This is a genomic window from Methylobacterium sp. Leaf93 (genome assembly GCF_001422345.1).
Classification (GTDB): domain Bacteria; phylum Pseudomonadota; class Alphaproteobacteria; order Rhizobiales; family Beijerinckiaceae; genus Methylobacterium; species Methylobacterium bullatum.
Genome location: NZ_LMMS01000031.1, coordinates 57968 through 115638, shown reverse-complemented (window position 1 = coordinate 115638; position 57671 = coordinate 57968). Strand labels below are relative to the sequence as shown.

The window sequence follows — 57671 nt, the reverse complement described above, 5'->3', positions numbered from 1 at the left end:
TCGAATCCGACCGGGTGAACACGCGCCTGCGCGCAGCGCTCCTCGCTCGGGCCGAACCCGACGGCTCGGCCGACCGGCCCGTGTACCTCGACCCGGTCGAACTCGCGCAGCTTCGTGCCGTCGTGGACAGGGTTTTGCCGCAGGACGGCACGGGCCGGATCGACATCGCAGCGCAGATCGAGGCTCGACTTGCTGCCGGAACCGGAGATGGATGGCGTTTTGCCAAGATGCCGGCGGACGGAGCGGCCTACCGCGCCGCCCTGCGAACCCTGGATGCCGCCGCCCGGGCCGTCCACGCGACGGGCTTCCTGTGCCTCGACGGCGGTGAGCAGGACGCCTTCCTGCAGGCCGCCGCCGGCGGCGAGCCGCTGTCGGATGTGGTGCCGGAGGATGGGCTCGATGCCGAAGAGATGACCTTGTGGTTCGAGGATCTGCGCAGCGACGCAGTGCGGATCTATCTCGCCCACCCCGCCAGCCTCGCCCGGATCGGCTTTTCCGGGATTGGCGCGGGCGGCGACGATGCGGAAACCCTGCCGGGCTTCGTGCGCATCGGCATCGGTGACCCTGAACCCTGGGAGTCCTCCGCTCTGCAAAAGTCCTCTACCCTCGGGGAGACCGGACGATGAAGCTCGAGGCGATGCGTCGCTACGCAACCACCGACATCGTCGATGTCGTCGTCATCGGTACGGGCGCGGGTGGCGCGCCGGTGCTCGCCCGCCTCGCGGCGGCCGGGCTCAAGGTCGTCGCCCTGGAGGCGGGGCCGAACTTCGACCCCGCGCGCTTTGCCTTCGACGAGACGCTCGCCGACGAGATCTACTGGACCGAGGAGCGCCTCAGCGGCGGTTCGACGCCGGAGGCCTTCGGCGCCAACAACAGCGGCACCGGGGTCGGCGGCTCCACCCTGCATTGGGGCGCCTTCACGCCTCGCGCCGACGAGCGCGACCTGCGTCTTCATTCAGAGACCGGGATGGGGGTGGATTGGCCCCTCGGTTACGAGGACCTGCGGCCGTTCTACGAGCGTGTCGAGGCGTTTATTGGCGTGTCCGGCCCCGCCGAGTATCCCTGGGATCCGGGCCGGAGCTATCCTCTCTCCCCGGTCCAGCGCAACGCGCCGGCGCAGGTGATGGCGACGGCCTGCGACCGGCTCGGCATCCGGACAGCCGATTCACCGGCGGCCGTTGTCTCGGGTGACTTTCCCCAGGAGGGCGGTGCCCTGCGTCGGGGCTGCATCAATTGCGGATATTGCCACCAGGGTTGCCGCAATGGCGCCAAGACCAGCATGGACGTCACCTACCTGCCCCATGCCGTCTCCAACGGCGCGGAAATCCGTCCCGATTGTCGGGTGCACGGGCTCGAGCGCGACAGAGAGGGCCGGATCACGTCCGTGATCTACCGGCACGACGGCGTCGATCATCGGCAGCGTTGCGCGGCGGTCTATCTGTGCGCCGGCGCCGTGGAGACGCCCAGGCTCCTCCTGCATCTCGGGCTCGCCAATGGTAGCGGCCAGGTCGGCCGCAACTACATGGGCCATGTGGCGACACAGGTCTGGGGGACGTTCGAGGCCGAGATGCGGATGAACCGGGGCTATCCCTCCTCGCTCATCAGCGAGGACATGGTCCGGCCCAATGATGCGGATTTCGCCGGCGGCTACCTGATGCAGAGTCTCGGCGTCCTGCCCGTCACCTGGGGCAATTCGGTGGCGCGGGGACGCGGCCTGTGGGGGCGGGCGCTGACCGAACATCTCAATCGTTACAACCACATGGCTGGGATCGGGATCAACGGCGAGACCCTGCCCTGCGACGCCAACGTGCTGGTCCTCGCCGACGAGGTGGACGCGTTCGGGATGCGCAAAGCGCAGATCGATTTCGGCTATTCCTCTAACGAGGACCGGCTGAACGCCCATGCGACTCGGACCATGAAGGCGATCTGGGAAGCCGCCGGAGCGACCGACATCTGGGTACTGGAGCGCGTCGCGCACACGATCGGGACGTGCCGGATGGGCCGGAGCGGCGACAGCGCCGTGGTCGATCTCCACGGCCGAAGCTTCGAGATTCCGAATCTCTGGATCAGCGACGGATCGACCTTCCCGAGCTCATTGGCCGCCAACCCGGCCCTGACCATCATGGCGCTGGCCCTGCGCTCGGCCGAGGCGTTCCTCGGCCATCCCTCCTGACGATTCCTGAGGAACGCCACCGCCATTCCCCGGTTGGATTCACCGCAACGCGACGAGGTTTCAAGCGCCATGACCACGAAGATTTCCACGAAGAATGCCCGCGCGGGTGCGCATGGCGAAATCGGCCTCGCCAAGGGTGAGCGGGTCGCCATGCGGATGTGGCGCCACGAGCCGCCGACGGACGACAAGCGGAGCGCCAGCCGGCCCTACGAGACGGTGGGCTACGTCATTTCCGGCCGGGCCGAACTCACGGTCGGCGGCGAGATGGTGACCCTGGAGCCCGGCGATTCCTGGCTCGTCCCGGCCGGGGCCGAGCACACCTACACGATCCTCGAAGAGTTCACGGCCGTCGAGGCCACCGCTCCGCCGGCCGCGTAGCCTTTCATATCCGCCGCACTCAAGGCGGCGGCGTGAGACCAGACATGAGAAGGGCCGGATCGATCACGATCCGGCCCTTCTCGCTAACCCGTTCCCGAAGAGAGACCCGTCCTACGCGCCCCCCCACTGCATGGTCAGGCCACCATCCACCACGAGGGTATGGCCGGTGACGTAATCGGCATCGTCCGAGGCGAGGTAGAGGATCGCCTTGGCGATCTCGTCGGGCTGGCCGGCGCGGTGCCACGGGATGCGTTCAAGGGAGGCTTCGAGCTTCTCGGGGTTCTCGAACCGGTCGCTGGTCATCGGCGTCTCGATCAGTCCGGGGGCGACGTTGTTGACGTTGATCTTGTCCTCGGCGAGTTCGCGCGACAGGCTGCGGCAGAGCGAGCCGACCCCGGCCTTCGACATGCCGTAAGGCGCGCTCTCGGGCGTCGGCAAATGCTGGGCCACCGACGAGACGATGACGATCTTGCCCCGCCCGCCATGGGCCCGCCGGACCTTGATGAAGGCGCGGGCGCAGAAGACCGGCCCCATCAGGTTGACCCGCAGGATCTGTTCGAGCTTGCCGTCGTCCATCTCGGCCACCGGCATGCCGCTCATGGCCTGCCCGGCATTGTTGACGAGGATGTCGAGGACGCCGAACTCGGCCGCCACCTTGGCGAAGGTCGCCTCGACGGAGGCTGGGTCGCCGACATCGTCCTGGATCACCAGGCATCTGCGCCCCGCCGCCTCGACCCGGCGCGCGGTTTCCCGCGCGCCGTCGGCGTCGGTGTTGTAGGTGATCGCCACGTCCGCGCCTTCGCGCGCGAACAGCTCGGCCGCAGCCTGTCCGATACCGGAATCCGCCCCGGTGATGAGCGCGCGTTTGCCCTGCAGCTTCATGTCCGTTCCATCTGTGCGAGAAGGGGTGCGCGGCCATCACATGGCCGGCGATCACCCGTGATCTTCAGGACAATGGGCACGGTAAAACGCGGTTCCCGGGGTGCGGCATCGGCGGGGAGGTGCCTCCCTCCCCGGGCTCAGGTGATGACGCTTGGCTCGCTGCGCCCGGTGATGCCGGCGATGTCGGCGATGTCGCGCGCCGCCTGGACGACAGGGGCGAGGACGATATCCGGCGTCAGGTCGAGCCGGTCCGGGTCGCTCTCGTAGCGCTCGATATAGACCCTCAGCGTCGCCCCCGCGGTGCCTGTGCCGGAGAGGCGGTAGACCACACGCGCATCCTCGGCGAAGCTGATGCGGATGCCCTGCTGCGCGGTCACGGAGCCGTCGACCGGGTCGACATAGCGGAAATCGTCCGCCGCGGAGACGGTGAGATCGCCGATCCGGCGGCCGGGCAGGCTCGCGACCTGCGCGCGCAACCCCTCCATGAGGCGGTTGGCGCTCTCGGACTCGATCTCCTCGTAATCGTGGCGGGTGTAGTAATCGCGGCCGAACGCGGTCCAGTGCTCGCGCACGATGGCGTCGGCGCGCTTGCCCGTCGCCGCCAGGATGTTCAGCCACAGCAGCACGGCCCAGAGCCCGTCCTTCTCGCGGACGTGGTTCGAGCCGGTGCCGGCGCTCTCCTCGCCGCAAAGGGTGATGAGTCCGGCATCGAGCAGCGTGCCGAAGAACTTCCAGCCCGTCGGAGTCTCGTAGGCGGGAACGCCGAGCGAGGCGGCGACCCGGTCGGCGGCGCGGCTCGTGGGCATCGAACGAGCGATGCCCGCCAGGCCGGAGGCGTAGCCCGGCGCGCGATGGGCATGGGCAGCGAGGATTGCCAGGCTGTCGCTCGGCGTCACGAACAGGCCGGGCGCGACGATCATGTTGCGGTCGCCGTCCCCGTCCGAGGCCGCGCCGAAATCAGGAGCGTCCGCGCTCAGCATCAGCTCGTAGAGCTCGTGGGCGTGGACCGGGTTGGGGTCAGGGTGGTGGCCGCCGAAGTCCTCCTCCGGCGTGCCGTTCACCACCGTGCCGGCGGGGGCGCCCAGCGCCCCTTCCAGGATGGCGGTGGCGTAGGGGCCGGTCACCGCGCTCATGGCGTCGAACCGCATCCGGAAGCCGGAGGCGAACAGGCGGCGGATCGCATCGAAATCGACGAGTTCCTGCATCAGGGCCGCGTAATCGGCGACCGGGTCGATGACGGACACGACCATGCCGTCGATCCGAGCCTCGCCCACGGTGTCGAGGTCGAGATCCGGCACCTCGGCGATGCGATACTCGGTGATCGCCTTCGTGCGCTCGTAGATCGCGGCGGTGACGGATTCCGGCGCCGGTCCACCATTGGCGGCGTTGAACTTGATCCCGAAATCCCCGTCCGGTCCGCCGGGATTGTGGCTCGCCGACAGGACGATGCCGCCGATCGCCCCATGCTTGCGGATGACGCAGGAGGCCGCCGGGGTGGAGAGGAGACCCGCCTTGCCGACGAGAACCCGGGCGAAGCCGTTGGCGGCGGCGAGCTTCAGCGTCGTCTGTACCACCTCACGGTTGAAGTAGCGGCCATCGCCGCCCACCACCAGGGTCGCGCCCTCGCGGTCGGGGATGGTGTCGAAGATGGATTGGACGAAATTCTCGACGTAGCGGGGCTGCTGGAAGACGGGGACCTTCTTGCGGAGGCCCGACGTCCCGGGCTTCTGGTCGGAGAATGGCGAAGTCGGCACGTGCCTCGAAGTCATCCGCGAAAGCCCCTCGTTGTCGGCCTACGGTGTTCACACCTCTCGCGGGTACGACGGGGTCCCTCTCCTTGAAGGAAGGGGCCTGCCGCGCCTCATATCGATGTCGTCGGCTCGAGAAAGCAGCCGTCGAGGAGATGTGTGAACCCAGTTGCGTTGTCGGCGGGGACAACACAACGGCTGGTGTCCATCGGTCAACCACCCGAAGCACGGTGGCGGGGAAAGATTCTCAGGCGCCGTTCCACCGCGACCCGGCCACGAGTGACCTGTCCCTCCTTCATGGCAGGGCTATCGCATATGTCGATTCGCTTGCCAGAAACCCGCTGGCACCACCCCGTCATCCCGGGTCCGCGCCGCGGAGCCGGGATCCAGAAGCACAAGTGGTGCGAGACTTTACACCGTCGGCGGCTCTGGATTGCAAGCCTCTGGCGCGGCCCTCCGGGTCCGGGCTCGCCTGTGGCGACCCGGAATGATGGCCTGGTGTCATATGCGATCGCCCTGCCTTCAGGGTGTGGAGCGGGATGCGACGCCTTCGGCGAAAGAGATCGTCAGGACGGTCATGCCCGCCTCGTCGACCACCTCGAACGAGCGGTCCAGGGCTTCGCTCAACGTCGCGCCGCTGCCGAGTGCGTCGGCGACGATCTGCTTGATGCCGATCACGGCGTCGTTGCGCACCTCGTCCATGGAGCCGAACACGTCTCCGTCCAAGTCGCGATGAAGCCCGTTGCGATCGCGCAGGTTTAGAAAGTAACGCGGCATGCCGACCTCCTTGCCGTGACGACCCGACGGGCGCTCAGCTCGCGGCTTGCCCTTCTACGCGAAGATAGCCGGCCTTGAACTCGGCGAGGGATTTCAGCCTGGACCAGTCCAGGATCTTGAGATTCTTGCCTTTGAGTTCGATCAATCCCCGGCGCCGCAGCTCCTGTAGCGACCGGTTCACGTGCACGGTCGTCATCCCGGTCGTATCGGCGAGCTCGTGCTGGGTCATGGGGAGATCGCAGCTGTCTTCCGTGGCGAGGCCCACGGCTCGCAGCCTCACGAGGAGTTCGCAGAAGAGATGCGCGATCCGTTCGAGGGCCGAACGGCAGCCGATGTTCACCAGCCATTCGCGCAGCGTCGCCTCGTCGATCAGGGCGGAGATGCGCAGCCCCCGGGCGATCGCCGGATGGTTCTCCATGATCTCCCGGAGGGCCGGGGCGGGAATGCGCGCGACCTTGCAGGCGGAGAGAGTCGCGATCGTATGATCGAGGCGGTTCAACAGGGTGATGTCGAGATCGCAGGTGTCCCCCGGCACGAGGTAGGCCGTGATCTGGCGGGCGCCGTTGGCCCGCTGCTTGAACCGGCACCCGATCCCCTCGGTGACGAGGACGATGTCGTGGTGCGGCTCGCCTTCACGGGCGAGGTTGGTACGGGCGGGGACGTCGCGGGCGAAGGCTGTGATCCGATGAAGCACGTCCCTGTCGGCTTCGTCGAGCGTAACGAAGCCTTCGAGCTTCTGGACAAGCGGATTGAACACGCCCTCCACCGTATTCGAGATTCTATTCCTCGACAATGTTCAAGATCTCTATCGATAAGCATCGAAATCTGCTCAGAAGTAACATCTTTCTTGATGCGACTTCAACGAGACATGATGGCAGAAACGTGCAAAAGATCATTATCTTAAAGCAATCGACCTTGTACCAAAGTCGTAGTCCAGCCTCGGATTCCGTCTTCCGGCTGGGTCGTAATGGTCTGCGGATTTTTAGTGGTATGTATGGACCTGTTCGCGCATATGCTCGATCCGAACACATAAATTCGTGTCGACATTTCGCCGCACCTTCGACCTTGACAGACAACATGACGATTTTAAGCGTGACCTTGTCGAATGAATGCGGCCCCGCGCACATGAATTCAGTATTTATCCGATTGTGTAATCAATATGGAGGTTGATGGATTGGGTGGACTTTCTGGTCGAAGGCAATTTTCCGTCTGTACTGCGCCATGACAAATAAATAACGGGGCGGTGAGGGCTGTTTTATCGGATCGACGCGGAACATCGCCTTCGCTGCGGACGAGCGCGACGCTCGCCGGCGTCTCGCCCTGCCTGGATGAAGGGTCTTGTAGGATGGGGATCCGCGGCCCGCCATCGGTCGGCCCTCGAGGCGCCGACTACTCATTGCCCTCGTGCGACGTCATCCATGATGAGGCGACGATACTCGGCCTCCGGTATGCCGTAGCTGTCGCCCGCGATGAGTTCGAGTTTCGGCCGATCGACAATCTCGATGTGGGACCTGCGCGCCCGAATGGTGCCAGCCCCCTCGAGGATATGGATCGTCGTCGTCACGCCCGGGCGATGGACACCGAGCATGACCGACAGGAATTCGTGGGTGATGGGAAATTCATCCTTCTCGACCCGGTCGTGACACATCAGCAACCAGCGGGCCAGCCGCTCTTCCAAAGTATAGCTGCCGTGCGACAGGGCCGTCTGCGCCGTGAAAAGCTGAAAGACGTGGGCGTAGCGCATCATCAGTCTGCGGAACGTGGGTCTTTGTTCGATCAGGCCGATGAATGCGTCCTTGCTCATCCGCAAGGCTTCGCCTTCGATCTGGATGAAGGTTTCGTGGGGCGTGGAATCCACATCGAATAGCAGCGGCAGGCCGGTCGCCCCTTCGGAGCCGATGATGCCCACCTCGATCCGCCTGCGGTCCCGCGTGCCGACGACGACCGAGGCGACCCCGCTTTCCAGGAAATGGACATGGGTCAACGGCTCATTCGGCTGGGCAAGGACGTCCTTCCGCCTGAGCTCGACCCGCTCGATGACGGCCAGGATGGCCTCATGATCGTCCGCCCGCATCCGGGAGAGGAGGCTGTTGCGGATCGTGTGTTGGGAGGAAATGACCATGCCTGCGCCCTGAGGAGACGACGTCGCAGTTATGTGCCGCTCATCAACGCCGAAAGTTGATCATGGCATAGCAACGCAGCTGCAAATTCAACAAATGGAGCATATTCATTTGTTGAAATTCGTCGTCACTGAAATCTTGTGTGCGTAATCGTACATCTGACTTGTATGCAGCGCTCCGTCAAGTCCTCCATATCGGACCGTGCGAGGTGGTTCATATTCTTGCCGGTCCGCTTCCATTTTTGGGTTCAACCGGCTCAGCCTGCTTTTTCCGAGGCTCGAATCCATCCCGCGACAAGGATGCACGGCCGCTCTGCGCGCGGTCGCGCGCCGGCGCGTCGATGACCGTCGCATCGGCGCGGGAATTGCTTGTTCCCGCCGGTGCGGATGGCGGGTGGGCGAATGCCGTCCATCGGGCCCTCCGCAGCGCATGGGCGGTCTGTTCGGCGAGGGGTGGTTCCGGCCCTCCTTTCCCTGCAGGACGCGAGGCACCGGTGTTTCGTCGGGCGGGAATGTCGTCGCGTCCTGGCCTCCTGGGGGAGGGATGCGTCGACTGTCACCGTTCCGGCATCAGTCCCTCGGAGGGGAACCTCCAGGGTCGGATCGTCCGGGGACACTTCGAGCGCTCGGACCGTCGCGGTACTGGCTTTACGGAACGGAGAGATGCGTGCCCAATTTCCTCAAAGCAATCATCATGTCGGCCATCGCATTCGCTTCGGTCTATTACCTGACGGGTAATCCGACGATGGCGGTGGCGCTGTCGCTCATTCCGCTCCTCCTCGGCCTGGTGAGGGTGATGCACGGGTTCGCCTACAGCCTCGCCGCCCTGTGCCTGATCGGTGCGGTGGCCTGGTCGGTGGCTCCCGTCGAGACGAAGACGATGGTCCGGGCCGAAGTCGAGAAGACCGGCGTCAAGATCACGGCGCCGTAACGCTGCCGGGGCCATCCGGGTTCGGCCGTCCCACCGCTTTGGCGTGCCCGCCGGGGATCTGATAGAGTCGCCGAGGGTGTGCGAGGATTGTGCGATGGAAGAGGGCAGCGGCGGAGCGGCCATGCATCTTTTGATCGTCGACGACCACCCACTCTTTCGCGATGCGCTGGCAAGCGCGGTCAAGCTCGCCTTTCCCGAAGCGGTCATCGACGAGGCCGAGGGGATCGCCGCCGCGATGGCGGTCCTGGCGGCAGCCGGCACCGTCGATCTCGTCCTGCTCGATCTCTCGATGCAGGGCGTCCTGGGTTTCGAGGGGCTCGTCTCCATCCGCTCCCGCTTCCCGCGTGTTCCGATCCTCGTCGTGTCCGGCCTCGACGACCCGCGCATTATGCGCGAGGCGCTGCAGCACGGCGCGGCCGGGTTCGTACCGAAGGCGGTCGACAAGGCGACGCTGACACGCGCCATCGCCGACGTGCTCGGCGGAGGTCTGTCGATCCCCGCCGCCCTGTCGGATGAAGCGGCCGGCTCGGCCCCTCCGACCCAGCTCGCGGAGCGGATCGCCCGCCTGACGCCGCAGCAGCTGCGCGTCCTCCTGATGATCCGGCAGGGGAAGCTCAACAAGCAGATCGCGCACGAGCTCCAGGTCGGCGATTCCACCGTCAAGGCCCATGTCTCCGAGATCCTGCGCAAGCTCGACGTCATCAGCCGGACGCAGATCGTGATCGAGACGGCCCTGCTCGATTTCGACCAGATCCGGATGCCTCAGGCCGGGTGAGCCGAAGGCGCCGTCTCGTCGCGGATCTCCCTCACGGGCGAGGATCTCCCTCACGGGCAAAGATTTCCCTCACGGGAATGTGCCCGTGCGGAGGGCGGACCGAAGGAGGCTTGGGCGTTGCATCCATGGCGGGCATGGCCGAAGACGGAGCCGCGCCGAGGCGCTTTGAGCGATGACACGAGGCGGGTCGGCCCATCGATCACGGCCCGCCGCCGCCTGGACCCACCCTTCCATCCGATGAAGCGAGTGCGATCATGATGAGTTCGACGTTGAAGTCCGTCCTGGTTGTCGGGATGCTTGCCGGATTGCCGGTGACGGAAGCCTCCGCCGCCGTCGGCGGCCGCATCGGGGCCTGCAAGCAGGAGATGAAGGCCAAGGGCCTGAAGGGCGACGAGGCCAAGACGTTCATGAAGTCCTGCAAGATCGACGCGCGCAAGGCGTGCAAGGAAGAGGCGAAATCCGCCGGTTCCGACAAGGCCGACCGGCATGCCTTCATCAAATCCTGCCTGAAGGGCGGCGCCGCGCCCGGAGCGACCAGCGCCCCGGCCGCGCCGATGGCACCCGGCTCCACCGTACCCCCCGGCACCGGCATGACACCGGAGGCGACGCCTCCGGCTCCTAAGCCCTGAAGCGCCAGACGCTGCTGCGCTTGATCTCGGCATCCTCCAGGGAGCGGCTCACCGGCACCTCGTAGGTCGCGAGGATGTCGAGCCGGTCCCTCGGCAGGTAGGAACGGCCGGGATCGCCGATGAGGATGGTGGCGCCCTGCTCATGCAGGGCCGCCAGCCAGTCGGTGACCCGGCCGGCGATGTCCCGCTCGTAGAAGATGTCCGCCACCAGGATCGTCGTGACGCCGAGATCGGCGGGCCGCGAACCGATGAGGTCGTCGAGGACGGGCGTGATCCTGTCGCCGACGCCGTTGGCCCCGGCATTGAGGCCGATGGCCGCGATGGCGAAGGCGTCGAGGTCGCTCGCCGTGGCATGGGTGGCACCGGAGAGCGCCGCCGCGATCGCCACCAACCCCGAGCCGGAGGCGAAATCGAGGACGCGCTGCCTGGCGACGAGCTCCGGGCGGTCGAGGACATGCCGGGCCAGGGCTTGGCCCCCCGCCCAGGCGAAGGCCCAGAACGGCGGCGGCAGGCCGATGGAATCGAGCTCGTCCTCGGTCTTCTGCCACAGCTCCGTGGCTTCGTCGGCCACATGCAGCACGATCTCCGGCGCGTGGGGCACGGGCAGGAGCCGCGTATTGGCGCGGATGAAGCGAATAGGATCGACCGAGGGCGTCATGGGCGCAGCAGATCCGCGTAGAGTCCGGACACCGCCCGCATCACCGCATCCTCGGTAAAGCCCCCTTCCACCACGCGTCGCCGCGCGGCCTCGCCCATCCGTGCCACGAGGAGCGGATCGGCGGCGAGCCGGACCAGCGCGGCGGCGAGGCTCCGCGCGTCGTCGGGCGGGACCAGCATACCCTCGATCCCGTCGCGGACCAGCGTGCGGCAGCCGGGCACATCGGTGGTGAGGAGGGCACGCCCGCAGGACGCCGCCTCCAGCAGCGTGCGCGGCAGGCCCTCGCCGCCCCGGGAGGGCAGGCACCCGACATGGTGCTCCGCCCAGACGCTGCTCACATCGCGGGTCGGGCCATGCCAGGTGATGCCGTCCCGGCTCCAGGAACGCAGGGTCTCTGCGGGGATCGCCCTCCGGTTCGAGGCATCCGGCGCCCCATAGAGGGAGAGCTCCACAGCGGCGCCCTCCGCACGGGCGAGTCGTATCGCCTCCACGGCCGTGTCGATGCCCTTCGACCACAGCATCCGCGCTACGATGGCGACGCGCAGGGGCGGGGAGGGCGGTTGCGGCGTCTGCGCGAGCAAAGCGGGGTCGATGCCGGCCCCGCCGACGATGGTGACCGCCGTGTCGGCGGGATCGAGGCCGAGGGCCTGCGCATCGTCCGGGTTCTCGAACAGGAACCGGGTCTGTTTCGAGGCGAGGGGGCCGCGAATGAGCTGGCGCAGGGCGAGGCGGCCCAGGCGGCCGGCGACGTCGGCGCGCGCGCCCATCAGGCCGAGCCCGGTCAGGGCGTAGACCCGGCTTGAGATGCCCGCCATCGCCGCCGCCGTCCCGCCGACCAGGATCGAGCGCAGTGCGATGCAATGGACGATGTCGGCCTTCAGCCCCTTCAGGATCGCCGCGAGCTGGCCGGCCGCATAACCCGCCGCCATGGGGTTGAGGCTCGACCGCTCGGCCTCCAGGGCGACCACGCGCGCGCCCGTCGCCTCGATCACGGCCCGGTGCTCGCGCACGCGAGTCACCACCGCCACGGACAGGCCCATCGCCACGGCGGCCCGCGCCATGGGCAGGAAGTGCGAGGCGAAGAACCAATCCTCGGTGACGACGAAGACGAGCCGCTTCATCGGCGCGGAGGAGGGCGAAGGGGACGGCGGAGGGGACGTGGCCATGACAGGCGCTGTAGCACGCCGCCGCCTCGTGCGAAGCCGGACGGGAGGCCGGGGGGCGATGAAGCGGCCGGGCGAGACATCGCGCCGCCGGCCCGGCTCGGAACGCGGCCCGTGCCCCGCCGGTTGATTGTTCCTGACAACCGACGGGAGGCGGAGGATGGCGGCGGATCGCGAAGAGAACGGTGTCGTCGCCGATCCGCGGGATGCGGCCATCGAGGCAGGCCTGACCTATGTGGACGCCGACCGGCCGGGGCTCACGCGGCGGAAGAGCGGAACGGGGTTCTCCTATCGCGATGCCAAGGGGAAGGCTGTCCGCGACCCAAAAATCCTGAAGCGGATCCGGTCCCTGGCGATCCCGCCGGCCTATACCGACGTCTGGATTTGCGCCCGCGCCAACGGCCACATCCAGGCCACGGGCCGGGACGCCAAGGGGCGCAAGCAGTACCGCTACCACCCCGATTTCCGGCAGGCACGCGACTCGACGAAGTTCGAGCACATCATGGCCTTCGCCGACGCCCTGCCCGCCATCCGCGCGCGGGTGGACGAGGATATGGGCCGTCGCGGCCTCTCCCGTGAGAAGGTGCTGGCCACGATCGTCCACCTGCTCGAAGCGACCCTCATCCGTGTGGGCAACGACGATTACGCCCGCACCAACAAGAGCTACGGGCTCACCACCCTGCGCGATCCCCATGTGACCGTCGCGGGGGCGGAGCTGACGTTCCGCTTCAAGGGCAAGAGCGGCAAGATGTGGAACCTGTCGGTGAAGGACGGGCGCGTGGCCCGCATCGTGAAATCCTGCCAGGACCTGCCGGGCCAGGAGCTGTTCCAGTATATCGACGACGCCGGCGAGACGCGGGACGTCACCTCGGCCGACGTGAACGCTTATCTGCGCGAGATCACCGGGCAGGAGATCACCGCCAAGGATTTCCGGACCTGGGCCGGGACCGTGCTCGCCGCCCTCGCCCTGCAGGAATTCGAGGCGTTCGACAGCGAGGCCAAGGCCAAGAAGAACCTGCGCGCGGCCATCGAGAGCGTGTCGGCGCGGCTCGGCAACACGCCGACCATCTGCCGCAAATGCTACATCCACCCCGAAATCCTCGACGGCTACCTGGAGGGCGCGCTGCTGCTCCAGGTGGCGGATGCGGTGGAGGACGAGTTGCGGACGGACCTCACCCGGCTGAAGCCGGAGGAAGCGGCGGTCCTCGGATTGCTGCGGGCGCGTCTCGACGCGGCGAAGGGCATGGTGTCGGTGAAGGCCAAGGTCTCGCCCAAGAAGGGGAAGGCGGCGCCGCGAAAGGCGAGGTCCGGTCCGGCGGAGTCCGGGGCTCGGGCCGCGGCATAGGTTGGGCTTCTCAGCGCCGCGCCGGCGGAAAGGGCGAAGACCTTGCCCTCAGCTCGCCTACTCGGTTCACGCATCTCGCGGGCCGCTCGGGTCCCCTCTCTTGGAAGGCAGGGCTCTCGCATATGCCGATTTGCCTGTCAGGAACCCGCTGGCACCACCCCGTCATCCCGGGTCCGCGTAGCGGAGCCCGGGATCCAGAAACACAAGTAGTGCAGGACTTTACGCCGTCGGCGGCTCGGGATTCCGGGCTCGCCTGTGGCGACCCGGAATGACGGTGTGGTGTCATATGCGATCGCCCTGCCTGGAAGGAGAGGGACAGGTGAGGTGTGTGACCTCTTCGGAGATGGACTACACCTCACCTCAACCCTCTCCTCCCAGAAGAGGGCGCCTATCGCGCCTCATATCGATGCCTGCGGCTGGAGAGAACGGCCGTCGAGCCAACACGTGAAACAGCCACCCCATCTCGGAGGGCGGCCGGCCCGTCGCTTCGCGCTGCCTCAGTGGCGCGCCATCGTCTCGATGATGGCCTTGTGGCCATGGTGGCTGGATTCGCTCTTGCCCTGGCGTGGCGTCTCGCTCTCCACCACGGGGGCCAGACCCAATTGCCGGGCGAGGCAGACGAGATCCTTCAGCCGGCCCGTCTGGGTCTTGCGGCGCAGGTTCAGCCGATGCGTCTCCACGGTGCGGACGCTGAGGCTGAGGCGGCGCGCCACCTCCTTGTTGCTGAAGCCCGCGCTGAGGAACCGCAGAATCTCCGCTTCGCGCGGGGTCAGCCCATCGCCGGCTTCCGACGGGCCGGCGGCCTGCGCGTCCGCGTCGCCCGCATGGGCCAGGCGCACGATCGTCGCGCTGATCTCCCGTGGGGTCGCCGATTGCGCCACCACAGCATCGGCCCCCGCCTCGAGCAGGCTCCGCAGGGTCTCGGCGGGGAGGCTCTGGAAGGCGACCAGCACGCGCAAGGTCGGATGACGTTTGAGCACCGCGATCCGGGCGAGGGCGCTCTTCGACGCGGTCTCGGACAGGAACACCAGGGCGACGACGCTCTTGGTGCCCGGACCGCCCAGAGGCAGATCGGCCTCGCCCACCGTATGCAGGCTGGGCTCATGCTCCAGGAAGGCCCGCAGGACAGGCCCGAGCCCCGCTGGTTCGTCGACGATCAAAACCCCCACGGCCTGGTTCATGCCGCTCCCCCCTCTGTCCCATCGCGACACATCGCGATCGGGCTGGGCAAAAGCAGTTCAAATCCCGTTCCATCGGATGCTTCATCGAATCCGGGCTATGCCCCGTGAATACAGGGGCGTATTTTAGGAAAACAGGTCCGAAAATCGCGTCATCTTGGCTAACGCGGACGGATGCGCGGCCATGGCGCGAGGGCGCCTGTCCCTATCAGGAACAGCCCGGTTCGAAATGGGATTGGCTCATCCCGCCCGGGCGAGGACGAGGTCAGCGGCGGCCGAGATCACCCGGTTTCGCCCCGTGGTCTTGGCCTCGTAGAGGGCGATGTCGGCCCGTTTGATCATGGCCTCGATCGTATCGCCCTCGCACCACTGACTCACGCCGAAGCTGCAGGTGAGGCGGATCGGGGTGCGGGCGCCGCGGATGCGCAGGGCCTCCACGAGGCGGCGCAGCCGTGACGCGAGCGCCTCCGCATCGGTCACCGGCCGGTGCGGAAGTACGATGCCGAACTCCTCGCCTCCGAGCCGCCCGACGATGCCCTCCTCCGCGATGGTCTTGCAGACGCTCTGGATCGCCGCATCTCCGACATCGTGGCCGTATTCGTCGTTGATGCGCTTGAAATGGTCGATATCCACCAGGATCGCCGACATGTCGCCGTGGTTTCCCACACGATCGGCGGCGTCCCGCACCCGCTGCAGGAAGGCGCGCCGGTTGAGGAGGCCGGTGAGCGGGTCGGTCTCGGCGAGGCGAATCAGCTCGCTCTGCATGGTCGTCAGGCGGTCCGCCGCCCGCATGCGGGCATGCAACTCCTCGGCGCCGGGGGGCTTCTCGATGAAATCGTCGGCGCCGCTGTCGAGCGCCTCGGCGAGATTGCGGGAATTGCGGGCCGAGGACATGGTGATGACGTAGAGCGGCCGGTTCGTTTCGGCGATGAGACGCGCCGACCAGCACAGTTCGAGACCGCTCAAGGGGCGGACTTCGAGGCTCGTGATCAGGACTCGCACGGTCGGCGTGTAGGTGACGAAGTCGAGGGCGGCCTGCGAGTCAGTAAAGACATCGACATTATGGCCCTGCGGCTCGAGCATGCCGGCAACGACCTTCAGGACAACGCGGCTAGTATCGACGATGACGATATGCATGTCCTTGGTCGCCCGCCCCGAAGTTTCATGTTGTTCGTCAGCATGGCGGCGACAGATTAATATGTTGCCAAGACGACCCGCCCACATGAATCGATCCGGGGCCGGACGGGGAGGGGAACGCCGTGCGGCCGGCTCCTCGGAAGGCAGGGCGCCGACACCCCATCATCGACGGTTGAACGGCGCGCCCGCGGCTGGTAGCTAGCGCATCGGGCCGGATTAGCTCAGCGGTAGAGCAGCGGTTTTGTAAACCGAAGGTCGGGGGTTCAATCCCCTCATCCGGCACCATCCTTTCTCGTCCTGAAGCCTATCGGATGCGGTGCCGGGCCGAAGGCGGATTTCTGACCTGGCAAACACGTCCGCATGGACCGCGGGGGGCATCCCGTTTCCTGAAGGTAGGGGGATGCCTCGCAAGTGCATCGCGAGCGAACGGATCTCCTTCGACCCATCGCCGCTCCTTCAACGGCTGGCGGATTTCGTCTCGGAGACGTTGGTGGCCTGGACACGGCGGTTGGCGCTGGCGAAGGGGTCTTTCTCGTCCAGGAGGCGGGACTTTCCGTAGCCGACGCTGATCAGGTGATCGCCCTTCAAACCGTGAGTCTCCACGAGGTATCTCCGGACCGCTTCCGCGCGCCGCTCGGACAGCGACTGGTTGATCGCATCCGATCCCTTCGCATCCGTATGACCGGCGATGACGTAGAGGCCCTCGCGGAATTCCGGCTTCGAGAGCACGGTCCCAAGTTTTTTCAATTCGACGAGCGCTTCCGGCGTGAAGGTGGCCGAGTTGATCGCGAACGGGATGTTGAGATCAATGCTAGGCTTCCCGCCGACAATAGCTGAGAGTTTCTCGCGATCGTGGGCCGAGATCGGCTTGTTCGTCGTCGACCGCAGGGACGTCAGGAAAGAACCGCCTTCATCGACGGAGGCCGCCGGCGCTCCGATGGACAGGCTGCGCGTCTTCTGTGGAAGCCGGAGGCTGCTGGCGATCTCGTCCTCGGTCACCGTCTGCGCCTGCGCCGGTACGGTGCCGATGATCGCGCCGACCGAGAGGAGGACAGCAAGCCGGACTCGAATAGCATTGGTCTTTCTTGGTGTCGACATGGAAAATCCTCATTGATTTGATGAAGGCTTCTGGGGCCCTTTATTCGGGGCCTCCATGTCTTGCCGATTTATTTGAAAAACGTCGTGCGAGGCCACACTCGGACGACACTTTGATCGGTCGAAGGGGCGAATGAGACAGGGCCGCTGCCAGAGCTCGTCCCGTGACGTGGAAGGGCGATAGCCCCGGTATCGTTTTGCACCGGGTATCGCCTTGCATCGGTCGTCGCCGAAATGTGGCGACAGTTTCTTGGTCCGATGCACGTCCATGCAAAAACGACCGGAGCGGCCCACCGATGTTCGTGGCAGGCCGGTCCGGTCGCTGAGGGGAATGGTCGTGTCGGCGGAAGTCGGCGCCGACGCCGGAGCTACGGCATGCGCTGCAACAGCCGCAGGGCTTCCACATCCATGCGGGAGACAACGCGTACGACATCATGATGCAATTGCGGCTTCCAGCGCATCGACGTCATCGACCTTGCGAAAGCCTCGGGTCCACTGGTTCCGCGCGAGTAACAGTCACGCTGGCCCCAATCGCTGCATGAATCGTTACGGGCATCGGCAGGTGCCAGAAACGCCATCGAAGTGACGAAAGCTGCGCCTATCAGTCCAATCATACGCATGGTCGAATCCTCTTTCCGGTCTCCGTCACGAAATGTCATTTGCACCGCTTTGGCAGGCTGTGCGACGTTCCGCTGTGGGAACCAAAGTTATGAACGATCGTGATTGTTCGTCCCCTTGATCATATCGCACGAGATGGACTTGTATCACATTCCGCGACGATTTGCCGAATCGCGCCGGCACGTGCCGGACGACTTGCTGCGCCGCGCCCCTGCCTGCGTGCCCTTGAGACGACGGGAGCGCATCCGGCACAGGCGCGGCCAATGATCTGCAGGGCTCACTCCCCGCGGCCGCGCTGGCTGCACCAGGCGATCCACAAATCCTGCCCGGCCTCGGCCGTATCGCCGAACGTGCACCAGGCGGAGGGGCTCGATGCGTCGCCCGGCACCGCGATGGACCGAGTCGCCACCTTGGTCTGGTCGATCTCGGTGAAGACCATCTGACAGGCGGAGCTCAGTTTCGGCTTCTGCCGTTTGAGGCATTCGGTGATGCGATCGACGTTGGGAATCTCGTCGCTGCAATGCCGGAAGACATCTCCGGTACATGCCGCCCGTTGGAGCCTCGTTCCTTGGGCAAATGCAGGTATCGCACATAGTATAATTGCAAAGGCAATCCCGGCGCCACCAATGTGTCTGATCATCTCAATGTCTCCACTTGAATTGCTTTTAGGTGATGCCGAAATCGTCGCGCTCGGATGATGGCGAGATATCTATCTCACTAAAATATAGTCTTACTGATCTCCGTCAACGGCAAATCACTTTCGGCCAATAATGGCGGAACGGTGGCGTGTGTTCCGACACTTTTATTCTACCCTTGGCTCATTCGCTCACGGGCTTGATCGTGGCGCCTTCGCGCAGGAAGGCCCCGGCACGGGCCACGACCGTCTCCTGTCGACCAAGACCGCTTTGCACCTCGATCATGTCGTCTGCGGTCAATCCCGTGACGACCGGGCGCGCGGCGAGGCGCCCGCTGTCCAGAACGTAGACGAAACGGCCTTCGTCGCCGATCATCACGGCCGAGAGCGGGACGCCGATGCCACAGCGCTCCGCGATATCGACTACCGCGCTGGCGAATGTCCCCTGTCTAACGTCGCCCTCCTCCGTCAGCTGGATCCTGACCCTACCCGTCTGGCTGACCGGATCTGCCGTCTCGGACACTGTGCGGACGCGGCCTTTGAGTTCGCCGGTGCCCAGCGGCGTCACCCACGCGCGCTGGCCCGGAGACAGACGCGCCAGGGCGCTGAGCGACGCCTCGGCCGCAAGCTCGTACACTCCCTCCGCGATGATCTGGAACGGTGCCGGGGAAGTCGCGGAGATCACGGTGCCGGGCTGCGCGCTGGAGCGACCGACGATCCCCGCCACCGGCGAGCGCAGGGTGACGACGGTGCGCTTCGCTCCGCTTGACTTGGACAGGTAGGCGAGCGTCTGGCCGGCGGTGACCGTGACGAGGGGGGCGGCATCGAGACTGACGATGCTGAATCCGTCATCCTCTGGCCGGACATCTACGTCCTTGTGCGGCACGATGACGCCGCTAAGGCGGACCTGATCCTTGAAACACGCGCCGACGGCCTTGACCACGCTTACCGGAAGCGCGTCAGGATCGCCGTCCGCCCCCTCCTCTTGGGGGAAGGCGTCGCCCCGACCCTGCCAGTATCCGGCCAGCGCCACCCATAGCACGGCCACGACGATCAGAGGCAGGCCCGTCAGCGTGAGGGAGATTATCGGGCGCCTCGATACGGCGCCCCGTAATCTCACGCGCAGGCCGGCGTCGATGTCCGCGTCAGGCCAGACGACGCGGAAGGCGTGGACGGGCCTCGGAATGTTCTTGAGGCGTTGCGGGCCGAGGTCGCGGAAGCTCACCGAGACCTTGTTCGAGACCGCCTCGTGGATGGAGCGTGCGACGCAGATCCCCCCCGGTTCGGCAATTCCCTCAAGCCGGGCGGCGATATTGACGCCGTCGCCGAGAAGGTCGCCCTTTACCTCGACCACATCGCCGATGGTCATCCCCATCCGATATGCGAGACGGCGCGCCGGTTCGAGTTCCCGGTTGCGGCCGAGAAGGGCTTCCTGGATCGCGATAGCCGCGCGCATCGCTTCAACGGCGCTGGGAAACTCTGCGAGGATCGAATCCCCCGCGGTGTTGAAGACACGTCCGCCATGATCCTGGACGAAGCTGCGGAAAACGTCGCCGTGCTCGGCGAGGCGGCGGATCGTCCCCTCCTCGTCTTCGGCGATCAGGCGGGAATATCCCACGACGTCGGCGGCTAGGATCGCCGCGATCGTCCGCTTCATCCATCTAGCCTCACCTGAGGGCCGCCCCTTGTGTCGAGCGAGGTGCGAGACAGCAGCGGTGCCGGGGGCGGTTTCGCCGCACACCGCCAGCGTATACCGATGCGTCGCAGCATGGCGAGGATCAGCGAGAAACCGCGCCCGGTTGTCAAGCCTCGAATGTCCGGCGCCGGACGATACCAACCGCGATGAGGTTGAAATCCCTGTGCTGGGCATCGATCAGGGCGGTCTCCGGTGGAAAGGATGCGTGACATCGGCATCTGCACATCCGGTCGCCCAATCATATCGTCAGCCTTCCGAACCTCTCCGGGAGCGGCCCCCCCAATGCGACGCGCGCACGGTTTCGTCGACCGACGCAGGCCACAGGCAACGGCGATCAATGGTCATCGACAGATCAAGAACCCGCGGCGAACGGCATCCCGGTTTCCGCCATTCGATTCAGGAGCGGATCGTCAACGAGCGGGAGAGGACGGGAAGATAGGTAAAAAAGGGTCTTGATGCAGCGCTCTGAGCTATTGCGGATGCGGGGTCCTGATGCGTAAGACGGCAACGCTGGATTGGTAGAGCACCCATGCGTCACACGGCTCGAACTGTCACGTCAAACCTGATGATGGCAGTGATATTTTTGATGCTCGGTGCATTCCCGATCGATGCTGCGCCGACATCGAGAGTGCGTAATGCACTCGTGATTGGCATCGCGCGTTATCCGGACAGCGACTTTCCTCTTCCCACTACGATCGGTGATGCGCGACTGGTCGCGGACCGACTGAAGGCGTCCGGATTCAAGGTCGAGTTGGGTGAAGACCTGCCCAAGGACCGGATGCGGGCCACGATCGAGCAGTTCCTTCGCAAAGTCGAGCCCGGATCGACCGCGCTGGTTTACTTCGGCGGCTACGGCATTCAGGCCGGACGCCGGAATTACTTGATTCCGCTGGATGCCAAGATTTGGAACGAAGCCGACGTGATCCGCGACGGCATCAGTCTGGACGGTCTCCTGGGCGATCTCGACAAACGGGGAGCCGCCATGCGGATCGTGGTGCTCGATGCCTCGCGTCGGAATCCGTTCGAGCGCCGGTTTCGCAGCTTTTCTGCCGGTCTCGCCGAATTGAAGCCGTCCCAGGGGGAACTGACTCTGTCATCCGCCGCAGCCGGCAGCGTGCTCGGCGACCCGAGGGCCGATACGAGTCCCTTCGCCACCGAGATCGCCCGCCAGATCACCGTTCCGGATCAGTCGATCGACCAGGCGCTGGCAGCGGCGCGCGATGACATCGCGCGTGACAGGAGTACCGGTCAGGGGCCGGTTCTGGTGTCGGGGCTGCCGGGGGCTGCCGCCCTCGACTCCAATCGGCCATCGGGCGCGGCGATGCGTCCGCCGGTGGATGGAAAGCCCCCCCGGGTGATCAAGACGGAGCCCGAGAGACCCGCCGTGATCCCTGCAAGCAAGGAAGCCGATCCTGCATCGAAGGACCGCGACATCGATGCGATAGTGGCCGCCGAGGAAACGGTGGCTCGTGATTTCAACGCGGCCTCGGCGAAGAACACGAAAGCAGCGTTCGAGGATTTCGTCAGGCGCCACCCGGTCGGTCCGCTGACGAAGGTGGCGCTGGGCGAGATCGCCCGCTTCGACCGGGCGGTCGCACGTGAGCCCCTGCCGACTCCGGCCGCACCTCCGTCGCCGCCCGTCGCTATGCAGGCTCCGCCCACTCCGTCCTCGTCCCCGTGGCGGACGCCGCCGGGCAGCTACTCGATGGCCGAACTGCAGAGGAAGGCCACCCTCGACGCGAGGATCTCGCGCCAGCCTCGGGACGCCCTCGCTTATTACGAGCGGGGCCAGTTCCATGCGCAGCGCTATGACTATCCCGCCGCCCTCGCCGATTTTGATCAGGCGATCCGGCTCGAGCCGAAAAGTCCCGAGGCTCTGAACAATCGGTGCTGGGTGCGGGCGATCTCGAACGATTTGCAGAAGGCGATGGACGATTGCAACGACGCTTTGGCGTTGCGGCCACGCTTCCTCGATGCCCTGGACAGCAGGGGGTTCGTGAACCTCCGTTCCGGCTCCCTGCGCGCGGCCATCGCAGATTACGACAAGGCGATCGACATCAACGCCAATCACAGTTCGGCGCTCTATGGTCGTGGAATTGCCTGGTCGCGCCTCGGCGACTCGTCCCGGGCCAATGCCGACCTGACACGGGCATTGTCACTGAACCCCGTGATCGACAGGGATTTCGCACAATACGGATTGCGTTGATCCGCCCTCGACCGCCCGCGGCATGAAGTTCGTCTAGCCGATCCATGAATCCCCGTCCGGCTTCGGAACGGGCGACCTTCCGGTATCTGAAGAATCGAACATTCACCGCACCGTCCGCGGCGAGGCGATCACGGGGTCAGGTCGGCATTCGATGAACTGATCTGTTCTATCTAGAAGTGCCTTCCCGACATCAGTCCGCAATACCGTAGAAAAATTCCTTGGCCACGCGAAATTCCCGATTGCATCGCGATGCGATCTCAGCAATTTCATGGGGACATTGATATGAATTTTGGAGGCCCCTGTGCCGCGACATATTCGCATGCTGCCGCGTCTTCTGTGTGTGCTGGCTATGGTCTGGCCGGTTTGTATTGTTTCAGTTCAAGCTCAGGTCGCCAGCGAGGATCAGATCGCCAAGGCGCTTACGCCGATGAAGACGCGGTCCCTCTCGATCGGTGCGCCGACCACAGCGGTCGTGGGCACGCCGGGAGATGCGGCTTTCGTCGATAGTCTTCGCAACAAGAACAGCCATTCGTTGAGCACCAGCGCTCGTGAGAAGCTGAAGATCGTTGCTGCAGACAAGCCGGCGATCGACTTGGTGATGGAATTCGATTTCGGCTCGGAGACGCTGCGCGGCGAGGCGAAGAAGACGGCGGAGGAGCTGGGTAAGGTGCTCGCCAGGCCCGAATTCATCGATCAGACCTTCGTCATTGCCGGGCACACCGACGCGAAAGGGTCCGACACCGCGAATCAGAGGTTGTCCGAGCAGCGGGCCGAGGCGGTGAAGCGTTTCCTCGTTCAGGCCTATAAGATCCCCGCCGCCAACCTGATTGCCGTGGGCTATGGCAAGACCCGCCTGAAGAACGAGAGCGCGCCGTTCTCAGAGGAGAATCGCCGGGTTCAGGCGGTGAACCTGCTGCAGGTGAGAACGGCGTCGCGCTGATTCGACTCCGCGAAGGATGGCGCTCGACGGTCAGGCCGGATTGGGCGAAGCCGGAAAGCCTGGATGTGCCGTGATGCGATGGTTCCCATCGGGATGGGAGCCGGGCGGCGTCGGCGCATCTCCCCCCAGCCTCCTCGGTCGTAACGGTCCAGCGCGCCGTTCGATGGGTGTCACTGGGTTTAAGGCTTAGATCGGTGGCCATGCCCGGGCCGGCGTCGACGTGTAGTGGGAAAAGCCCGGAGCGGCGGAGCACGGTGGCATATTCGGACTTCGCGAAACGCTGCGGCGTGATCGCACTTCTCGTCCTTTCGGCGGCCTCGATCTTTTCGAAGTCGGAGGCCATGGCACAGGGTACGCAGGACTCCGCCTCTGTTCCCAGCGCACGCTCCGTCCAGGCCTGCGTTTCCGAACAGGTCCGGATCACCGGTTTTGCGCTGGCCCGCGAAGAGGGCGGTGCCGGCATTGTCATGGAAGGCTACCGGATTTCGCAGATCCTGGTGTCGGAGGGCGATGCGGTGACGAGCGGACAGGAAGTGTTGCGCGCCGTCCCGCTCAACGGGGAGGACGCCTCGTCCGGACGGCCCGCCACGATCAATGCCCGCGCTTCCATCGCGGGCATTGTGACCCGCATCAACGCCAGGGTCGGCATGGTCACCGGTACCGCCTCGACTCCCGGTCCCGGCGGACAGCCCGAGCCCCAGATCCGGATCGCGGCGAATTCGGGCATCGACCTCCTTGTGGATGTGCCGAGCCCATACGCCACGAAGATCCGTGCCGGCACCGCGGCGCGTATCCTCATCGCCGATGCGAACGAGGTGAAGGGGGTGGTGCGCGTCGCCGTGAGCGAAGTCGATCCGGTGACGCAGCTCGGGAGGGCGCGCCTCACCATCGATCCGGCTTCGGCACTTCGCCCTGGCCAATTCGCGAGCGCTGTGATCGAGACGTCGCGCGTGTGCGGCGTGTCTGTGCCGCGCTCTGCAGTCCTCCGCCAGAGCGGAGTGACGAGCGTCCAGGTCGTGAACGGATCGAAGGTCGAGACGCGGCGGGTGAAGATTGATCTGGCGGACGACAACACTGTCGTCGTCCGCGAAGGGCTGGCCGAGGGGGAGGCCGTCATCGTCGATGCCGGTGCCGCTTTCCGGACGGGCGACCGCGTGACGCCCGTTCTGATCGGTGTCGACGGAACCAGGAACCGCTGATGTCCCTCAACGTCTCGTCCCTGGCGATCAAGCGGCCGCTTCCGTCGATCGTCTTCTCGATCATCCTGCTCGCGCTCGGCTGGTCGAGCTTCGTACGGTTGCCGATCACCCGGCTACCGAGCGCGGATATCCCGCTGATCTCCGTCGTCGTCAGCCAGTTCGGGGCGGCTCCGGCCGAGATCGAGACGCAGGTGACCAAGGTCGTCGAGGACGGCGTGTCCGGCGTCGAGGGCGTACGCCACATCGCCTCTTCGATCACCGACGGCCTTTCGGTGACGACGATCGCATTCCGCCTCGAGACTAATACCGACAGGGCCCTCAACGATATCAAGGATGCCGTGACCCGGGTGCGGTCCGGCCTGCCGCAAAGCGCACAGGAACCGCTGATCCAGCGCGTCGACGTCGTCGGCCTGCCCATCGTCACCTACGCCGCCACCGCCAAGGACAAGAGCCCGGAGCAGATTTCCTGGTTCATGGAGAATACGGTCAAGAGTTCGCTGCAGGACGTGAAGGGCGTCGCTCAGGTCGAGACCATCGGCGGCGTTTCCCGCGAGGTGCTGGTCTCCCTCGATCCCGACCGGCTCCAGGCCTTCGGACTCACCGCAGTCGACGTAAGCCGGCGTCTGCGCGGAACCAACGTGACGGTCACCGGCGGCCGGGCGGAGATCGGGGGCCGCGAACAGGCGATCCGGACGCTCGCCGCCGCCAAGACCATCGACGACCTGGCCGGCGTCATGATCGCCCTGCCTGCCGGTGGGGAGGTGCGGCTCAAGGATCTCGGGCTCGTCACCGACACGATCGCCGACCGGCGCACCTTCGCCCGCCTCAACGGGGAGCCCGTTGTCGCCGTCGGCATCAAGCGCGCCAAGGGGGCGAGCGACGTGGTCGTCGCGGCCGCGGTGGAGAAGCGGGTCGATCAGCTTCGCGCCGAGAACCCGGATTTCGATCTGAAGCTGATCGACAGTTCGGTGGAGTTCACCCTCGGCAATTACGATGCGGCGATCCACACCCTGTTCGAGGGCGCGATCCTCGCCGTCATCATTGTGTTCCTATTTCTCCGTGATCTGCGGGCGACGGTGATTGTCGCGGTCTCCCTGCCGCTCTCGATCTTCCCGGCCTTCTGGGCGATGGACGCGCTGGGGTTCTCGCTGAACCTCGTCAGCTTTCTCGCGATCACGCTCTCCACCGGGATCCTCGTGGATGATTCGATCGTGGAGATCGAGAACATCGTGCGCCACATGCGCATGGGCAAATCCGCCCGCGAGGCGGCGTCAGAGGCCGCGGATGAGATCGGTCTCGCCGTCATCGCGATCAGCCTGACCATCATCGCGATCTTCGCGCCGGCGAGCTTCATGTCGGGCATCGCTGGGCAGTTCTTCAAGCAATTCGGCATCACGGTGGCGGTGCAGGTGCTGTTCTCGCTTCTGGCTGCCCGCTTCGTCACGCCGATGCTCGCGGCTTATCTGATGAAGCCGCATCGTGAGGAGGAGAAGCCGCCCGGCCCGATCCTTCGCGCCTATACGCGGCTCGTAACCCTGTCGGTGCGCTGGTACTTCATCACCGTTCTGATCGGTTTCGGCTTTTTTGCCGCCTCCATCGCCAGCATAGGCCTGCTGCCGCAGGGGTTCCTGCCCGCTCAAGACACGTCACGTTCGGTCATGGCGGTGGAACTGCCTCCGGGATCCCAGCTCGCCGACACCGAAGCCACCACTGAGGAGATCGTCAAGGTCGTCCGCACGCTGCCCGAGGTCCGCAGCGTCTTCGTGGATGGCGGCCGCGTCCCGAAGGAACCGATCGAGTTCCGGCGCGCCTCGCTTATCATCAACTATACGCCGAAGGCCGACCGGACGATCACCCAGCGCCAACTCGAACAACAGATCAGCACGCGCCTGCGCCAGGTGCCCGATATCCGCTATTACTTCGTGGACGAGAACGGTTTGCGGGCGATCGGCCTCGTGGTGCGTGGGTTCGACCCGCGCACGGTGGCCAACGTCGCCAATGAACTGGCAGGCCAGATGCGGCGCTTGCCGGGAGTCGCCAACGTCATTTCGGGCACCACCCTGGACCGGCCCGAACTGCAGATCAGGCCGCACCTCGATCTCGCCGCGCGCCTCGGCGTGACGCCGGAACTCCTCGCCGAGACGATCCGCGTCGCCACCATCGGTGATGTCGGGCCGGCTCTGGCTAAGTTCGACGCGGGCGACCGGCTGGTGCCGATCCGGGTGCAGCTCGATGACCGTGCCCGGATCAACCGCAACGTGCTCGAGCAGCTTCGCGTGCCGATGGGCCGCGGCGGTAATATTCCGCTCTCGGCGGTCGCCGACCTCGACTTCCAGCAAGGCCCCACGAACATCAGTCGCTACGACCGCCAGAGGCAGGCCACCGTGGAGGCGGACCTCCTCGCCGGCGCCGCGCTGGGCGACACACTCAAGAACATCGACACCCTGCCGGTAATGCTGTCGCTGCCCAAGGGCGTCACAGTCAGCCAATCCGGCGACGCCGAGAGTCTCAACGAACTGTCCGAGGGTTTCGCCCAGGCCATCAGTGCCGGTCTGATGATGGTCTACGCCGTGCTTGTGCTCCTTTTCGGAAGCTTCCTGCAGCCTCTCACCATCCTGTTCTCCCTGCCCCTTTCCCTCGGCGGGGCGGTGATCGCCCTGATGATCAGCGGCAAGCAACTGACGACACCCGTATGGATCGGCATCCTGATGCTCATGGGCATCGTCACCAAGAACGCGATCATGCTCATCGACTTCGCGGTCGAATCGATTCGCCACGGCACCCCGCGGGATGCGGCGATCATCGATGCGGGGCAGAAGCGCGCCCGCCCGATCGTAATGACGACCATCGCCATGGTGGCCGGCATGCTCCCCAGCGCGCTCGCCTTCGGCATCGGCGGCGAGTTTCGTTCGCCCATGGCGATCGCCATTATCGGCGGGCTCATCTTCTCGACGTTGCTATCCCTGATCTTCGTACCGGCCATGTTCGTGACCGTCTCGCGGCTCAGCGATCTGTTGCTGAAGCTCGGCCTACTGGCGGCATCGAAGCTCAACGGACCCCTTGCGGACACGCCGAAATCCAAGACGGTCGAACCGGAGGAGCACGGTCCGGCCGCCGGTCACCCCTCTCCGTCCGATGCGCGTTGAGAAAGCCTGACCAGGCTCGCATCGGCAAAGCCAACATTTCACCGCGCTTGGGCTTCTGACGTATCGCCGGTTTCAAAGCGCCTCGTGACATTCCCGGTCACGGTCGGTTCTCGCTCCAAGCGCGAGGGCGCAGAGGGAGATTCGTGATAGACGCTTGGAACGCAGAAGCTGTCACCGGTTCCGCGATAAAAACCTGCGCGACAGCAAAGAGCGAAGCAGGGTGATACGTTGGCCCGCCAACGCGAGCCTGCCTAGCGTCCGCCTGCCGCCTCTCGCGTGATCGGGTAGACCTGATCTCCGTCGCGCAGGAACGCCCCTGCACGGACGACCACCTTGTCCGCCTCCGTGAGCCCCACCAGAATCTCGACATCGGTACCCGACAGAAGGCCGATGGAGACCTGCCGCGTCACGATCCGGTCGCCTTCGATCGTCTGCACGATGGTGCCGTCCGCCTCATACATCACCGACGAGTAGGGGACGCCGATTCCGCATCGCTCGCGCAGGGAGATCATGCCACGGGCGAAGGTGCCCACCCGCGCACTGCCCCCGGGGGAAGCCGAGAGACCGATCCGTACACGGCCGAGCTGGCTCGCCGGGTCGAGACTCGCATCGATGCGGCGCACCGTCCCGGACACGGACTGAACCCCCAGCGGCTGCACGGTCACGGGTTGTCCGACCGCGAGCTTGGCAAGGCCCGCCAGGGGGACTTCGGCCTGGAGGTCGATCTCCCCCTGGGCTGCGATCTGGAAGAGCGCACCCTGGCGCGGGGATGCCGGGGCGCCGGGCTGAGCGTTGCTCCGCAAAATGGTTCCGGACACGGCCGCGCGGATGGTCGAGGGCGATCCGGAACCGGGCATGCCTTCCATCGGCGACAGGCTTGCCAGCGCCTGGCCGGCGGTCACCGTCTCCAGCGGAGCGACGAAGACCTGGGCGACCTTGTACCCGTCGCGCTCGGGCAGGATGTCGACCTCCCGACGGGCGAAGAGCGAGCCGGTGACCTCGACCGTATCGGTGAAACAGATCCGTCGTGCCGCGGTGACGCTGACGGAGAGGCCGGAGGACGCCGCCTCGTCCGCCAGCGTCGGCATGGCTGTCAGGCAACAGAGCAGGATACCCAACGCGGATGCAACGCCGGCCGGTGACCCTCCGGCCGGTCGGATACCGGTCACGGCTGGTCTCGAAGCCACCGGCCTCCTCGCTTTACCCTGAAGGACGCGCGGCGGTGACATCATGGGACCGGTCTTTCTGAATGCGAAGGATGAGATCAAGGACAAGAAGGTCCGACAAGACCGGTGTCGCGAGAGGGTGTCGTGTGAAGAGATCGGGACATCGGTCTGAGGCACTTATGCGTATGATGAATTTGAGTGCCTTGCATAACTCCCGACCACGGTTTGCTCCCGCTCGAAGTACGACAGCGCAGCGAGAGTTTTATGAGAGATGCTTAGCGCCGGTTCAGAGACGGGGGCCTCGATTTGGGAAAGATCCCGTCCAGGAGCCCACTGAGGCCGCCGCCATCCGGACCCATGAGGCCGGTGCCGAGATCTTGTATCGCCTCCACCGCACCGGCCGGATCTCGCAGAAGACCGGCCATGTCGGCGGTCACGGACGGATTCTCCCACGGGCCGACGACCCGGACCGGAACCGAAAGCCTGACGCTCGGCGACGCCCTGCGTCCCCCTTGCGGAACGACGCTCGGCTGGAAGGTGAGATCGAGGCTGCGCCCGGACAAATCGACCGATCCGGTTCCCGTCGCCTGGATCAAGGGGGACTTGAGTTGGAGATCGTTGGTGACGGCGCGACCCTGAGCGATAGCGAAGCTCCCGCCGAGCAGAGTGAAGCGCGTCGTGCCACTCTCCCAGTTCCCAGCGTTGTTCTCTGTGCGGCCCGCAGTGCCGGCGACCCATTGTGCGAGGGCTGGGCCGTCGAACCGTCCATCGATGACGCTGAAATCGGCTGTACCCATCGCTGCCCGCGCCAGATCGGCTTCACGAGAGCCTGTGGCCTGGATGTCGAAGTGGCCTGTGACGCGGCCGTCGATCCCGCGAGCCTCGATGAGATCGCCCAGCAGGGGAAGGATACGGTTGCCCGACAGTGAGGCCATCAAGCGGTGCTGTGAACCCGCCGTCGTCGGCGCGAGCGCGTAACGGAGCTTGAGGCTCCCATCGTAGACCGACGCGGCATTCATGGTCGCGTCGAAAACGCCTTGTCGCGCCGTGGCGTTCACCGCGACTCCGTCAAGCCGGGCGGATCCGAGGCTCAGGCGCGAGACGGCGAGCCGGGCCTGGAGATCCATATGCGCGAACCAGGCGGGGGTCGGCAGGATGTCGTCGGGAACGGACACGGTGAGGCCGGCTCCGCGCCGTCCCCTCGACGAACCGGCGGTGGATCCGCTCGCCGCGGCGATGACGAGTTCCTCGACGCGAAGGTCAGCGTCGAGCTTGGGCCGCCCCTGCAAGGTGAGTCGGCCGCTTCCCGACAGTCGGGTCCCATCGAGCGTGCCGCCCAGACCTTCGATCCGGTAGGCGGGTCCGTCCCGGTGAAGCATGCCGTCGAGACGCACAGTCCGGCCGGAGCCGGAGTGGGAGGCGGGGTCGACGGCGACGCGGAACGGCTTGGCCCCTTGCGAGGCGATCGTGTCGATCTCGACGAGAACATCATGGTCGGCGATGCCAAGGGTGATCGCAAGCGGCCCTCCTCGCCCGTCCGCTCCCGGTTCGAAGGTGGCATCCGCCGCGGAGGCGGAGATCGAGACCGTTCGACCATCGTCGGGCATGGCCCAGCCGACGTTCTTCAAGACGACGCGGGTTGCACCGATCCTGGGCGCGCCCGCGCGGTCCGACGGGACGGCGCTTCCGGCGGGCGCGCGTGAACCCAACGGCACCGTCATGGCTAGCCCTTCGCCTGCGACCCGCACGGAACCCGTGCCGCCCGCCAGCAGCGAGAGGGGCCCCGACACAGTCGCAACGCGCAGATCGATCCGTACCGTGTCGTCGCTCACCACGTCGCGCAAGACCAAAGCAGGCGTGAAATCGAAGCCGATTGCTCCGATTCGCCATGGCCTGCCTGTTTCCTCGGCCAAGCGTGTCTCGATGAAGCGAGCGAGGCGAGCCGACAGAACCGGCCAGCAGAGACTGAGGCCGGTGCCTGACACGATGAGAATCGCCGCACCGGCGACGAGGCGTCGGTGCCTCATCGATCGTCACCCGGACAGGAAGGCGGGAGGGGAGCCGGTAGCCTGTCCCGTGGTTTCGTCGTCACGCCCCAACTCATCCGTGGCCTCGATCAGGAACTTTTCACGAATTGTCAGTCAATTCCATCGAAATCTGGCATGGAGACTAGGCCAAACACAAAAAGCCGCCGCGCCATGACGGCGAAGTCCAGGTGCTGCGAGAGAACACGAGGAATCCCGGCGGCCCTCCCACCGCCTCGGAGGGATGTAGACAGTCCTGATGAATGATCCGCGCCCGAGTGGCTTGCGAACCTCAATGGAGTGTGCTCGGTCACTTGCTCCGAATGTAGCGGCCCGTATAAACTCCGACATTATGAAACAGGTGCTGCCAGCGCTGATCTCCGTCCTGCTCACTCTGTGGGCAACGGTTGCCGTTGCCGAGTCTCAGGCCGGCAAGCGGGTGGCGCTCATCATCGGCAATGCCTCCTATGCCAGCTTCGGCAAGCTCGATAACCCGAGCAACGATGCGGAGGATATCGCATCGGTTCTGCGGCAGGTCGGCTTCACGGTCATCGAGGGGCGGGACCTGACGAAGCGGGACATGGACCGGCGGCTGGCGCAGTTCTCCCGCGCGGCGAGCGATGCCGATACCGCGGTGGTCTATTACGCCGGGCACGGGCTTCAGTATCAGAGGCAGAACTTCCTGGTTCCCACCGATGCGCAGCTGAAGGACGGATTCGACATCCCCTTCGAGACGATCTCTGTCGACAGCGTGATCGGAGCCCTCGACAGTGCGCGCGGTGCGCGAATCATGATCCTCGACGCCTGTCGCAATCTGCCGTTGTCGGAGGGCGTGAAGCGGTCGAGCGGCACGGGTCTCGCCAGGGTGGCCGGCCGCCAGGGGCTGATCATCGCCTATGCCACCCAGTCCAATGAAGTCGCTTATGACGGAGCGGGGCGCAACAGCCCCTATGCCGAGGCGCTGGCCAAAGCCTTGTCGGAGACCGGGCTCGAGGTCGGGCAGGTTTTCCAGCGGGTGGCGCTCTCGGTCAAGAAGGCGACGCAGGGCAAGCAGCTGCCGGAGTTTTCCCGCTCCTACCCGGATGAGGTCTTCCTCAACCTTGGCGAAACCGACGCTCAGGCATGGACGCGCCTGCGGAACAGCAATGTCGTCGCCGACCTCGGTGCCTTCGTTGAGAAATATCCTACGAGCTTCCTGTCCGACGCGGCCAGGAGCCGCATCCAGTTGCTGGAAAATCAGGCCCGGTTCGCAGAGCAGGAGGCCGAGAACAGGAAGCAGGAGGAGCGCCGCGTACAGGAGCGCTTGCTCTGGGCGCGGCGCGAGGAGGAGCAGCACAAGCGTGAGCAGGCCCGTCTCGACGATGAGAAAGCGCGCCGTGAGGATGAGCAGCGGCAAGTCGAGCAGATTCGGATCGCCGCTCAACGCGACGAGGAGGAAGCGCGGCGTCGGGAGGCACGTGAGCGGCAGCAGCAGGCCCGCGCCGAAGCGGACGAAGCCGCCCGGCTTGCCGTCCTCGATATCTTGCGTCGCGAGGAGGCCGCCCGTCAGGCGCAAGCGCGGGTAGAGGCCGACAGAATCGCGGCCCTCGCCGCTGCCGATCAGGTGCGCAGGAACAAGGAAGAGGCAGAGGCCGCGCGGAAGGAGCAGGCCCACCTCGACGCCGTAGAGGCTGCCCGCATCGCTGCCGCGGAGAAGCTGCGCAAGCAGGAAGCGGCCCGGATCGAGCAGGTTCGTCGTGACGGGGAGAAGGCCGCTCTCCTCGCTGCCGCGGAGGCGCAGCGCAAGGAGGAGGCCGCGCGCAAGGAGCAGGCCCGCCTCGAGGCCGCAGAGGCCGTCCGCATTGCTGCCGCGGAGAAGCTGCGCAAGCAGGAAGCGGCCCGGATCGAGCAGGCTCGGCAGGACGCGGAGAAGGCCGCGCTCATCGCCGCCGCGGAGGCGCAGCGCAAGGAAGAGGCCGCGCGCAAGGAGCAGGCCCGCCTCGACGCCGTAGAGGCTGCCCGCGTCGCTGCCGCGGATAAACTGCGCAAGCAGGAAGCGGCCCGGATGGAGCAGGCTCGGCAGGACGCGGAGAAGGTCGCGCTCATCGCCGCCGCGGAGGCGCAGCGCAAGGAACAGGCTCGCCTCGAGGCCGCAGAGGCCGTCCGCATCGCTGCCGCGGAGAAGCTGCGCAAGCAGGAAGCGGCCCGGATCGAGCAGGCTCGGCAAGACGCGGAGAAGGCCGCGCTCATCGCCGCCGCAGAGACGCAGCGCAAGGAAGAGGCCGCGCGCAAGGAGCAGGCCCGCCTCGAGGCCGCAGAGGCCGTCCGCATCGCTGCCGCGGATAAACTGCGCATTTACGAGGCTGCCGAGGTGGAGAAGGCTCGCGCCGCTGCGGCACAGATCGCGCAGGACAAGGAGGCGCGGGAGGTCGCGTCCCGCCGGGGGACAGAAGGCAGCACCTCCGGCTTCGCCCTCACCGCGGATGCGCCGCAGAACAATCGTCCGTTGCCTGAAAAGCTCGCCTCGGCCTCGTCGCCGACGGCGCACGTGGCCTATGCGAGCCTCGACCTCAAGGCTCCCGTCGATTCGAGCTCACCGACCGATGTCCCGCGCGCGGTTCAGCGCAGGCTGAGCGAGCTCGGCTGCTTCACCGAGCCGATGGAAACGGTCTGGGGGCGTCGCTCGGAGGCGGCCCTCGAGGTGTTCTACAAGTCCGCTCAGCAGGTCGAGGCGGCCAAGGTCGAGACGTCGGGGCGTGGGATGGACCGCTCGATCCGCGTTGCCTCCACCCTGCCGGACCAGGCGGTGCTCGATACCCTCAACAGTTACAGCGGCCGAATCTGCCCGGTCGTCTGTCCCGCGGGGACCCAGCAGACCGGCGAAATCTGCGTGACGGTGACCTGCCCGTCGGGGGCCGTGCTGAGCAACGGCGTTTGCCTTCCGCAGCCGGTGCCGGTGCAATCCGAAGCGCCGGGGCGCATCCGGAAAGCCGCCCGGCCGGTGGAGCCGGCCGCATCTCCGAAGCCCCGAACCGCGCGGCTTCCCGAAGCGCGTCCCGAGCCAGCGGCACGGCGCCCTGAAAGCGTCCGGCCCGCGACAGCGGCGAAAGCGCCTGTGCTGAAGCCCAGCGTCAAGATCGTGCAGCCCTTGCGCGCGAGCCCCCGCGTCCCGGCCCTGTCGAACCGCATCCCGGCCGCCCCGGCGCGGGCCACCGCCGCCTCGGCTCCGAGCGTCAGCCCGATAGAGGTCGGAGCGGCGAGGGCCATGAGCCGGATGCCGTGATGCGTTGGCGTGCATCGCCAATGATGAGATGAAATCCTTACGTCCCCGTCTGGACTGGACGGCATCAGCATCATCGAAGCAGCCCCACTCTATAGAACGCAGACCGGGCTTGCCCGTGTTGTTCACGTGCGACGGCGGATTGTGCCCGGCCGGCCACATTGCGGCGAAATCCAGTCGGATGCGCCAACGGTAACGCGTTTTACAAACAACCTTAGGCTACGACCCTGTATGGTCACTGCATATTTCACGGGGTTCATAGCAATGCACTCAGCCGCCAAGTCGGATCAGATTGATTTTTCATCTCGCGGGATCGCCGCCGCCCGGGTGCGGTACGGCCTGCTGCTCGGCGTTTCCTTCACGACCGCCGCCCTCGTTTCCATGGCCGCCGCGCCAGGCGCGTCGGCGCAGTCGGCAGGCAGCTTCTGCACGCAGACGGGAACAACGGCCAATTGCGGCCCCGGCACCACGACGGCGGGCATCACGTATTCCCCGAATCAGCCCACCTTCCATCTGACGTTTGCGCCCAACACGGTGGTGAACACCGCCAATGGCAACGCGGTCTCTATTTCGACCCGCACGGCGGCCGTTTCATTCGATGCGCCTGACACGACGGTCCTCCGGGTTGGTTCGTCCGGCATCGATGGCATCTATGTGCCGTCATCGATAAGCGCGAACGTGAACTTTGGCGGCCTTTTGATCTCGGAGGCATTTCACGGCATCGACGTCAGCGCAGCAAGTGACGTGACTATCGCTTCTGCATCGAGTGCTCGGATTCATAGTGCGTCGACGGGTATTCTTGCTCAGTCCGCCAATGGGGGCATTATGATCGCGAATGCCGGAACGATTATTCAGGGGGCAAGTACTGTCTCATCTCCCGTGTTCGGCACCGTCACGATCCTACCTAATGCCGCCGCAGATGGAATCTCTGCAGCCGCCGGCGGAACAGGAGCGATCACGATCGCGAACACTGGCGCGATCACATCCCAGCGCGCTGGAATCGTCGCCGGCGCGCAAGGTGGTTCGGTGCAGGTTTCCAATGGTGGGACAGTGACAGCGCCCTTCGGCTTGGTCGGCGTGTCTTTGAACGGTCCGCTGACCGCGACCAATTCAGGGGCACTCAATGGCGCGACGGTCGGCATCGTGGGTGGATCCCAGACCGGATCGGTCGAGATCATGAACGCAATATCTGGGCGGATCACCTTTGGAGCATTTGGATTAGCCGGGGGCACTAATTCGGGCGACGTCACCATCACCAATGCAGGCACGCTACTGCAGGATTCGACGCTTCCGAAGCGGGTGACCCAGGAGGAGTTCGACTCGACCTTCAGGACTTTCGGCGATGTGCGCCCCAAGGTGCAGGCCGGCGTTTTCGGACGAAGCGAAAGCGGTAATCTGACGATCGCCAATTCGGGTTCGATCGTAGGCACTTATGGCATGTACTCCGAGTCTGGCCGAGCGGGCCGGATCTCTGTTGCGAATACTGGCTCGGTGACAGCTGGGTTTGGTGGTGTTTATGCGGAAACCAACTCCGGCAGTGTAGATATTTCCAATAGGGGAACCATCACGGCCCGCTTCGCGGGCGTTATCGCAGATTCCGGCTCGTTCACGCTCACCAACGAGTCCACCGGCAGCATCGCGGCTCCATTCGGGATACTTGCCAAAGCCGAAGGAATGGCGTCGGTCACCAACGCCGGTACAATTCGTGCAGGCGGTGGCGTCGCACTTTTGGCGCCTGCTGCCACAGTCAACAACAGTGGTAGCCTAACCTTCGGTCAAATCGGAATCGCCGCTGCGGGAGGCACGGTTGCAATCACGAATGCCGGCGCCCTCACTTACGATTCATCCATCGCCAATGCACTGACGCCGGGTGCTGAAAAGGCGATAGTCGACGCTGTCGGGCCAGAATTAGCTAAAAAGTTCGATCAGCTACCCGCTGTCGGCATTGCTGCTGTCGCCCAGAGGGATCTGACGATCGCCAACTCCGGCACGATCCGCACGTCTGCGGCCGGTTATGGTATTGCAGCCGAAGCCGGTTCAGTCACCATCAGAAATCTCGGAACCATTGGTGGCTCCGGCACGGCGATCATCGCCAAAACTTTCGGCGGACCGCTGTCCATCACCAACGAGGTCGGTGGCCGCATTCTCGGCTCCATCGTTAACTTGGACGGTGCTGCGACTTCGCAGGTCGACAATCGCCCCGGCGTAGGTAACGCGGTCCCGTCCGTCGGAACGACCTTCACCAATCGCGGCACGTTCGCCGCCACCGGTACCAGCACCTTCGGTAGCGGCACCATCGGCAACGCCGGCACGATCGCGCTGGCGCGCGATGCCACGCTCGGCAGCCTGTCGAGCTTCACCAACGAAGGCATCGTCCAGGGCCCGGCCGGCGGCTCCGCCAGGATCGCCACCACCACCTTCGTCAATGCCGGCGCGATCAGCCTGCAGAACGGCGCCGCGGGCGACACCCTGACGATCGCGGGCAATTACGTCGGTCGCAACGGACGCGTCGATCTCGACGTCTCCTCGCAGTCCGGCACTGCCGATCGGCTCGTCATTACCGGAAATGCCGGCGGCACCACCGGGCTCAACCTGCTCAACGTCACGCCGGGAGCCGCCTTCACCGTCTCGCCGGTCCTGGTCCAGGTCCGGGGAGAGCAGGAGGCCAACGCCTTCACCCTGGCGAGCGCCCGGAACTTCGGCGCCATCGACGTCAGCCTCGCCAGCGGGCGGGCGACGGAAGGCGGGAGCACCCTGTCGCTGGTCTCGGTTCCGAACGCCCTCGGGCAATCCGGTCCCACCACGGTGATCGCCGCCCGCACCATCGCGTTCCAGGGGGGCACCGCCGTCCTCGATCGCATGACGCAGTTGCGCAGCGACGTGCAGCGTGCGGCCGGCTCTGCACCGACGGCCATTCCGCAGGCGCTGCAATATGCCGGGCTGACCCAGTATTCGGCCCTGGTGAGCAAGGACCCGATCGCGCCGAACCTGGTGCAGCCGGCGCCCGTGCCCGCAAGCAACGTCAAGCCTGCGGTGTGGGCTCGCGCCTTCGGTGATCTCGAGCGCCGCACCGGCTTCAGCAGCGGAAGCTTCAACGGCGTCAATGTCGGCCGCGACCTGGGCTACAGCCAATCCACGGGCGGCGTCCTGGCCGGCGCCGACCTCGTCATGAGCGGCATCACGGCACCGGATGATGGCCTGATCCTCGGCGTGTTGGGCGGCTACACCACGGCTGCCGTGCGCCTGAACCAGAATGCCGGCAACCAGGATTACGAGGGCGGCACCGTCGGCACCTACGCCACCTACATCAAGGGCGGCTTCTTCGCGGACGCCATGTTCAAGGTCGACCTTCTCGACCTCGACATCACCGGCTCCAACCTGCGCCAGAATACCGGCGTGACGAACTACGACGTCCTTGGGAACATCGGCTATCGGTTCGATCTGCCCAATGCTCTCTACATCGAGCCGACCGCCGGCCTCGAATACGTGTCGACCGTTTTCAGCCGGAAGACGGGGGGAACCGCGGGAACGATCGCGCTGCAGGACGGTGATGCCTTCCGCGGCCGCATCGGCGCGCGGCTCGGCACCGAGTTCGTCCAGGACGACATCCGAGTCGAGCCTAGCATCACCGGCCTCGTCTACGATGTCTTCAGCGAGAGTGGGACGACGACCGCCTTTGGCAGTGGAACGCGGCTCACCGGCCTGACGAATGTCGGGAAGGTCCGCGGTGAGATTCAGGCGTCGATGAACTTCTTCAACCTCAAGACCGGCGTTTCCGGCTTCCTGCGGGCGGATTACCGAATTGGCGACGATCTCGTCGGCGGTGGCGGCAAGGCCGGTATTCGTTACCAGTGGTAAAATGACCGAACCGTCGTCGGCGATGAGCCGACTGGACGGGTAGAGGGCTCACGATTGACGTCCGGACAGCCGCCCCGATCTTGTCGGGGCGGCTGTCCGCTTTTCTGATCCTCGCCGAGGGCGGGCGTCGCATCGGCGGGATGCCGAGCGCAGCGAGGCGCGCGCGCGTCATGAGCTTCGCCGGAACCACCGACTATCTCGGCGCATCCCCAGAGGTCGGCATTGAGCCACGAGCAACGATCCGCTCGCCGCCGACGCGGGCGGGACAGCGAATCGAAAGCGGATCGCCATGCGAGGCGGGTCGTCATCGTGAAGGAGGAGGTAGATTCTGGCCAGTAGTGGATAAAGGGTGTGAACCGGCACGCGATTACAGTCCCGCTCTGTGTATCGCGCCACCTGGATGGGGATTCGTTCAGTTCCGGGTAACATTCGGCACATTCACAAGTCATTCGCTCAGCTAATCAAGACGACATCGGCCAGCGCAAAGACCCGGTCGTCCACAGAGCAGCGGAGACTTTATCATGACAAGCATCAAGCGGATCGCGTTCGCCCTCCTCGCAACCACGGCCGGCGCCGTCGCAACGCCCGCCCTCGCCGGCCCGCTAGCGGTATCCCCTGTGGAGATTCGTCCGGACGTCCTAGTCGAGCAGGTCGCCTATGGCTGCGGCCCGGGCTGGACCCTCAACCGTTGGGGTGAATGCCGCCCGATGCGCCGCTATGGATACTATGCTCCTCGCCCCGGATACTATGCTCCCGCCGCACCCATCCGCCCCGTCTTCCATGTCGGTCCGTTCGGCGCTGGCATCTCCTTCTACTGAGCGCCAGTTCGAGCGCCTCCACCGGACATCCATAAAGGCAGCCATGGACCGACCGGCATGGGATGCATCATGAGGCGCCTCCGAAAAACGTGAATGCGGCCTGCCCTCGACGCCGTCTCTCTCGATCCTGCGAGATCCTCGGACCCGCCCCAGCCCGGCGGGTCTTTTTTTCGTACGCGCGCGCATCGGCTAGTTCCGCGGCGGGTCGATGCCCCTGATGACCTTTCTCGGAGCCTGATGAAGGATCATATGCCCCATCCTGGGGACGAGGATGGCGCCGCTCCGGGGCAGCGCGATGAAGCCTCTCTGGACTGACGGCTGACAGCTGGGCGCGGTTTTTTCCACGATCTCGCTGACGAGGAGGTCCCGGATCTTGGTGCCCTTGCCTTGGACCGGCACCAAGCGTTGCTCGCGAGGTAATCGGCCGCTGCCCTCACGGGGCGGCGGGGATGCGCCTCATACGGGCAGGCCTGGCCGACGAGCGGATTTCGTTAACGATAACGCGCCATGAAGAGGCCGTCGGGGGATCTCGGTCGTCCGGCCTTGTCGGCACGTCGGGAACGAGGGCAAAACCCATGCGGATAGGTGTTGCGGCGGGTGTGCTCGCTGCGTTGAGCGTCGGGATGGCGGCTCATGCACAAGGTTACGCCCGCGGCACCGAGGACGGTGCCGAGCGTGGCGGCAACATCGCCGGCCCCCTCGGCGCGGCCGTCGGCAGCGTGATCGGAGGCGCGGTCGGGACCGCCAACGAGATCCTCGGGATCGATCGCCGGGAACGGTTCAGGATCTACACGCGGGGCGAGCGTCGCCCGTCCTTCGCGTACCGTGGCAAGGTGCATGTCGGCGCCGTGCTACCCGAGGGCGGTGTCGTCTATTACGACGTGCCCCCCGAATTCGCCCTGAAAGGCTACAATTACACCGTCGTGAACGATATCCCGGTGCTGGTCGAGCCGGGCACCCGCCGGATCGTCGAGGTGATCGACTGAGGACGGAGCGCGTCCGCCACGGCCCTGCGCCTCCGTTCTCCTGACGACCCGCTTCACCATCGCCGCCGATGGCGAACGCCGTTCCGGCGCAGGGACTCCGGTGACCGGCTCCGAAGCCCCGTGCGACGGCGCTTGGGCGGCAGAACTTATCAATTGACAGTCCCCCCGCATTGAAGCGGGAATAGAAATCCAGTCATTCTGTTGCGACAGGCGTGAGACTGTCTCCGACGTCCGGTCGAGGTATGGTCATGGAGCGTTGGGGCACCAGTCACCGGGTGGGTCAGCGAAGCGTCCGAAAGGCGACGCAGCCGACATCGTGTTCGGTATCGAGTAGGGTGGACCCATGGCTGACGATGTGTCCAATCAAGAACTCACCATCGGTCACGCCATGACGGCGGCGGATGCGGTCGAAGCCCTGGTCGTCGACGACGAGCGGTACCGCCTGCTGGTGGAGAGCATCGTCGATTACGCCATCTACATGCTCGATCCGCAGGGTCGTGTGGCGAGTTGGAACCGCGGCGCCCAGCGCTTCAAGGGCTATACCGACGCGGAGATCATCGGCGAGCACTTCTCGCGCTTCTACACCGAGGACGACCGAGCCATCGGTCTGCCCGGCCGGGCCTTGAGGATCGCCGAGACCGAGGGGCGGTTCGAGCAGGAGGGATGGCGCGTCCGCAAGGACGGCAGCCTGATGTGGGCGCACGTGCTCATCGATCCGATTCGCCGCGAGGACGGCACCCTCGTCGGCTACGCCAAGGTCACCCGCGACCTCACCGAGCGACGGGCCGCCCTGGCCGCCCTCGAACGGAGCGAGCAGCAGTTCCGCCTGCTCGTCCAGGGCGTGCGGGACTACGCCATCTACATGCTCGACCCTCAGGGAAAGGTCACGAGCTGGAATCGCGGCGCCCAGCGCTTCAAGGGCTACACGGACGACGAGATCATCGGCGAGCATTTCTCGCGCTTCTATACCGACGCGGACCGCGCCTCGGGCCTGCCCGCCCAGGCGCTCCGGACCGCGGCCACGGAAGGACGTTTCGAAGCCGAAGGCTGGCGCGTCCGGAAGGACGGGACGTGTTTCTGGGCGCATGTCGTCATCGATCCGATCCGGGGCGAGCATGGCGAGCTGATCGGTTTCGCCAAGATCACGCGGGACGTGACGGAGCGGCGGAACACCGAGCAGGCTCTCGAGGACGCGCGCGCGCGCTTCGTCCAGTCGCAGAAGATGGAAGCGATCGGTCAGCTCACCGGCGGTGTCGCCCACGATTTCAACAACCTCCTCGCCGTCGTGCTCGGCAATCTGCATCTCGCCCGCAAGCGCCTCCCGCCGGATCGCAAGCTGCTGCAGCTGGTGGAGAACTCTATCCAGGCGGCCGAGCGGGGCGCCACGCTGACCAAGCGCATGCTCGCCTTCGCCCGCCAGCAGAAGCTGGAAACCGGCCCCGTGGACGTACCGGAGCTTGTGCGGGGCATGACCGAGCTGCTGCAGGGCTCCATCGGTGCGGGCATCCCGGTCGCCACGCATTTCCCCCCGGAGCTGCCGCTCGCCAACGTCGATGCCAACCAGCTCGAACTGGCCCTGCTCAATCTCGCCGTCAACGCCCGCGATGCCATGCCGGAGGGCGGTAGGATCACCATCGCCGCGCGCGACGCGGTGGTCGCCCCCGACGAAATTCCCGGCCTCGCTCCGGGGCGCTACGTCTGCCTGTCGGTCACCGATACGGGGGACGGCATGGACGCGCAGACGCTGGCCCGCGCGACCGAGCCGTTCTTCACGACCAAGGGTGTCGGCAAGGGCACCGGGCTGGGCCTCTCCATGATCCACGGTTTCGCCGAGCAGTCGGGCGGCCGGCTGCGTCTTACGAGCGTTCCGGGCCAGGGCACGACGGCCGAGCTGTGGCTGCCCGAGGCCGAGGCCGGTGACGCGGGAAAGGCGACCCCGGATACGGCCCTCTGCCCGTCCGCGACGAGGCCGTTGAGGGTGCTGGTGGTCGATGACGACCCGCTGGTCCTGATGAACACGGCGGCCATGCTGGAAGATCTCGGTCACGTGGTGAAGGAGGCGGCGTCGGGCGCGCAGGCCCTGCACGTCCTGCGCTGCGCCGAACCGTTCGATCTCGTGATCACGGACCAGTTGATGCCGGGCATGAACGGCACGCAGCTCATCGCGGCGATCGGCCGGGACTATCCCGGATTGCCGGCCATCCTCGCGACCGGCTACGCCGACCCGACGGAGGGCGAGCACGCCGATGACGTGCGCCTGACCAAGCCGTTCGGGCAGGAGGAGCTGGCCCGCGCCATCCAGACAAGATTTCAGGTCGAACGCCGGATCCTGGCGTTCCGGTCGGCGGCGGACGAGACCGGCGGCTCCCCCGGCGCGATGACGGCCGTGGCCGGCTCCTGTCTCGGCTGATCGGACGGGCGCACCGGTTCGCCATCGATCGATCCAGGACCTGCAAAGCCGCAAGCGCCGTGACGGCGCGCGAAAAGGCCCCGATGAGGCGAACTCATCGAGGCCTGGCAGGACGTCTCGGATCCAAGGGGTCTCAGAACCCCAGGGCGACCTTCAGCGAGCCGACGATCGTCGCGATGAGGCCGACGGCGAACACGCCGATCATCGCGTAGTTGAACGGTTTCAGCTTCATCGGCGAACCCTCGTCGACCGATCAGCAGCGGTTCCCGCCCGAGGTCTGGCCGTATTGCTGGACCGGGAAGTTCTGCTGGTTGGCGTTGCCTTCGGCGGCCGAACTCATCGGGCAGGTGGCCGGGTTGCGCGAGAAGACATCACCACGAGACTGGAGCGAACCCGTCGTCTCGACATCGTAAGACGAAAACCCCGTGTAGCGGGAGGGACGATCGTAAGCCATCGCCGACGAAATCGAAGAAGCGCCAAGAACAAGGGCAGTGGCAATGGCGGCAATACGGGTCTTCATGGGGATGACGTGGCTCCTATAAGCTGAATATCTGGAATGAGGTCTGCTTGTTGCTGTTGGAAATGAATATGGGGCGCCATCTCCATTCTTGGCGTGCTCGCGCGCACGCGCTGTCATGGATTATATCGCGCGCCCAGATCCCGCCCGATCCGCTCAGACCACGAGGCGCGCCTCCACCAGGTCGATTTCCCGGACGAGCCGCCGCAGCACCACGTCGTCGATGGCCTCCGAGCGGCGCAGGCGATAGAGGGCTTGGCGCTCGGCCTCGATGCCGGCGAGGCGCAGGCGCTTCTCGGTGAGGGCGAGCTGCTTGATGCGGCTGACATCCTTTCGCGGCTCAGCCGTCGCCGCTTCAAGGCCCTCGTAGCGGTCCATGGCGCGGGCGCTGGCTTCCACCGCGATGGAGGCGTCCTCCTGCTCCTCCACGAGCCGATGCTGCAGGGCCTCGATCGCCTTCACGGCGTCGTCGCGCGCGGCGGCGCGGGCGGCGTCCTCCTCGGAATCGTGGCTGGGCTCGGGCGGAAGGCGCAGGCCCCGCAGCAGCGGGGGCAAGACCGTGCTCGCCAGGAGGAGCGAGGTCAGGATCACGCCCATGGCCAGCAGGATCGAGAGGTCGCGCGCGGGGAAGGGCGTGCCGTCCGCAAGGGTGAGCGGCAGGGTCAGGATACCCGCGAGGGTGATGGCGCCCTTGACGCCCGCGAGGGTCGTCGCGGCCACGAGGCGCAGGGTCGGCGTCTCCCGGCGGTCGCCGCTCCGCCGCGCCTTCATCAGCACGAACTGGAGCGAGATCCAGACCCAGACGAAGCGGATCGCCATCAAGCCGGCGGTGATGGCCAGGATCCAGGCGACGAGCCAGCCCGCCCCCTGGACGTCGGCCTGCTTGACGGCCTGCCGCAGCACCTCCGGCAGCTGCTCGCCGAGCAGGACGAAGATCGCGCCGTTGGCGGCCAGAGCCACCGTGTCCCAGACGGCGGTGCGCCGGACGCGGGTGGCGCCCAGGCTGCGCCCCTGGATCTCCACATAGGTCATGGCGATGCCCGCCGCGACGGCGGCGAGGATGCCGGAGGCGTGGACATGCTCGGCGGCCAGATAAGCGCCGAAGGGCGTGAGCAGGCTGAACAGGATCTGCAGGCCGGGATCCTCCCCCGTGCGCCGGCGCAGGAGGTCCTGCGCGCCCATGAGGAGGAAGGTGGTCGCGGCGCCGATGCCGATCCCGCCGAGCGCGAGCCACACGAACGTGGTCGCGGCCTGGGGCAGCGAGAAGGTGCCCGTGAGGGCGGCGGCGATGGCAAAGCGCAGGCAGACGAGGCCGGTGGCGTCGTTGAGAAGGGCCTCGCCTTCGAGGATGTGCATGAGGCGCCGCGGCACCGGGGCCTGCGCCGCCACGGACGAGACGGCGATGGGGTCCGTCGGCGAGAGGACGGCCGCGAGGGCGAAGGCCACGGCGAGCGGCATCCCCGGGATCATGCCGTGGATCAACATGCCGATGCCGAGCACGGTCAGGACCACGAGGCCGAGCGCGAGGGCCAGAACGGTCTTGCCGTCCCGGAACAGGTCGCGCTTGGGAATACGCCAGCCGTCCAGGAACAGGAGCGGGGGCAGAAAGACCAGGAAGAAGATTTCGGGGTCGAGGGACGTGCTCGGCAACGGACCCAGGGCCAGGGCCACGCCGATGGTGATCTGGATCAGCGGCAGCGGCAGCGGAAGCAGGCGGCCGAGGGCGCCGCTGACGAGGACGGACAGCAGCAGGGCCAGGACGACGGTAACGCTTTCCATGCGCCTCTTTCACGGTGGAGCCGGTGGCGGTGTCGATGCCTCGGCGGTGTGGCGTCATAGGGGCGCGATGACGAGAGCCGCCATGGCCGTCCGACGGAGCCACGGGTCCGGAGGGGGCCGTGACGCAAGCCCCATCGGATTACCCGCATCGCCGATCACATGACAGGGATCGGCAGGCAGGGCCTCACACCAGCATGCCCGGCGGCAGCCGAAAGTGTGAGCGATGCGAAGGCGAAAGCTTCTCGCGACCGGATCGGACGCCCAGATTGCCTCACCAGCAGGCAGAATGCCTATCGAGATTGCAAATCTCGGCGCGGCCTGTAAAACTCCTTCTGGTATACCAGGGCCGTGAGCCTGCGAGGGCGGCGGTGATCGGCGGGGCGGGTGGTCGCACGGGGGGAGAACGACAGGATGTCCAACATTGCCGGTCCTGGACGTCGTCTCGGCGACCTGCTCGGATCTCGCCTGTTTCGGCCGATCCTAGCGGGGGCGACCCTGCGCGAGCGTCTCATCGCCTGCCTCGGTGCCCTCCTGGGTATCGCGCTGACCGGCCTCGTCAGCGGCTGGATCGTCGGAGAGGGGCCGCACATTCCCCTGATCGTCGCCCCGATGGGAGCGACCGCGGTGCTCCTCTTCGCCGTGCCGGCGAGCCCGCTCGCCCAGCCCTGGCCGATCATCGGCGGCAACACGATCTCGGCCCTGATCGGCGTCACGGCGGCCTATTTCATCTCCAACCCCGTGCTGGCCATCGGCGTCGGCGTCTCCCTCGCCATCGCGGCGATGTCGTTCACGCGCTGCCTGCATCCGCCGGGCGGTGCCGCCGCCCTGACGGCGCTCATCGGCGGGCCGGCCATCGCGTCGTCCGGCTTCCTGTTTCCCTTCGTCCCCGTCTGCCTCAACTCCCTCATCCTGGTCGGCCTCGGCATCGCCTTCCATCGGCTGTCGGGACGGCAATATCCGCACGTTCCGCCGGCGGCGCCCGTCAACGTCCATGGAACGGCCGATCTGCCCGCACCGCTCCGCGTCGGCTTCAATGCCCGCGACGTCGACGCGGCGCTCCAGTCCTTGAACGAAACCCTCGACATCGACCGGACCGACCTGGACCGGCTGCTCCGCGAGGTCGAGAGCCAGGCCATGGCCCGCGCCCATGGCGCGCTCGACTGCGGCACGGTCATGTCGCGGGACGTGGTCACGATCGGACTGAACGAGTCCGTCGCGAAGGCACGCGAGCTGCTGCTCAAGCACAACATCCGGACGCTGCCCGTGGTCGACGGCGCGGGCCGGCTCGCGGGCACGCTGGGCCTGCGCGAGCTGGCCTTGCGCGGCGATGGGGCCATCGCGCAGGTCATGTCCGAGGCCCGGACCGCTAGGGCGGACGAGCCGGTGCTCTCGCTGGTCGAGCCGCTGAGCAACGGGCGCACGCATGCGGTGGTGGTCACGGCCGAGGACCGCAGCATCCTCGGCATCGTCACCCAGACCGACCTCGTCGCGGTCCTCACGCGCCTGGTCTCGAACAAGGCCTTCGCAGTGCCCACGCCGCACGCGGCGTGATCCGTGGGTCGGCGAGCATGGCCCGGTTGTTGCGTGGGAGGTGCTTTCCTCCCACCGTACCAGCACGGGTTCGGGCCGATGCACGACACGCCGCTTCTTCTGAACCTGCTCTACGCGATCCTGATGGCGTCGAGCATGATGATCACGTGGCAGGTCCACCGGCTTCTCGGCCGCGCCTGAAGGAGACGCGGCCAGCGTTGCGATCAGAGGTTCTTTTCCAGAACCTTCACCACGGCATCGACCCTGTCCTTGAAGTCGGCGACGTTGGAGAAGGGCCGCCAGTTCACGTCGAGGGTGCCGCCCTCGAAGGTCAGCCCGTTGGGGTAGTTCGAGGCCGGCGCGGTCTTCTCGTCGAACCGGATGCGGATCGCCTTGAGCTTCTGGGCAAGGGCGTCCCGGCCCATCTTGTCCTTGCCGACCTCCTTCAACCCTGCGGCGATGGGCTCGAAGATCGTCTTCCCGAAATAGCCTTCGTCCGCATAGTACTTGGCATCGCCGGGGATCGTCAGCTGGTCCCAGGCGACCTCCACCGGCACGGGCATGCCCGCCGCGTCCTGGATCGCCTTCTCGTAGGCGGGGTAGCGGTCCTGGCGGTAGGCCGCGATCGCCCGGCGCTCGGCGAGGCCCACCGTCGGTTCGGCCCAGGCCGCCGATGCGGTGAGCAGGACGAGGGCGGTGGCTTCGAGAACGTGGCGGCGTGACATCATGCAGCGGTTCCTTCGTGGTGCTTTGGCCCCGGATCACGGGCCTAGGGTAACGGTTCGACGGCCGGAGCGAGGCGCCTTCAGGAGGCCGCGCGCCGGTTGCGGATCATCCCGGCGATGCCCAGCACGATGACGGCGGCCAGCGCCCCGGTGATCGCCAGGAAGGTGAGGGTGCGGTTCCACAGCCGGTCGAGGCCGAGATCGGTGGTGACGAGGTCGGGACGGCCCGCATCGGCCATCACCCGGATGCTGTAATCGCCCACATGCAGGCCGGTGAACACGTAGTTCACCCGGCGCGCCACGGTGCCGGTGGGCGTGCGCAGGTTCAGCGTCGCGTCGCAGATATGGAGCACGATCTTGGCGCTGCACTTACCGTCCGTCACCCGCGCGTCGGCGACGGGATGGGCCGTGTCGCGGACCTGCCAGTCCGAGAGCAGCGGCGGCGCCGTGTAGACGAGGCAGGCGCCCAGGAGGCCCGCGAGCGCCGCGAGGCCGAACAGCGTCCAGACCATGTTGCCCCAGCCCTGGCGGGGAGGGGGGAGGCGCAAGGTGTCCGGGCTTTTCGCGGGAGCGGTCATGGCTGTGGGCCTCACGTGGCTCTGGCGTCGGGGGTGGAGCGGGCCGGGGATGAGCCGGCCTCGGCGAGGACGCGACGCGCTTCCGCCGCGTGGCGGTAGCGGCCGATCAGGTCGGCGAAGTCCTGCAGCGTCATCTTGCGCGGCAGGCCGGCCCTGATCGTGACGATGCGGCGCTTGGGGTCGAGGCGGATCTTCCGGCCCCCCGGCACAAGCTGCGGGAACGGCGCTTCCGGCGGCAGCAACAGGCGCGTGACGATTCCGGTCTGCTGCAGCGTCATGTCGAGGTCGGCCATGTCGTCCCAGGGGATGGGCCGGTCGAGGCCGGGGATCACCAGGGCTTCGGGCCGCAGGATCATCGTGGTCCGCTCACCCCGCCACAGCCTGAACAGGCCGAAACCCGCAAGCGCGGCCCCGCAGGCAAGGGCCACCCATGCCACAAGGCGCGCTTCCCAGGCCGACAATCCCGGAAAGCCGAGGGTCACCAGGCCGAGGGCGAAAGAGGCGAAGAGCAGTCCGGTGACCGCGAGGACGATGGCGCCGGGCCGGCTGTTCTCGCGCAGTACCCGCTCCTCGGTGCCGATCGCCGCCGCCGTCGCTTCGAGATGCGCCCGTACGGCCGCGTCATGCTCCTCCACGGCCCCCCGGAAATCCGCCGTGGCCGTCCGGCACAATCCGGCGGGGTCCGCGAAATAGGCGGCGAGCTGACCCAGCGCGTGCGGTGGCGGCACGATGGCAGACGCGGCCAGGAGTTCGGCGTCGAGCGTCCTGCCGAGGGCGGCGATGCGCTCGCGGGTCGGCGGATGGGTATCGGTGGGGTGGGGCTGCTCGGCCTCCAGATGCGTGGCCGGGTCGTCGAGGCCGCGTGCGATCACGTGATCGAGGATGGCGGCGACGAGATCGGCGGGGGCCGATCCGGGCTTCTCGGCCGCGGCATCGAGCATTTCGGCGATGCGCGGCTGAACCGCGCCGGTGCGGAGCAGCGCCCGCGCGGCGGCATCCGGCGAGGTTGGCCCGGCGCCGGCGGCGTCGGCGGCGAATTCCCGCGCCCTACTCCAGTGCCGCACGGCGAGGTGGAACCGCTCCATCACGAAGGCGCCGAGGCGCAAGGACGGGGTCAGCAGACCGAAGGATCCGGCATGCCCCTCCGCCACCGCGTCGAGGGAGCGACCGACCCCGGCATAGATCGGCAGGAAGCGCTGGCTGTAGGCGGTGTCGCCCCCGGCGTAGTGGGCGAGTTCGTGGCCGATGATCGCCGCCACCTCGTCGCCGCGCATCAGGGCGAGGTAGGGCAGCGGCAGGTAGAGGATGCGGCCCGTCAGCCGCTCGCCCCCCGGCTCCACCACGGCCGGCCCGGCACTGACGAAGAAGCCTCCGGTGAGGCCCACCACCACGGAATCGGGCTTGAGCGCTCCGAGCCGTTCGGCGAGCCCCTCGGTGAGACGCCACAGGCCGGGCGCTTCCGCCGGCGAGACGGTCCGGCCGAGGATCGGCAGCGGATCGGGCTCGAACGCGGCCAGGGCGCGGCGCAGCCCGAGGACGGTCGCGCCCGCCGTGACGAGGACGGCCCCGACGGCCACGGCGGCGATCATGAGCAGCTTGATCTCTCCGCTGCCGAGACCGGGCCTGGCGAGGATGCCGGCCTCGAAGATCACGGCGGCGACGAACCCTCCGGCGGTGAGGAGGACCTGGATGGCGAGGATGGGTGGCAGCAGCCGTCGCACCAGGGAGAAGCCCCCCACCAGCACGTCCCGCGAGGCCCTCCCTATCCATCCCAGCACGGCGCCGGCCAGGAGGACGAGGACGGACAGGGACGCCGCGATGCCCCCGGCCGCGATGACGACGGGCGGCAGCGTCCGGCGCCAGTCCATCAGCAGGGTCAGGGTCGCGGCCTCGTCGCGCGCCGCGCGGGCCTGAACCAGGGCGAGGGGGCCGCCATAGGTTTGACCGTTGCGGCGGAACTGCATGCGGAAATCGATGCGGCCGTCCCGTGGCTCCCGCGCCTCGAGATCCTGGACGATCCGCGTCAGGTGCAGGCGCTCCGCATCGAGATCGGCCCAGTCGGCCGCGGCGCGCTCCTGCTCCCAGACCCCGAGCAGCATGACGGCCAGGGGCAGCAGGACGGTGGCGGCCACGAGGCCCGCCAGCGAGCGCAGACGCGACGGTGCGCGCGTAATCGTTGCGTCGGCGATGCCTGCCTCCCGAGATGCGTCTTCGCGCAAACGGGCATGGGCATAGGCCATCTGCTAGGAAAAATCACCCTTCGGGACACACGCCCGATCCAGAGGGCCTGTCGGGTTTCCTCCCCACGGAGAGGCGGAGGGTGGCGCCAGACCGCCCACTGGCCAGACCGCCCCCTGAAATGAGGTATGAAACTTTATTGTATGCCGCTCCGTATGTGGGCGGATGAATCTCAACGTTTTCCCGGGTTTCTCCACCCCCGTGCTCGCCTCCACGGAGGCCGACCTGATCGCTGCCGACGCGGCGTGGATCGCGGAACTGGCGAGCGTGTTCGGATCTGAGAGGATCGACGAGATGGCGGCCCAGCGCGCGGGCCGGGGCGAGGAGGGAAGTCGCCTCCGACGCCTCTACGACGCCCGCGAGGGCGCCTTGGCCGCGTGGCGCGCCGCGCGCGGCATGGATTAGCTGCGCCAGCCGGTCCTGTTAGGTTCAGAGACGATAGCTACCCGTCATCCCTGATCCCGCGAGGCTGACGCCCTTCTTCGACGCGCGGTGGCCGTCGCCGTAGGTGGGGGGCGTGTAGCCCTGCCGGGACTGCCGATGGATCGCGTCGCCGAGATCGCCGGCGACCTGTCGCAGGGTGGTCGCATGGCAGGAAGCGGCGACCTTGGTTCCGAGTTCGCGGGTATGGCTTCGGGCATAGAGGAAGGCGGCGAGGCGGGCGCGAGTCCGCTCGGGGAGGGTGGCCATCAGCGCGGGGATCGCGTCGGCTTGAGCGCGGTAGATCGTCCCGAGCTGTTCGCCGGAAACGGGGCAGTCGTCGTTGAAATCTTCGATGCCGATCGAACGGGCCTGGAACACTCGGGTACCTGCAAGTTGGGTTGCCCCATCAGTGCGGCGCCGTGGTTAACGAATGGTGTCCATCCCGGCCGATCGGTGGGGAGTCATTAACAGACGGTCGGTCGGCAGACCTTCACCGGTCGTGCGTCGATCGATCCCGTCGTGTCGGGGTCGCGGCTGAGCGAGGCGTGGGGACCGGGCTGAGGGGCGGTCTTGGGGATCTTCATCAGTTGGAAGGCGCACACGCAACAGAGGGCCAGCGAGGCCAGCCAGAGGGCGCATCGTGCGGTTTTGACGGTTCGTTTCGACATGCTTTGTTTCGACATGGCCGCCAGGGTGGGCCCGATTGGTTAGCCAATGCTGAACGCCAGTCGGCGGCTGACCGAGGCTTCATCCTCGCCGTAATTCGGCGGCCAGACGCTCCGCGTCGCTGCGCATCAGGGCTAGGAAATTCTGCGCCATCGGTCCCGAGCGCAGATGATAGAGGGCATGGACATCCGCCGACAGGATCGGCGAGACGACGGGCCTGTAAGTGACGTTCGCATGGGCGAGCTTCGCCACGAATTCCGGGATCAGGGCGACACCGAATCCCGCCGCCACAAGGCTGGTGAGCGAGGCGGCCTCCACCGCCTGCTGTGAGATGGTCGGGTAGAAACCGGCGCCGATGCAGCATTGCAGGATGTGCTTGGCAAACAGCGAATCACGCAGGCGCAGGAAGACGAACTTCTCGTCCTTGAGGCGGCTCAGGGTCACTGAATCGCTCACGATTTCGTGGCCCTTGGGCAGGACGACGGCGATCCCCTCGCTCCAGGCCAGTTCGCTCATGAGGTCCGGGTCCTGCGGCGGCGTGCGCAGGAAACTGATGTCCGTCTGCCCCGATTTCAGCGCGGCGATCTGCTTGTCCGGCGACATTTCGTGGATCTGGATGTCGACGCTGGCGAAGGTCTCCTGGAATTGATGGATCAGTCCGCCGAGCGGTCCGGCGAGCATCGAGCCCGTCAGGCCGACATTGAGCACGCCGACGCTCCCGCAGCCGATGGCATGCGCCCGCTCTGTGGCGTCCTGCGCGCTGTGGAGGATGGCCTTCGCCCGGACCAGGAAATCCTGGCCCGCCTGGGTGAGCGAGACGCGGCGGGTCGTCCGCTCCAGCAGGCAGGTTCCGATCTCTGCCTCCAGATCGCGGATCTGCTGGCTCAGCGGCGGCTGCGCCACGCCGAGGGCTTCCGCCGCCGCCGTGAAACTCAGCTTTTCTGCGACGGCGACGAAGTAGCGGAGGTGGCGCAGTTCCATAGCCGCCATTCATATGTGGAAGCTCTTAATGGCGACGAAGTAGCGGAGGTGGCGCAGTTCCATAGCCGCCATTCATATGTGGAAGCTCTTAATGGCGACGAAAGAGATATTTGACGGCCGCCTCGGCACAAACAATGCTGCGCGCGGCGATGGGTGACGACATGCCGCTCCTGCAGGATTTCGCAGGACGTTCCGCCTACCCTCGGCGAACCTTCCGATGCACCGGGGCCGGGCACGTGGAGCGAAGAACGGCCTGAAGCAACGGTTGGAGGTTCGCATGCGGCGCTTCTTTGCGTCCCTGTTCGGTCAGGTGGTCGCGGCCCTCGTCCTCGGGATCGTCGTCGGCGTCGTATGGCCTGATTTCGCCGTCGCCCTGAAGCCTCTCGGCGACGGGTTCATCAAGCTGATCAAGATGGCGATCGCGCCCCTGGTCTTCGGTGTCGTCGTGCACGGCATCGTCGGGGCGGGGGACCTGCGCAAGGTCGGCCGGGTCGGTCTCAAGGCGCTGATCTATTTCGAGGCGGTCACGACCCTGGCCCTCGTCCTCGGCATCGTCCTCGCCTACGTGTTCGCGCCGGGGGCCGGGATGAACATCGATCCCGCCACCCTCGATGCCAAGGCGATCGCCAGTTACACCGACCGGGTCGGGCAGGTGACGGGCACCGTCGACTTCCTGATGAAGATCATCCCGACCACGATCGTCGACGCCTTCGCCAAGGGCGACATCCTCCAGGTCCTCATCATCGCGATCCTGTTCGGTTCGGGATTGGCGCTGCTCGGCGAGCACGGGCAGCCCCTGGCGCAGAGCATCGAACGGATCACCGCCGTCCTGTTCAAGATCATCGGCTTCATCGTGCGGCTGGCCCCCCTCGGCGTCCTCGGCGCCGTCGCCTTCACGGTCGGCAAGTACGGCATCGGCTCCCTGCAGCAGCTCGGGATGCTGGTGGCCCTGTTCTATGTGGGCGTCGCCTTCTTCGTTTTCGTCGTGCTGGGCGCGATCCTGCGCGCGGCTGGCTTCAGCATCCTGAAGCTCCTGGCCTATCTGCGCGAGGAACTCATGGTGGTGGCGGGCACGGCCTCCTCCGACAGCGTGCTGCCGCAGATCATGCGCAAGCTCGAACGGCTCGGCATCCGCGATTCTACCGTCGGCCTCGTGATCCCCACGGGCTACTCGTTCAACCTCGACGCCTTCTCCCTCTACCTCACCCTCGCCACCGTCTTCATCGCTCAGGCCACCAACACGCCCCTGTCCTTCGGGCACCTGATGCTGATCCTCGGCATCGCCCTCCTGACCTCCAAGGGCGCACATGGCGTCCCCGGATCGGCCATCGTCGTCCTGGCGGCGACCCTGTCGGCGGTGCCGGAAATCCCGGTGATCGGGCTGGTGCTGGTTCTGTCCATCGATTGGTTCGTCGGCATCGCCCGGGCCCTCGGCAACCTCATCGGCAATTGCGTGGCGACGGTGGTCATCGCCGCCTGGGAGGGCGATATCGACCGGGCGCAGGCCCACCGCGTCCTGAACGGAGAGGTCGCCACCGACACGGCGGCGGTGCTCGATAGCCCCCTCGCCAAGGCGTAGGCTCCGGGGGCGCATCCGGCGCCGCGCCCGCGACGACGATGGTCCGGACGGGCCGCATGACCTGTTGGAGACGAGCCCATGACCGCCTCTTCCTACAACCCGCCCTGCGGGGGCCTGCCGCCCCAGACCGCGCTGATGACCGGCCGGGCCGTGTTCACGGAAGCCTATGCGGTCATCCCGAAGGGCGTGATGAGTGACATCGTCACCAGCGTGCTGCCGTTCTGGGACGACACCCGCGCCTGGATCCTGTCCCGGCCGCTCTCCGGCTTCTCCGAGACCTTCGCCCAGTACCTGATGGAGGTCGCCCCCGGCGGCGGCAGCGAACGCCCGGAACTCGATTCCCATGCCGAGGGCGTGCTGTTCGTGGTCGGCGGTCATGCCAGCCTCGTCCTCGACGGGACAACGCATGCCCTGCGGCCGGGCAGCTACGTCTATCTGCCGCCGGGCGCCGCCTGGACGTTGCGCAATGGCGGCGACGAGCCGACCCGCTTCCACTGGATCCGCAAGGCCTACGAGCCCGTGCCGGGCATCGACGTGCCCCCCGCCTTCATCCGCCACGATTCCGAGATCGAGCCCCGGGGCATGACCGGTACGAACGGCGTCTGGGCCACGACCCGCTTCGTCTCCCCCGACGACGTGCGCCACGACATGCACGTGAACATCGTGACGCTTCAGCCCGGCGCCTCGATCCCCTTCGAGGAGACTCACGTCATGGAGCACGGGCTCTTCGTGCTCGAAGGCAAGGCGGTCTATCGGCTCAACCGCGACTGGGTCGAAGTGGAGGCCGGCGATTTCATGTGGCTGCGCGCCTTCTGCCCCCAAGCCTGTTACGCGGGCGGCCCCGGCCCCTTCCGCTACCTGCTCTACAAGGACGTCAACCGCCATCCGGCCCTGACGCCGCGCAGGATCGGGTGATGAGCGCCCGCCACATCGTCGCCCGCCCGCTCACGCGCGAGGCCTTCGCCCCGTTCGGGACGGTCATCGACAAGGCGGCCGTCGATCCGCGCCCGATGAATGCGGGGATGGCGCGCCGCTTCCACGATCTGGCGGAGGTCTGCGCCATCGGAGAGGGCGCGCGGGTGGTGATCGGCCTCGTGGAAGCCGAGCCCTATCCCTTGCCGCTGAGCGTCGGTCTTATCGAACGCCATCCCCTCGGCGCGCAGGCCTTCGTGCCGCTGAATGCCGCGCCGTTCCTCGTCGTGGTCTGCCCCGACGAGGACGGGCGGCCCGGCCCGCCGCAGGCCTTCGTCACGGCGTCGGGCCAGGGGGTCTGCTACGACGTCGGCACCTGGCACGGCGTGCTGACCCCCTTCGGCGCCCCCCAGGAGTTCCTTGTGGTCGATCGCGGCGGGACGGGCATCAATCTCGAAGAGGTCCGGCTCGACGAGCCCTGGACCGTCGCTCTGCCGGGCGCATAGGCCGCCGCGGCGGGACCCGGCGCCCGGCTCCCGTCCTGGCCGAGCGAGGTGGGGCTCGGGTCGCGTCCCCGATCATGGAGATGTGATCGCCGACCGGCCTCAGGCCCGCGAATGACTGGGAGATGTGCTCGCAGCGCAACAGGGGGAAGGCTTTCGCGTCCTGCGGGGAGCGAGGTGGTTTGGCACGAGGACCGACTGCGAAAGATGTTTCCGATAGAAACACAAAGGCTTGTTCTGTTATCGGCCGCCTATTTTAGAGGTCATATAAACTATTGAAACGCTTGCATAATTTGCAACGTACCTCTTTGTTTCCAGCTCCGAAAGATTGTGCGATCCCGCGATGATCCCGAGGTGATGGGAGCTGGTGTCATGCAGCTGGTATCCATGGATGCGCTGCATCGTAGCCAAGGCGCGAAGCTTCAGCGTTTCCTGCTGCGTTTGCTCGGCAACTCCGCCGATGCGGCCGACGCCCACCAGGAGACCTACCTGCGCATGCTCGCGGCGCTCTCGCGCACCAGCGTCGAGAACCCCTCCGCCTTCCTGTTCCAGGTCGCCAACAACGTCGCCCTGCGGATGCGAAACCGGCAGCGGCTCGAAGGAACGCTGTTCCAGTCCGTCACCGACGCGGAGATGTCCGAGGTCGTCGATGGCCATGCCCTGCCGGAACGGCAGGTGATGGCGCGCCAGGAGCTCAGGCGACTCGCCGCCGCCATCGACGCGCTGCCGCCCCGGTGCCGGGAGGTGTTCCTACTCGCTCGCATCGACGGCCATTCCAACGGCGAGGTCGCCGTGCGTCTGGGCATCAGCCGCAACATGGTCGAGAAACACCTCATCAAGGCCCTCCTGCAGTGCCGCCGCCATTGCCGCGATCTCCTGTGAGAGGCGACGTCAGGTATCGGACCCTTCGTTGATCCTAGAGAATAGGGACACACGGCCCGGCCCTCTGGGCCGGAATGGGGTCCGGAGAGCAGAACCGTGACCAAGGGCGACACGACCGACGCACAGGCGGGCGATGACGAGGATCCCGTCTTCGAGGTTGCGGCCGGCTGGGTCGCGCGGCTCTCCTCCCCCGATGCGACCGACGAGGACCGCGACGCCTTCGCGGAGTGGCGCGATGCCGATCCGGCCCATGCCGAGGCCTATGCCGAGATGGATGCGCTCTGGCGCAGGCTCGGCCATGTGCCCGACCCGCGGCGGCGACGCACCTCGCCGACGGGACCCGCCGCCCTCGCCGTGGCGGTCATCCTGTGCGCCGCGTTGATCCATCAGCTCGGCCTCATCGACCGGTTCCGCTCCGATCTCTGGAGCGGCGTCGGCGAGATCGGGCATTCGGTCCTGGCCGACGGGAGCCGCATCGACCTCAACACCGACACGGCGGTGGCTCTGCGCTTCTCCGACACCGAACGCGGGATCGAACTCCTGCGCGGAGAGGCGTTCTTCGACGTCGTCCCGGACCCCCGGCGCACCTTCGTGGTGCGCGGCAATGGCTTGAGCGTGCGGGCGATCGGCACGCGCTTCTTCGTCCGCGCGGACGGTGCGGACAGCCCTGTCGGAGTCACCGAAGGCCGTGTCGATGTGGCGGACGAGCACCGGCACATGCTGGTTTCGGCGGGCGAGGCGGTTCGCCGCGAGGACGGGGCGCCCTTCGGCGTCGTCAAGGCGGATCTGAGCCGGAGCGTGGCCTGGCGAGAGGGGCGCCTCGTGTTTTCGGGCGAAAAGCTGTCGGCCGTCCTCGAGGAACTCGACCGCTACCGCCACGGCCGCGTCGTCCTCGTCGACGCCAAGGCCGGCGAGCGGCGGGTCACGGGAGCCTTCGACCCCCACAACACGGACGACGCCCTGGACGTGATCGCAGCGACGATGAACGTGCGCGTCACGCGTCTCACGCCCCTCCTCGTCCTGGTCGGGTCTCCGCTGTAGCGGCCCGGAAAAAAATTTGGTGCCTCGACGTCAGGAGATCGCGGCCTCGTTGATCTCAATCGGTAAGGGACGAGAGAGCGCGAAGCGCGCCGTCCTCTTCAATCGACGGATGGGGCGTGGCATGGCGGCGCGAGAGTTTGGGTTTGCGGGTGAGCGGCGCGCGAGGGTGTTCCTCGCGGGCGTGTCGATGCTGGTGATGGTCCCCGCCGCCGCGCAGAGCCAGGAGGCGAAGCGCCCGCCATCGGCCCAGGACCGAAATGCGAGCATCATCGCCCTCGCTCCCGAAGCCTCGGCCCCGCGAGACGGGGACAACGTGTCCCTGTCCATTCCGAGAGGGCCTCTCGAAACGGCCCTGGTCGCCTTCACCGAGCAGGCGAAGGTCAAACTGGTCTATGCCACCGAGCTCACCGCGAGACTGAGCACCAACGGCGTCGACGGCGCGTTCCCGCCTCTCGACGGCCTGGCCAAGATCCTCGAAGGCACCGGCCTGACCCACCGGGCGGTCGGCCCGTCCACCATTACCCTCGTCAATCCGAGCTACGTCCAACTCGGCCCGGAGCCGGCCGGCGCGGTGACCCTCGCCGAGTTGAGCGTCGAGGCGCAGCGCCTGAACCGGGCGTCGCTCGCGGGGCTGCCCCCGTCTAGCGGAACGGTGGGCCAGCCGCCCGTCCCCTATGCCGGCGGCCAGGTGGCGACGGGAAGCCGGCTCGGCCTTCTCGGCAACCGCTCCGTCCTGAAGACCCCCTTCAACGTGACGAGCTATACGGAAAAGCTGATCACCGACCAGCAGGCGCGCACGGTCGGCGATGTGGTGCTGAACGATCCCTCGGTGCGCAACGACGCGCCGCCTTTCAGCGAGCGCGATTCGTTCTTCATCCGCGGCTTCTCGGTCACCAACCTCGACACCGCCTTCGACGGGCTGTTCTACATTGCCAACGCGCGGCGGAGCTTCACCGAAGGGCTCGAGCGCGTCGAGGTGCTGAAGGGCCCCACCGCCTTCCTGAACGGCGGCATCGGCCGCGTCGGCGGCACCATCAACCTCATCCCGAAGCGTGCCTTCGACGAGCCGCTCACCCGGATCACGACGAGCTACTTCAGCGATGCCCAGGTCGGGACCCATCTGGATCTCGGGCGCCGCTTCGGCGCGTTCAAGGAATGGGGCGTCCGCTTCAACGGCGCCTATCGCAACGGGGGCACGCCCCTCGACAAGAACGCCATCGAGGTGGGCGTCGCGGCCCTCGGCCTCGATTATCGCGGCGACCGGTTCCGCGCCTCCCTCGACCTGAATCATTCCAACCAGAACATCACGGCGCCGACATCGCTATTCAACGCGGCGGCACCGAACATCGCGGTGCCCCGCGCCCCGAAC

The 57671-nt window shown here is 66.5% G+C and carries 46 protein-coding genes and 1 tRNA gene (2 of these 47 running past the window's edge); 26 read left to right on the top strand and 21 right to left on the bottom strand.

The window, feature by feature from the left end:
• From ASF26_RS21390 to ASF26_RS21380, 3 genes are all read left to right on the top strand, one after another.
• Positions 1-626: the 3' portion of an alpha/beta hydrolase gene (locus tag ASF26_RS21390; protein ID WP_056259118.1), read on the top strand. Its footprint begins 841 nt before the window's first position; only the last 626 of its 1467 coding nucleotides appear in the window; its start codon lies beyond the left edge, outside the window; it ends in the stop codon at positions 624-626.
• A complete protein-coding gene (locus ASF26_RS21385; protein WP_082477744.1) occupies positions 623-2173 on the top strand; it encodes a GMC family oxidoreductase in 1551 nt (516 codons plus the stop codon). Before ASF26_RS21390 ends, ASF26_RS21385 begins: the two co-directional genes overlap by 4 nt.
• A 69-nt stretch (positions 2174-2242) precedes the next feature.
• A complete protein-coding gene (locus tag ASF26_RS21380) occupies positions 2243-2551 on the top strand; it encodes a cupin domain-containing protein (RefSeq protein ID WP_056259116.1) in 309 nt (102 codons plus the stop codon).
• 111 nt (positions 2552-2662) lie between these two features.
• On the opposite strand, the gene ASF26_RS21375 is transcribed toward ASF26_RS21380, so the two are convergent.
• The 5 genes from ASF26_RS21375 to ASF26_RS21355 form a co-directional block, all read right to left on the bottom strand.
• The gene (locus ASF26_RS21375; RefSeq protein ID WP_056259114.1) at positions 2663-3433 is read right to left on the bottom strand and encodes a glucose 1-dehydrogenase; all 771 of its coding nucleotides are present in this window, start codon (positions 3431-3433) and stop codon (positions 2663-2665) included.
• Between the two features lie 137 nt (positions 3434-3570).
• Positions 3571-5202: an alpha-D-glucose phosphate-specific phosphoglucomutase gene (locus ASF26_RS21370; RefSeq protein ID WP_056259112.1), complete on the bottom strand. Its 1632-nt coding sequence runs from the start codon at positions 5200-5202 to the stop codon at positions 3571-3573.
• 501 nt (positions 5203-5703) lie between these two features.
• Positions 5704-5958: a hypothetical protein gene (locus ASF26_RS21365; RefSeq protein ID WP_056259109.1), complete on the bottom strand. Its 255-nt coding sequence runs from the start codon at positions 5956-5958 to the stop codon at positions 5704-5706.
• A gap of 34 nt (positions 5959-5992) precedes the next feature.
• Positions 5993-6724, bottom strand: a complete 732-nt coding sequence (locus tag ASF26_RS21360; protein ID WP_082477743.1) for a Crp/Fnr family transcriptional regulator — start codon at positions 6722-6724, stop codon at positions 5993-5995.
• Between the two features lie 627 nt (positions 6725-7351).
• Positions 7352-8032 carry a Crp/Fnr family transcriptional regulator gene (locus ASF26_RS21355; protein WP_244476036.1) on the bottom strand — a complete coding sequence of 227 codons (681 nt, stop codon included), beginning with the start codon at positions 8030-8032 and terminating at the stop codon, positions 7352-7354.
• Here ASF26_RS21355 and ASF26_RS23590 point away from each other — a divergent pair.
• The 4 genes from ASF26_RS23590 (at position 7934) to ASF26_RS21340 (ending at position 10412) form a co-directional block, all read left to right on the top strand.
• Entirely contained in the window at positions 7934-8140 is a 207-nt protein-coding gene (locus tag ASF26_RS23590; RefSeq protein ID WP_244476040.1) for a hypothetical protein, read from the top strand. The two genes, ASF26_RS21355 and ASF26_RS23590, sit on opposite strands and share 99 nt — an antisense overlap.
• A gap of 604 nt (positions 8141-8744) precedes the next feature.
• Entirely contained in the window at positions 8745-9008 is a 264-nt protein-coding gene (locus ASF26_RS21350; RefSeq protein ID WP_056259097.1) for a hypothetical protein, read from the top strand.
• A 94-nt stretch (positions 9009-9102) separates the two neighbouring features.
• Positions 9103-9783 (top strand): response regulator transcription factor, encoded by a 681-nt coding sequence (locus tag ASF26_RS21345; RefSeq protein WP_056141172.1) that lies wholly within the window; start codon positions 9103-9105, stop codon positions 9781-9783.
• Between the two features lie 254 nt (positions 9784-10037).
• Positions 10038-10412, top strand: a complete 375-nt coding sequence (locus ASF26_RS21340; RefSeq protein WP_056259093.1) for a PsiF family protein — start codon at positions 10038-10040, stop codon at positions 10410-10412.
• On the opposite strand, the gene ASF26_RS21335 is transcribed toward ASF26_RS21340, so the two are convergent.
• Together ASF26_RS21335 and ASF26_RS21330 are read right to left on the bottom strand one after the other, a co-directional pair.
• A complete protein-coding gene (locus ASF26_RS21335; protein WP_056259090.1) occupies positions 10402-11070 on the bottom strand; it encodes a methyltransferase in 669 nt (222 codons plus the stop codon). The two genes, ASF26_RS21340 and ASF26_RS21335, sit on opposite strands and share 11 nt — an antisense overlap.
• Positions 11067-12236, bottom strand: coding sequence for a glycosyltransferase family 4 protein (locus ASF26_RS21330; RefSeq protein ID WP_056259087.1), 1170 nt, complete (start codon positions 12234-12236; stop codon positions 11067-11069). Before ASF26_RS21330 ends, ASF26_RS21335 begins: the two co-directional genes overlap by 4 nt.
• 157 nt (positions 12237-12393) lie before the next feature.
• Between ASF26_RS21330 and ASF26_RS21325 the strand changes: the two genes are divergently transcribed.
• Positions 12394-13578 (top strand): DNA topoisomerase IB, encoded by a 1185-nt coding sequence (locus ASF26_RS21325; protein WP_056259083.1) that lies wholly within the window; start codon positions 12394-12396, stop codon positions 13576-13578.
• Between the two features lie 497 nt (positions 13579-14075).
• On the opposite strand, the gene ASF26_RS21320 is transcribed toward ASF26_RS21325, so the two are convergent.
• Together ASF26_RS21320 and ASF26_RS21315 are read right to left on the bottom strand one after the other, a co-directional pair.
• Positions 14076-14759, bottom strand: a complete 684-nt coding sequence (locus tag ASF26_RS21320) for a response regulator transcription factor (RefSeq protein ID WP_056259079.1) — start codon at positions 14757-14759, stop codon at positions 14076-14078.
• Between the two features lie 237 nt (positions 14760-14996).
• Positions 14997-15893, bottom strand: a complete 897-nt coding sequence (locus ASF26_RS21315) for a diguanylate cyclase (RefSeq protein WP_056259076.1) — start codon at positions 15891-15893, stop codon at positions 14997-14999.
• 210 nt (positions 15894-16103) lie between these two features.
• Here ASF26_RS21315 and ASF26_RS21310 point away from each other — a divergent pair.
• Positions 16104-16178 (top strand) — tRNA-Thr (locus ASF26_RS21310).
• A gap of 171 nt (positions 16179-16349) precedes the next feature.
• Here ASF26_RS21310 and ASF26_RS21305 read toward each other — a convergent pair.
• From ASF26_RS21305 to ASF26_RS22980, 3 genes are all read right to left on the bottom strand, one after another.
• Positions 16350-16991: an OmpA family protein gene (locus ASF26_RS21305; protein WP_056259073.1), complete on the bottom strand. Its 642-nt coding sequence runs from the start codon at positions 16989-16991 to the stop codon at positions 16350-16352.
• 892 nt (positions 16992-17883) lie between these two features.
• Positions 17884-18246, bottom strand: coding sequence for a hypothetical protein (locus tag ASF26_RS23225; RefSeq protein ID WP_200925976.1), 363 nt, complete (start codon positions 18244-18246; stop codon positions 17884-17886).
• Positions 18247-18424: 178 nt separating this feature from the next.
• The gene (locus ASF26_RS22980) at positions 18425-19897 is read right to left on the bottom strand and encodes an HlyD family efflux transporter periplasmic adaptor subunit (protein WP_056259069.1); all 1473 of its coding nucleotides are present in this window, start codon (positions 19895-19897) and stop codon (positions 18425-18427) included.
• A 568-nt stretch (positions 19898-20465) separates the two neighbouring features.
• On the opposite strand from ASF26_RS22980, the gene ASF26_RS21295 reads away from it, so the two are divergent.
• From ASF26_RS21295 to ASF26_RS21280, 4 genes are all read left to right on the top strand, one after another.
• Positions 20466-22142, top strand: coding sequence for a caspase family protein (locus tag ASF26_RS21295; protein WP_082477742.1), 1677 nt, complete (start codon positions 20466-20468; stop codon positions 22140-22142).
• A 319-nt stretch (positions 22143-22461) separates the two neighbouring features.
• Positions 22462-23082 carry an OmpA family protein gene (locus tag ASF26_RS21290; RefSeq protein ID WP_082477741.1) on the top strand — a complete coding sequence of 207 codons (621 nt, stop codon included), beginning with the start codon at positions 22462-22464 and terminating at the stop codon, positions 23080-23082.
• 254 nt (positions 23083-23336) lie between these two features.
• A complete protein-coding gene (locus ASF26_RS21285; protein WP_056259060.1) occupies positions 23337-24281 on the top strand; it encodes an efflux RND transporter periplasmic adaptor subunit in 945 nt (314 codons plus the stop codon).
• Complete coding sequence (locus ASF26_RS21280) at positions 24281-27427, top strand: efflux RND transporter permease subunit (RefSeq protein WP_056259056.1); 3147 nt, start codon at positions 24281-24283, stop codon at positions 27425-27427. The genes ASF26_RS21285 and ASF26_RS21280 overlap by 1 nt, the downstream gene beginning before the upstream one ends.
• Before the next feature lie 251 nt (positions 27428-27678).
• Here ASF26_RS21280 and ASF26_RS21275 read toward each other — a convergent pair whose 3' ends face one another.
• On the bottom strand, positions 27679-28515 hold the full coding sequence (locus tag ASF26_RS21275) for an HlyD family efflux transporter periplasmic adaptor subunit (RefSeq protein ID WP_162240240.1): 837 nt from the start codon (positions 28513-28515) through the stop codon (positions 27679-27681).
• 353 nt (positions 28516-28868) lie between these two features.
• On the bottom strand, positions 28869-30620 hold the full coding sequence (locus ASF26_RS22895) for an AsmA-like C-terminal region-containing protein (RefSeq protein ID WP_056259053.1): 1752 nt from the start codon (positions 30618-30620) through the stop codon (positions 28869-28871).
• 358 nt (positions 30621-30978) lie between these two features.
• Here ASF26_RS22895 and ASF26_RS21265 point away from each other — a divergent pair, with 358 nt between their 5' ends.
• From ASF26_RS21265 to ASF26_RS21235, 5 genes are all read left to right on the top strand, one after another.
• Positions 30979-33879 carry a caspase family protein gene (locus ASF26_RS21265; RefSeq protein WP_244476024.1) on the top strand — a complete coding sequence of 967 codons (2901 nt, stop codon included), beginning with the start codon at positions 30979-30981 and terminating at the stop codon, positions 33877-33879.
• A gap of 261 nt (positions 33880-34140) precedes the next feature.
• On the top strand, positions 34141-37734 hold the full coding sequence (locus ASF26_RS22335; RefSeq protein ID WP_162240239.1) for an autotransporter outer membrane beta-barrel domain-containing protein: 3594 nt from the start codon (positions 34141-34143) through the stop codon (positions 37732-37734).
• A gap of 521 nt (positions 37735-38255) precedes the next feature.
• Entirely contained in the window at positions 38256-38552 is a 297-nt protein-coding gene (locus tag ASF26_RS21250) for a hypothetical protein (protein ID WP_056259038.1), read from the top strand.
• Between the two features lie 575 nt (positions 38553-39127).
• On the top strand, positions 39128-39538 hold the full coding sequence (locus ASF26_RS21240) for a DUF1236 domain-containing protein (protein ID WP_056259030.1): 411 nt from the start codon (positions 39128-39130) through the stop codon (positions 39536-39538).
• Between the two features lie 388 nt (positions 39539-39926).
• Complete coding sequence (locus ASF26_RS21235; protein ID WP_056259282.1) at positions 39927-41948, top strand: PAS domain-containing sensor histidine kinase; 2022 nt, start codon at positions 39927-39929, stop codon at positions 41946-41948.
• A gap of 253 nt (positions 41949-42201) precedes the next feature.
• On the opposite strand, the gene ASF26_RS21230 is transcribed toward ASF26_RS21235, so the two are convergent.
• Together ASF26_RS21230 and ASF26_RS21225 are read right to left on the bottom strand one after the other, a co-directional pair.
• Positions 42202-42468 carry a hypothetical protein gene (locus ASF26_RS21230; RefSeq protein WP_056259025.1) on the bottom strand — a complete coding sequence of 89 codons (267 nt, stop codon included), beginning with the start codon at positions 42466-42468 and terminating at the stop codon, positions 42202-42204.
• 153 nt (positions 42469-42621) lie between these two features.
• Positions 42622-44244 carry a Na+/H+ antiporter gene (locus tag ASF26_RS21225; protein ID WP_056259022.1) on the bottom strand — a complete coding sequence of 541 codons (1623 nt, stop codon included), beginning with the start codon at positions 44242-44244 and terminating at the stop codon, positions 42622-42624.
• Between the two features lie 411 nt (positions 44245-44655).
• Here ASF26_RS21225 and ASF26_RS21220 point away from each other — a divergent pair, with 411 nt between their 5' ends.
• Positions 44656-45795 (top strand): HPP family protein, encoded by a 1140-nt coding sequence (locus tag ASF26_RS21220; RefSeq protein WP_056259019.1) that lies wholly within the window; start codon positions 44656-44658, stop codon positions 45793-45795.
• A gap of 203 nt (positions 45796-45998) precedes the next feature.
• Here the strand turns inward: ASF26_RS21220 and ASF26_RS21215 are convergent, their stop codons facing one another.
• The 3 genes from ASF26_RS21215 to ASF26_RS21205 all read right to left on the bottom strand — a co-directional run bounded on the left by ASF26_RS21215 (position 45999) and on the right by ASF26_RS21205 (position 49176).
• The gene (locus tag ASF26_RS21215) at positions 45999-46502 is read right to left on the bottom strand and encodes a hypothetical protein (protein WP_056141141.1); all 504 of its coding nucleotides are present in this window, start codon (positions 46500-46502) and stop codon (positions 45999-46001) included.
• A gap of 77 nt (positions 46503-46579) precedes the next feature.
• Positions 46580-47077 (bottom strand): hypothetical protein, encoded by a 498-nt coding sequence (locus ASF26_RS21210; protein WP_056259016.1) that lies wholly within the window; start codon positions 47075-47077, stop codon positions 46580-46582.
• 11 nt (positions 47078-47088) lie between these two features.
• Positions 47089-49176, bottom strand: coding sequence for a M48 family metallopeptidase (locus ASF26_RS21205; protein WP_056259279.1), 2088 nt, complete (start codon positions 49174-49176; stop codon positions 47089-47091).
• 304 nt (positions 49177-49480) lie between these two features.
• Here ASF26_RS21205 and ASF26_RS21200 point away from each other — a divergent pair, with 304 nt between their 5' ends.
• Positions 49481-49720 (top strand): hypothetical protein, encoded by a 240-nt coding sequence (locus tag ASF26_RS21200; RefSeq protein WP_056259011.1) that lies wholly within the window; start codon positions 49481-49483, stop codon positions 49718-49720.
• A 24-nt stretch (positions 49721-49744) separates the two neighbouring features.
• Here ASF26_RS21200 and ASF26_RS21195 read toward each other — a convergent pair whose 3' ends face one another.
• Both ASF26_RS21195 and ASF26_RS21190 read right to left on the bottom strand, forming a co-directional pair.
• Positions 49745-50116, bottom strand: a complete 372-nt coding sequence (locus ASF26_RS21195; RefSeq protein WP_056259008.1) for a hypothetical protein — start codon at positions 50114-50116, stop codon at positions 49745-49747.
• 369 nt (positions 50117-50485) lie between these two features.
• Positions 50486-51385 carry a LysR family transcriptional regulator gene (locus ASF26_RS21190; RefSeq protein WP_056259005.1) on the bottom strand — a complete coding sequence of 300 codons (900 nt, stop codon included), beginning with the start codon at positions 51383-51385 and terminating at the stop codon, positions 50486-50488.
• Between the two features lie 277 nt (positions 51386-51662).
• Here ASF26_RS21190 and ASF26_RS21185 point away from each other — a divergent pair, with 277 nt between their 5' ends.
• From ASF26_RS21185 to ASF26_RS21160, 6 genes are all read left to right on the top strand, one after another.
• Positions 51663-52964: a dicarboxylate/amino acid:cation symporter gene (locus ASF26_RS21185; RefSeq protein WP_056259002.1), complete on the top strand. Its 1302-nt coding sequence runs from the start codon at positions 51663-51665 to the stop codon at positions 52962-52964.
• 78 nt (positions 52965-53042) lie between these two features.
• Positions 53043-53879, top strand: coding sequence for a bifunctional allantoicase/(S)-ureidoglycine aminohydrolase (locus ASF26_RS21180; RefSeq protein WP_056258999.1), 837 nt, complete (start codon positions 53043-53045; stop codon positions 53877-53879).
• Positions 53879-54382 carry an ureidoglycolate lyase gene (locus ASF26_RS21175; RefSeq protein ID WP_056258995.1) on the top strand — a complete coding sequence of 168 codons (504 nt, stop codon included), beginning with the start codon at positions 53879-53881 and terminating at the stop codon, positions 54380-54382. Before ASF26_RS21180 ends, ASF26_RS21175 begins: the two co-directional genes overlap by 1 nt.
• A 369-nt stretch (positions 54383-54751) precedes the next feature.
• Complete coding sequence (locus ASF26_RS21170) at positions 54752-55261, top strand: RNA polymerase sigma factor (RefSeq protein ID WP_082477735.1); 510 nt, start codon at positions 54752-54754, stop codon at positions 55259-55261.
• Positions 55262-55357: 96 nt separating this feature from the next.
• Positions 55358-56302 (top strand): FecR family protein, encoded by a 945-nt coding sequence (locus tag ASF26_RS21165; protein ID WP_056258989.1) that lies wholly within the window; start codon positions 55358-55360, stop codon positions 56300-56302.
• A gap of 121 nt (positions 56303-56423) precedes the next feature.
• Positions 56424-57671 carry the start of a TonB-dependent receptor gene (locus tag ASF26_RS21160; RefSeq protein ID WP_056258986.1) on the top strand. It continues 1329 nt past the right edge of the window, so the window shows 1248 of its 2577 coding nt (coding positions 1-1248); it begins with the start codon at positions 56424-56426; the stop codon falls past the right edge of the window.

What these genes read in the sequence shown, in the direction of transcription:
- ASF26_RS21385 (WP_082477744.1), top strand. Translation starts at nt 623, where the DNA reads ATGAAGCTCGAGGCGATGCGTCGCTACGCAACCACCGACATCGTCGAT.
- ASF26_RS21380 (WP_056259116.1), top strand. Translation starts at nt 2,243, where the DNA reads ATGACCACGAAGATTTCCACGAAGAATGCCCGCGCGGGTGCGCATGGC.
- ASF26_RS21375 (WP_056259114.1), bottom strand. Translation starts at nt 3,433, where the DNA reads ATGAAGCTGCAGGGCAAACGCGCGCTCATCACCGGGGCGGATTCCGGT.
- ASF26_RS21370 (WP_056259112.1), bottom strand. Translation starts at nt 5,202, where the DNA reads ATGACTTCGAGGCACGTGCCGACTTCGCCATTCTCCGACCAGAAGCCC.
- ASF26_RS21365 (WP_056259109.1), bottom strand. Translation starts at nt 5,958, where the DNA reads ATGCCGCGTTACTTTCTAAACCTGCGCGATCGCAACGGGCTTCATCGC.
- ASF26_RS23590 (WP_244476040.1), top strand. Translation starts at nt 7,934, where the DNA reads ATGGGTCAACGGCTCATTCGGCTGGGCAAGGACGTCCTTCCGCCTGAG.
- ASF26_RS21355 (WP_244476036.1), bottom strand. Translation starts at nt 8,032, where the DNA reads ATGCGGGCGGACGATCATGAGGCCATCCTGGCCGTCATCGAGCGGGTC.
- ASF26_RS21345 (WP_056141172.1), top strand. Translation starts at nt 9,103, where the DNA reads ATGGAAGAGGGCAGCGGCGGAGCGGCCATGCATCTTTTGATCGTCGAC.
- ASF26_RS21340 (WP_056259093.1), top strand. Translation starts at nt 10,038, where the DNA reads ATGATGAGTTCGACGTTGAAGTCCGTCCTGGTTGTCGGGATGCTTGCC.
- ASF26_RS21335 (WP_056259090.1), bottom strand. Translation starts at nt 11,070, where the DNA reads ATGACGCCCTCGGTCGATCCTATTCGCTTCATCCGCGCCAATACGCGG.
- ASF26_RS21330 (WP_056259087.1), bottom strand. Translation starts at nt 12,236, where the DNA reads ATGGCCACGTCCCCTCCGCCGTCCCCTTCGCCCTCCTCCGCGCCGATG.
- ASF26_RS21325 (WP_056259083.1), top strand. Translation starts at nt 12,394, where the DNA reads ATGGCGGCGGATCGCGAAGAGAACGGTGTCGTCGCCGATCCGCGGGAT.
- ASF26_RS21320 (WP_056259079.1), bottom strand. Translation starts at nt 14,759, where the DNA reads ATGAACCAGGCCGTGGGGGTTTTGATCGTCGACGAACCAGCGGGGCTC.
- ASF26_RS21315 (WP_056259076.1), bottom strand. Translation starts at nt 15,893, where the DNA reads ATGCATATCGTCATCGTCGATACTAGCCGCGTTGTCCTGAAGGTCGTT.
- ASF26_RS21305 (WP_056259073.1), bottom strand. Translation starts at nt 16,991, where the DNA reads ATGTCGACACCAAGAAAGACCAATGCTATTCGAGTCCGGCTTGCTGTC.
- ASF26_RS23225 (WP_200925976.1), bottom strand. Translation starts at nt 18,246, where the DNA reads ATGATCAGACACATTGGTGGCGCCGGGATTGCCTTTGCAATTATACTA.
- ASF26_RS22980 (WP_056259069.1), bottom strand. Translation starts at nt 19,897, where the DNA reads ATGAAGCGGACGATCGCGGCGATCCTAGCCGCCGACGTCGTGGGATAT.
- ASF26_RS21295 (WP_082477742.1), top strand. Translation starts at nt 20,466, where the DNA reads ATGCGTCACACGGCTCGAACTGTCACGTCAAACCTGATGATGGCAGTG.
- ASF26_RS21290 (WP_082477741.1), top strand. Translation starts at nt 22,462, where the DNA reads ATGCTGCCGCGTCTTCTGTGTGTGCTGGCTATGGTCTGGCCGGTTTGT.
- ASF26_RS21280 (WP_056259056.1), top strand. Translation starts at nt 24,281, where the DNA reads ATGTCCCTCAACGTCTCGTCCCTGGCGATCAAGCGGCCGCTTCCGTCG.
- ASF26_RS21275 (WP_162240240.1), bottom strand. Translation starts at nt 28,515, where the DNA reads ATGCCGACGCTGGCGGACGAGGCGGCGTCCTCCGGCCTCTCCGTCAGC.
- ASF26_RS22895 (WP_056259053.1), bottom strand. Translation starts at nt 30,620, where the DNA reads ATGAGGCACCGACGCCTCGTCGCCGGTGCGGCGATTCTCATCGTGTCA.
- ASF26_RS22335 (WP_162240239.1), top strand. Translation starts at nt 34,141, where the DNA reads ATGCACTCAGCCGCCAAGTCGGATCAGATTGATTTTTCATCTCGCGGG.
- ASF26_RS21250 (WP_056259038.1), top strand. Translation starts at nt 38,256, where the DNA reads ATGACAAGCATCAAGCGGATCGCGTTCGCCCTCCTCGCAACCACGGCC.
- ASF26_RS21240 (WP_056259030.1), top strand. Translation starts at nt 39,128, where the DNA reads ATGCGGATAGGTGTTGCGGCGGGTGTGCTCGCTGCGTTGAGCGTCGGG.
- ASF26_RS21235 (WP_056259282.1), top strand. Translation starts at nt 39,927, where the DNA reads ATGACGGCGGCGGATGCGGTCGAAGCCCTGGTCGTCGACGACGAGCGG.
- ASF26_RS21230 (WP_056259025.1), bottom strand. Translation starts at nt 42,468, where the DNA reads ATGAAGACCCGTATTGCCGCCATTGCCACTGCCCTTGTTCTTGGCGCT.
- ASF26_RS21225 (WP_056259022.1), bottom strand. Translation starts at nt 44,244, where the DNA reads ATGGAAAGCGTTACCGTCGTCCTGGCCCTGCTGCTGTCCGTCCTCGTC.
- ASF26_RS21220 (WP_056259019.1), top strand. Translation starts at nt 44,656, where the DNA reads ATGTCCAACATTGCCGGTCCTGGACGTCGTCTCGGCGACCTGCTCGGA.
- ASF26_RS21215 (WP_056141141.1), bottom strand. Translation starts at nt 46,502, where the DNA reads ATGATGTCACGCCGCCACGTTCTCGAAGCCACCGCCCTCGTCCTGCTC.
- ASF26_RS21210 (WP_056259016.1), bottom strand. Translation starts at nt 47,077, where the DNA reads ATGACCGCTCCCGCGAAAAGCCCGGACACCTTGCGCCTCCCCCCTCCC.
- ASF26_RS21205 (WP_056259279.1), bottom strand. Translation starts at nt 49,176, where the DNA reads ATGCTGCTCGGGGTCTGGGAGCAGGAGCGCGCCGCGGCCGACTGGGCC.
- ASF26_RS21200 (WP_056259011.1), top strand. Translation starts at nt 49,481, where the DNA reads ATGAATCTCAACGTTTTCCCGGGTTTCTCCACCCCCGTGCTCGCCTCC.
- ASF26_RS21190 (WP_056259005.1), bottom strand. Translation starts at nt 51,385, where the DNA reads ATGGAACTGCGCCACCTCCGCTACTTCGTCGCCGTCGCAGAAAAGCTG.
- ASF26_RS21185 (WP_056259002.1), top strand. Translation starts at nt 51,663, where the DNA reads ATGCGGCGCTTCTTTGCGTCCCTGTTCGGTCAGGTGGTCGCGGCCCTC.
- ASF26_RS21180 (WP_056258999.1), top strand. Translation starts at nt 53,043, where the DNA reads ATGACCGCCTCTTCCTACAACCCGCCCTGCGGGGGCCTGCCGCCCCAG.
- ASF26_RS21175 (WP_056258995.1), top strand. Translation starts at nt 53,879, where the DNA reads ATGAGCGCCCGCCACATCGTCGCCCGCCCGCTCACGCGCGAGGCCTTC.
- ASF26_RS21170 (WP_082477735.1), top strand. Translation starts at nt 54,752, where the DNA reads ATGCAGCTGGTATCCATGGATGCGCTGCATCGTAGCCAAGGCGCGAAG.